A 57,671-nucleotide genomic window follows, 5' to 3' on the forward strand; every position below is an offset into this window, starting at 1 on the left:
TTGAATACCCCATTTTCAACCCTAAACTGTTTCAATGCACCTAATTTCTGTTGATTCTACTTGCTCGTCTAAAAGATATCAAATGGGTTCTATAGGAGTATGGGTAATTTAAAATTCAAAAATTATAGAGGTGCAGTTCAGTAGCTAAGAGTAACTTACGCTTAAAAACCTGGGACTTAGGCTGTGGAAGAATTGTATCTCGCGCAGCGCAAGATACAATTTTTCTTTTAAACTGAGTAATGATCCAGAACTAAAGGTTTCATTTATAGTTCTTTCCTGCTGCTTCCTGCCTTCTCTTTTAATCGTTAGTTATTTTTTCCTATTTTTGAATTTTGTTGTCAACATAAGTGTTTTTGAACTAACTATTTTTACTCGCTTTTAATCGGACACCTGTTATTAGAGACGGGGTATTTTTGGCTGCGATAATAATAACGAGTACAAATGCTACTTGATTTTTTGTTTAATAAAAGTCACAACCTGAGTTAGCTGTTTCTTCAAACCATCAATTTCTGCTTGCATTTTGACAATTTTCTCATTCAACGCATTAATTTCTGCGTCGGAAACTCCTCCAGTACTGGGGGATGCGATCGCATCAGTTACGGCACTAGGAGTTGCGATCGCAGCATTTGCGACGCTAGGGACTGCTACCGTACCATTGGTGACACCAGAAGTTGAAACTGTGCCATTTTTGACGGCAACTGCTGCTCCTACTGAGACTAATTCTGGGCGTGGCTGTTTCGCCTTGGTCATAGCCAACTTAATTGCGCTAATTAGTTGCTTTTGATCAAAAGGCTTGCCCAGAAATTCAAAATATTCAAAGGGTTCTGTGATTTTTTCGGTCACTTCTTCCTTGCGACCAGACATGATCACCAAAGGAATTTTCCTTAACTCCGGATCGGCTTGAACTTTCTGGAAAACCTCCCAGCCACTCATTTTAGGCAACAGGAAATCCAGCATAATCAGGCTGAGTTTTTCCTGAAGGATGAAATTTAGTCCTTCCAAACCGTCTTTTGCTTCCAGTACCTCAAAATTGCCCGGAGGCAACATTTCTCGTACTTTTACCCTGACAACTGTAGTGTCATCGATAACTAAAATCTTGTTGCTTGCCACGACTGTTTGCTCTAACGGAAACTTTAAGTGTAAATAGCGGCTTTGCCGATTGTCCTTGAGAATCCTCCCACTATATACAAAATTTCTAGCAATTGGGGGATAGTATATTTCGGTATAAATGACATTGTTAGAGGTGTTTTGCAAAACTTTTGTTTGCGCTCTTTTCAATTTGTGTCATGGTGATATTTAAGGCTTTAGCCTTGATCTAGGGTGTCAAGCATACGGAGAGGGGGAGATACGGAGACACGGAGAATTACTTCTTTACCTCCTCGCGTTTCCCCATCTTCCTATCTCCGTGTCTAGTTTGGCAGACCACTACATCTATATCCGCATCTTGCTTGGATGTCTATGATTTCGTCACAACAAGCCGAACTAAAGTCTGAAATTACGGCAATGCCTAGCTGGCTACGTCGCCCTATTGGCAAAGCCAGTGAAATCTCTACCGTACAACGCATTATTAAGCAGCGACAAATTCACACAATTTGCGAAGAAGGGCGCTGTCCCAACCGGGGAGAGTGCTATGCCCAAAAAACTGCAACTTTCTTACTAATGGGGCCAACTTGTACCCGCTCTTGTGCTTTTTGTCAAGTAGATAAAGGTCATGCACCGATGCCTCTTGATTTAGAGGAACCCCAAAAGGTAGCACAGGCGGTGCAGCTTTTGGGATTGCGTTATGTGGTGCTAACTTCTGTAGCCCGTGATGACTTGCCCGATCAGGGCGCAGGGCACTTTGTGAAGACGATCGCGACTATTCGCCAGTTGAACCCAGAGACTCAAATTGAAGTGCTGACCCCAGATTTTTGGGGTGGTGCTGGTGTAGGAGAAGAAGGTCAGCGCCAGCGGATAGCGATGATTGTAAAAGCCAAACCAGCTTGTTTCAATCACAATATTGAGACGGTGCAACGGTTAACTGGGCCAGTGCGCCGGGGAGCGAAGTACGATCGCTCGCTACTGGTGCTGGCGATGGTCAAAGAAATCGATTCCACAATTCCCACCAAATCAGGTTTGATGCTGGGACACGGAGAAACACTTGATGAAGTCGTTGAAGCAATGGCTGATTTAAGGGCTGTGGGGTGCGATCGCTTGACTATCGGGCAGTATATGCGTCCAACTCTTGAACATCTGCCAGTCCAAAAATATTGGACTCCAGAGGAATTCGAGGAACTCGGCATATTAGCATGGGAAATGGGATTTAATCATGTTCGTTCCGGGCCTCTGGTTCGCAGTTCCTATCACGCTAGAGAGGAAGGAGGAGGGAGTGGGGAGTAGGGAGCAGGGGAAGAAAGAACCAATTCCCAATTCCCAATTCCCAATTCCCAATTCCCAATTCCCAATTCCCAATTCCCAATGCCAAATTCCCAACTTCACACAAATATTCTTGAAGAATTTGAGTATTTGGTACGCCAGTTTGGTATTTCTTAAAAAGTCCTGACATTAGGAGAATCGCATTATGACTGCTAAAGCTAAGAATTCCGCAGTTGCCGACAGCGGAGCTAAACCTCCCTACGCCTATCGCACAGGCTGGGCACTGTTCTTGTTAGCTATCAATTTCCTGGTAGCAGCCTACTATTTCCACATCATTGAATAATTAGATGTGGAATGGTGCTGCTCAAATCGTTCCCTTGAATAAACCTTTGGGACGAATGAGCAGCACCAAAATCATAATCAACAGTGCGACACCTTGTTTATACTGTGAACCCAGCCAAGGAGTGCTGATTTCTTGGACGATGCCAATGATAAAAGCTGCTGCGATCGCACCGTAGGGGTTGCCAATGCCACCAAGAATTACTGAGGCAAATAAGGGTAAAATTAAAAACCATCCCATATTCGGGCGCACGGCTGTAATTAGCCCATACATACTGCCACCCAATGAAGTAAGAGTGCCCGCAATTAGCCAAGTCCAGAAAATTACTCGGTCAACATTGATACCTGAAACCCTGGCTAAATCCAGATCGTCAGCAACTGCTCGCATCGCCTTACCAATTTTGGTATTTTGCAGCAGGTAATGCAGCGCCAAAATTGCTAGCACCGCCAACCCCAATACCAATAACTGATTTTGCGGCACTTTTAAACCCAAAATATCTAAAGCTGGAGTAACAGGTAAATTATAATTTTGGTTCTTGCCACCCCAGATAAAAATAATCCCATTGCGAATAAATAAGGCAAGTCCAATAGAAATAATAATCAGCGTAGTGGAAGTAGCACGGATAGAGCGCATCTTTGACCACAGCAACTTTTCTGATAACAGCATGGCTGCTACTGTTCCCGCCGCCGCCAGAATCATCGACAGCCAAATATTGACTCCAATAGTGTTTATCAGCCAAGTCAGATAGGCTCCTAAAGTGAGAAAGTCACCATGAGCAAAGTTAGATAGCCGTAAAATTCCATAGGTAAGAGTCAGTCCGACTGCGGCTAAAGCAATAATGCTCCCCACCGCAATCCCATTAACGATTAGTTGGGCGAATTGTGTATCCATAAGTCTTAAGTTACTTTTAAAAATTTTAGGTCAGTTGTTCATACAATATTTTTTTGGTCTAGCTGCTAAACTCGACATCATAAGTTATGGTTTATAACAACATAAGTTATGGTTTATAAATAAAAAAGAATTGTCCGCTAATATACATAGAATCCTGTTCGGATTTTTATGCGAAGCTAAACTTGTTCAGCGGTCTAGTTGACCATGCAGCAGTATTCAAGCTTACCAGACCAGAACTCACAGATAGATGCAACGCCAAAACTTTTGACAACAATTGAGCAACTTCGCGCACAGCTGTGGCTGGAGAGCAGCTTGAACCAGTTGCAAAGTCGCCTTAATGATTGCCTAGTTTCTGCTTGTAACACTGCCCCCCAGGCAGGAGCCGCACAAGCGGAAATTTTCCAAACTGTGGTTAACGAAATCAACAGTGCTGTGAACAGCAGCAATCTGACGCTCACAGATTGCACCATCGGTATTGCTCTGTTTCAACCACAAGAAACTTTTGCCACAGTTTGCTATGTTTCTTGTTCTCCATCCCCAAACTCACAACCTTTATTTCTAGAAGTGCTGACAGCAGAAAAAAAGCTGCTGTTGAGATTGCAAGAGGTTATAGAACTCGAAGATTTGCAGCAGCTTGAGAATCAACAATCACCGAGCGCTTGGCGGTTAACTGATGATTCTAGCAACGTCATGGGCTGGCTAATTATTGCCGCAGTGCCCGTAAGTTCTGATCGTCATTCGCTGATAAAATCACAAGCTCAACTCAGATCACAATTGATGGCAAGGTCTGCCAAGCAGTGTACTACAGCATTGTTACAACTTAGACATATCCTATCTTGGCAGCAACAGTATCAACAGTTAAGTAACTCTAATCAAGAATTGGAGCGCACCAATCAACTAAAAAATCAGTTTCTGGCAAACACCAGCCACGAAATTCGCACACCGCTGAGTTCCATTATTGGGTTTACCCACCTGCTTTTAGCCCAAGGGTACGAACCAAGTAGAGAACGCCAGCAAGACTATTTAAATATCATTCAGTCTAGCGGCAAACACTTGTTAGCTCTGATTAATGATATTTTGGATCTCTCTAAAATTGAAGCAAATCAGTTGGAAGTGCAGTGGGAAAGAGTAGATGTGCCACTGCTGTGTAGCAACGTTTTGGCACTGGTAAAAGAGAAAGCCGCAAATAAGGGTTTGAAACTGTGCCTAGAACTTAAACCCGATATTACAACCCTAGTAGCTGATCCCTTACGACTCAAACAAATGCTGTTGAATTTACTCTTCAACGCTCTAAAGTTTACCAGTAAAGGAAGTGTTGGCTTAGAGGTTGCTCCCAAAGGTGTATTTGTACATTTTACAGTTTGGGATACTGGCACTGGCATTTCAAAAGAAGACCAAGTTCAACTGTTTCAACCCTATTTCCAAATTGCCAAGGCCGTAGCTGATGGTGTTGAAGGTACTGGTTTGGGTTTAGCTGTGACTCAGAAACTCGCCCAAATTCACGGTGGTTCTGTGAAAGTAGAATCTGAAGTAGATCGCGGCTCCCGTTTTACCCTCGTACTTCCCCTTAAGCAAGAGGTGGGAGTGGGAGCGAATGAGGGAGATGAGGGAGGAGAAGAAGCAAAATTTTCTTCATCTCCTTTGCCTTTCACCCCTAGTTCTTCTGTAGAGATTTTGCTGGTAGAAAATGACTTACCCAACGCTAATTTGATACAAATTTATCTACGTAAATTGGGATATCAGGTGACTTGGGTTAAGAATGCTAACGAGATGTGGGAAGCTCTAACACAGTTAGAACCAGTTGTGATTTTAATGGATATTTGTCTAGCAGATGCAAATGGTCTTAACTTGGTGCAACAACTGCGAGAACATCCGCAATATCGGACGATTCCGGTAATTGTTCAAACAGCAATGGCGATGAAAGGCGATCGCGAAACTTGCCTAGCAGCTGGAGTAAATGATTATATTTCTAAACCGATTGATTTACCACTTTTAGCCAGTCTGGTGGCCAAGTACAGTCAAGCACCAACCTCAGTTGATGGGGAGTAGGGAGATGAGGGAGCAGGGGAAGAAAAATTATCGAATACCCAATGCCCAATGCCCAATGCCCAATGCTCCATAACTAATGACTACAATAGAAATTGTTAGGTGCTATAGGGTTTTGGCAGGATTGGGAAATGATACTGACAGAAAAATTTGAGCAATTAAGAGCCTTATTTCAAGAAATGGAGCAGGCGTTGATTGCCTACTCTGGGGGCGTTGATAGCACTTTGGTTGCCAAAATTGCTTATGATGTGTTGGGCGAGCGCGCTTTGGCTGTAACTGCTGTTTCTCCTTCGCTGTTGCCAGAAGAGTTGGAAGACGCCAAAATTCAAGCTGCAACTATTGGGATTTCTCATAAAATCGTCCAGACTCACGAGATGGAAAATCCCAATTACACCTCTAACCCGGTTAACCGCTGTTATTTTTGCAAAAGTGAATTGCACGACACTCTCAAACCTTTAGCTTTAGAGTTGGGTTATCCCTATGTAGTCGATGGGGTAAATGCCGATGATTTGCATGATTATCGCCCAGGAATTCAGGCGGCGAAGGAAAGAGGGGCGCGATCGCCTTTAGCAGAAGTGGGTGTCACTAAAGTTGAAGTTCGCCAACTTTCGCAACAACTCGGTTTACCTTGGTGGGATAAACCTGCTCAACCTTGCCTCAGTTCGCGTTTTCCTTACGGTGAAGAGATTACTGTGACTAAGTTACAACGAGTCGGTAGAGGAGAAATTTATCTGCGAAAGTTAGGTTGGCAGAATTTGCGTGTGCGATCGGAAGGGGATACAGCACGGATTGAATTACCACCAGAACAAATTAAAGAGTTTGTGTTGAGTAATGATTTACAAACATTAGTTTCCGCATTTCAAGATTTTGGATTTGTCTACGTCACTTTAGATTTAGAAGGTTATCGTAGCGGTAAGTTGAATCAGGTCTTAAATCGGGAAGCCTTGAGCCTGAAATCATAGATTTTTAATTTATGAAGATAAAGTTTATATTTATTTACCTTCTAGAGAAACTAGAAAGCAACCGTTAATTCTCCAAATATTATCTGGCTGTTTTTCCATAAAATATAAAGCCCTCAAGGGAATACCATTCGGAGCAAGTAGCAGCACTGGTTGAGTTATGTTTCCCTGGATGGTTGTTATCTTCTCAAAAAAGACAGAACGAGGACGGTATACTGCTGGGTAGCTTGTTTTTACCATCTGCATAAAATTTTCTGGGTTTCCGAATTGCGCCTGAATTGCCGGACTAGCTAAGGCAAAAGCCCCTTGGGCATCATCTTTTTCAAAGGCTGCCAATTGGTGTTCAATTACAGAACGGATGTTGATGGAATCGGTATCAGGAACTTCCATAAATCTAAAAATTGCGTAGGCGCAGCCCGTCGTAGACATCGCCCCAAGTTTCGGCAAAGCGATCGCTCAATTCTCACGCTGAGTAAGCTTGTATTCTATCTGCTGTAGTGCCGTTCGCCACACATCATATCCCTCTTGGGACAGGTGCAATCCATCTGTAGTCAACTCTGGGCGCAAATTGCCTTCCATATCCGTAAACCAGCTATAAATATTTAGATAATTAGCACCTTCTTGTTTGGCAATCACGGTTAGTTGGATGTTGATGTGACGAATGCGGCTATTGGAAAGTTTTGGTAGGCGAGTAGGCAAAATTGATTGGACAATGATTTGAGCATGTGGGTGAGTCTGCCGTAAACGCCGGACAATTCGGCGATAATTACGCAAAATTGTTTCATCACTAGCGCCTTTGCGTAAGTCGTTAATTCCAGCCATGATGTAAATCACATCCGGCCGCGTTGCCGAAAATGCCCCCAATCTTTTTAAAACGCCACTGGAAGTATCTCCAGATATGCCTTGATTTAGCCACAATTTACCAGCAGGCAGTTTTTCTCTAGGAAACCACATGCTCAAAGAATCACCAACTAAAATACTTAGATGATTTGCACCTTGACCTTGAGCGATCGCTCTAGCTTCTAAAGTTAATAAACTTTTCCAGTCATCATAGGTTAGTTGACGTTTTTTGATCGACTCCCACAAAGATTGCAAATTATCACTATCTACGCGTGTATAAATCTGACCTGTTTTCAGAGCCGCCAATCTTTGGTAGTAAAGTTGATTGCCAGATGTCAGTGAGAGACCAGTTGCTTGGGCACTGGGGTTGAGTGATGACTCTGTTGGGGCTGGTAATCCCTGACTGCTGAATTCTGGTACGCTAGGGACGTTTTTCTCACCTACTGTTGGCTGCGAACTTTTTAGGGGTTGGAACGCTTGGCCGCTAAGTTCTGGTAAGGAGAGATCAACGCTCTTGATAATTTTTGTACTGACTATTGCCTGCGAACTCTGTTTTAAATCCCACAGGAATCTAGAACTTTCTGGCAGGACAATCGACAGATGTGGAAGAGCCGATGCTGGTATTGCTAATCCTGTTAACAAGCCTGCTGCCAACAGATAAGGGTCCCTCATCGCTTTGTCTCTCCTCTACTCACTGCTTTTCCCTATGACAGCATTAGTTGCCTGTATTCAGGAAAATTTTACTTCGGTTAAGCTATTATTCTTATTTACACTGTATAGTTCTGTAAAGCGTGTTCACGAGATTATATTTGACAATTTACGATCTCTTTAAAGTACGGTTTTGGCGGTGGTATGCAAGTCTTAGTTTATGAGAGTACTTCTACCGAAGGCAGTGTTTTCATCAACTGACCACTTTCCATAACTCAGTTGTCACAAATATTATAAGTGTTTGCAAACTCGGCGATTAGTGAGTGATTTTTGAGGATCTCAGGAAAGAGGTTTTTGCCTTTGATGTTGTTAATATAGGAAATAACCATTTGATTTTAGATTTCCAGATTTCAGTAAATTGTGGCGATCGCATGAGAGTTTGTTAGACCGAGAGGCGATGTCTGACGACAAGCCGTTTCTCTACGAGACGCTCCTTGAACATATCTACATTTTTCGTTTTGTCATGTGAAATTGAGCAGTGCAAATGCATCAGTTATCAAAGATGAATAGGCAAAAGTTTAACTGTTGAGAATATTGATATCATACGATGGTGTGTCGTCAATGAGCAAGTATTCGCTTTGCCGTACTGAGAATTTTAAAATTCACTATACGTAATTTAAAATTAATGTTTACTCATTGAAGTATGAGTTGAAACACATTTAAATTAAGTTTTACCTCTAGAGAATAACCTCATTGAAAGTGCTAAGATTTAGGCTTAATCATTAGTGTTTTCCTTTTCTTCTGTGGCTAGAGCTAGTACAGCGATTGGTGTAAGTCCGATTATTAAGGAGATTGTGCAAAAACAGGCACATTCGACACGTTTAACCCTGAAAGAAGTTATTCTCATGGGAATGTTAGCTATTGACAAACTAGATGATCAAGGTCGTCAAGAGCTAGCAGATCAAGTTCATCAAATGCAGGTGAATGGAGAAATTTAATTGAGTAGCTATGAGTTACGAGTCATGAGTTATCAATTTTAACTTCTCACTCCTGACTCTTTACTTAATTTGGTTATTGCCTAAATCGATAACGACTTCCCATTACATAACTTTCATTAATTTCAAAAGATATCCATCGGCGTTGCAGAGTTTCAGCAACAAAGCCGGTTGTATTAGAACCTGCAAATGGATCTAATACTATATCACCTTCATCACTTAAGAATTTGATGAAGAACTCAGCGAACCCTTGCGGAAAACGTGCTGGATGGGGTCTAATTTCTGCTGTTTTGCAGCGTCGTAAATAAGCGCTATTCGATTCAGTATTAGCAATTTCTAGTAAATTTGGCGGAATTGCACCCTGGTTATCTTTTTGAAATTTATCAGAAATATCATGTCCGCTAGGACGTATTTTTGCCTTATAACCATTTTTGAGTAATTGTTTCATACTTTGGCTATAGGGCTTTAAAACTTTTCTGTTATCTGCTTTAGGATTGGGTGTTTTAGACAACCACCAAACTGTATTGACAGAATCTTTCACACGAATTCGCCTGATTGTCACCCACTCAGCAGGGCTTGGCAGTCGAGCCGGATTATAGTGGTAGAATTCTTGAGCAAGAAAGAAACCCACTTCTTTACATAATCTAACTAAAAGTTCGTATTGGTAGATACTCCGCACGGGATTACCAGGTAGGTAAGCGCCGCCTAAATCTAATACGAATGAGCCATTATCTGCTAGTACTCTTTTAAATTCGGATGCAAAAGGTAGAAACCACTCAATATATTTGTCAGCAGTTTCGTTACCGTATTCTTTTTTGCGGGTGAGTGCGAATGGAGGTGATGTGATAATTAAATTAATACTATTATCATCAATGAATTTAATAAGTTTAAGGCTATCACCTAAATATGCGGCTCCGTTCTGCTGGGTATAAAAAGGATTAAAAATTATTTCTTTTGGTGGCGTTATTGGTTCTTGTTGCAAAATTTCTAAAATTAACTTGTTTATGGTATTGTTGAAGGATTTAATTTTAACAGTTATTTTCTTAACGCAAAGGAACACAGAGTAAAGCGCAAAGTAACGCAGAGGAGTATATCAGCTTCAGACTTTTAATTAGCCTGATAATTAGATTGTGCTAAATATTTTCTACACTGAAATTAATTTTTTCATAATACAGGCAATTTCACCATAACCAGGATTTCCAGTTAGCCCTTGTAAATTATTATGCTCTATATCTTCAAGTGATCCAAGCTTACTTGTCAATTTACCAGTAGGTAGTTGTCTAGCAATGTGAGTTGGTACTTTATTGGAATTAGCATATATGGCTATTCTTTGCAATCCCTCTTGTAAAACATCACCTTGACAAACTTCATAACCAAGTGTTTCAAATGCCTGTTGAAAAGCCTCTATAGTTTCTTCTCTGGGAACACTCAATGGCCAATAAAATTGATCTGGCCACCACCATGTTTCATCATCCTCTGCTGCCCTTACAGGTTTTCCCATACCAATAATTTGCTGGTATGCAGGGTGCATCGACATTTGGTTAGTAGATGATATCCCAAAAGTTTCTTCACGCCATTGCTTAACAAGCGCTGTAAACGTAGCTTCTATTTCTGAGATTTGCAATTCTTCCATATTGCTGCTTATCACTAAGTTAATTTTAGGCGATCGCAGTCTACCTTTTGTGTTTAGACAAAAAGCTCAAAAATTCTTCTACTACTGCCCTTGGTTGGTTGTAGCACTTCTCCGCAGGGTAGTGTTCAACGCAAAGAATTCCTGATTTTTTAAACCAAGCATCCTTTTCTTTATCCTTCTCATACCTGTCTGGGTGAAAAGAAATCTCTAATATTCCGAATGTTCCGTCTAAACACACTAAAAAATCTACTTCGCGGTGATCTTCATAAATATTACCTGTTTCATGTCTGACAGCTAGAGGTAGTGGAAAGAATAAAACACCTTTCATTTCTAACTCTTGTGCAATTCTAATTTCAGACTGCGACGCAAATTTCATCTCATTGTAAATGATCGGCTCTCTACCTTTTCGAGCAAAAGCTTTCTCTGTAATAAGTCCTTGATTTAACTCTTTTGATTTTGCTATTAGAAATTTAATAGTCTTCTGCCAATTCTCTTCTACTTCTAATAACTTAACTCTATAGTGGATGGGAAAACTAGCCATATTAACCCAAATATGACCATGAGCAATGGTCACAAAATTATGTCTGAGAGTTTCCAGTGTTTTTTCTTCTTTTGTGACTAGTGAGTAAAGATGAAGTGGTAGATAGACTAAAAGTCCTGAAGTGGAAAGTTTATTTTGATATTCATCCCATTCAGTGTCAAATTCTAATTCAGCATCAACAATAATTGCTGCATAATCGTTCCAGTAATCATTAATTAAAGCTTGAACCCAAGTTCGATGTAATTTTTCTAACAATTCTGAATCTTGCATCTAAAAATACTTCAAAACATACAAATTAATACATACTATATCCCTAACTTCATCCAGCTACAAAATTGATTTCACAAAAAATCCCCCACCTTGCGGCAGGGGATTTTGATTACTTATCTAAAAAACTAGCAGCCGAATTAACCGAACTTACCAGCAGTAGAAGCAATCAAGAACGCGGCGTAAGTTACGATGTAGCCAACTGTGAAGTGAGCTAGACCAACTACACGAGCTTGAACAATGGACAGAGCAACGGGCTTGTCTTTCCAGCGAACTAGGTTAGCTAGAGGAGTGCGTTCGTGTGCCCAAACAAGGGTTTCAATCAACTCTTGCCAGTAACCTCTCCAGGAGATTAAGAACATGAAGCCAGTAGCCCAAACTAGGTGTCCGAATAAGAACATCCAAGCCCAAACAGACAGGTTATTCACGCCGTAGGGGTTGTAGCCGTTAATCAACTGAGCGGAGTTAGCCCAGAGGTAATCGCGGAACCAGCCCATGAGATATGTAGAGTTCTCATTGAACTGAGCTACGTTGCCTTGCCAAATACCTAGATGTTTCCAATGCCAGTAGAACGTAACCCAACCAAGGGTGTTCAGCATCCAGAATGTAGCTAGGTAAAAGGAATCCCATGCTGAGATGTCGCAAGTACCGCCACGACCGGGGCCGTCACAAGGGAAGGCATAACCGAAGTCCTTTTTATCGGGCATCAGCTTAGAACCACGGGCATCCAAAGCACCTTTGACCAAGATCAAGGTGGTGGTGTGCAGACCTAAAGCGATCGCATGGTGTACCAAGAAGTCGCCAGGGCCAATTGTCAAGAACAGGGAGTTAGTACCAGCATTGATGGCATCTAACCAGCCTGGTAGCCAAACGTTAGCGTAGTTGGGCCATGCTGTGTAAGCAATACTATCTGGGTTAGATAGCAATGTATCTAAACCGTAGAGTACTTTACCGTTCGCAGCTTGGACGAATTGAGCAAATACTGGCTCAATCAAGATTTGCTTTTCAGGAGTACCGAAAGCAACTACTACGTCATTGTGTACGTACAAACCAAGGGTGTGGAAACCCAAGAAAAGGGATACCCAGCTAAGGTGGGAAATAATCGCTTCTTTGTGCTTCAGCACGCGGTCAAGTACGTTGCCTTTATTTTGTTCTGGGTCGTAGTCACGTACCCAGAATATTGCTCCGTGGGCAAAAGCACCAAGCATCAGGAATCCAGCAATATACTGGTGATGCGTGTACAACGCTGCCTGAGTTGTGTAGTCCTTCGCAATAAATGCGTAGGAAGGCATGGAGTACATGTGCTGCGCTACCAGGGAAGTAACAACACCTAGCGCTGCTAAGTGCCATCCCAATTGGAAGTGCAGGGAGTTGTTGTAGGTGTCGTAGATACCTTGGTGAGGTAGGTTGAACGGGCCTTCAACAGGAATACCAAAGAAATTCTTAGCATTTAATGCTTCTTTGAGACTGTGACCAATCCCAAAGTTTGTCCGGTACATGTGACCAGCAACAATGAATAAAACTGCGATCGCTAGGTGGTGATGAGCTATGTCAGTCAGCCACAAAGCTTCTGTCTGGGGATGGAAACCACCCAAGAAACTCAGAATTGCAGTTCCTGCACCTTGCGATGTCCCGAAGATATGTCCAGGAGTGTCAGGGTTTTGAGAGTAAACACCCCAGTTGCCTGTAAAGAATGGTGTCAAACCGGCTGGGTGGGGTGGGGTATTCAGGAAGTTATCCCAACCTACGTGCTGACCGCGAGCTTCGGGGACAGCAACGTGAATTAAGTGACCAGCCCAAGCCAATGAACTAACACCAAACAAACCTGCTAAGTGGTGGTTTAGGCGATGTTCAGCGCTCTTAAACCATGCCAAGCTAGGACGATACTTGGGTTGCAAGTGCAGCCAACCAGCAAACAGTAATACAGCAGCGAATAACAGCAAGAACACTGAACCGTTGTACAGTTCGCCGTTATTCCGCATACCGATGGTGTACCACCAATGGTAGAGACCAGAGTAGGTAATGTTTACCGGATTGCTAGCGCCCGCTTGGGTAAAAGCTTCGATCGCTGGTTTACCAAAGTGGGGGTCCCAAATCGCGTGGGCGATGGGACGGATGTGAAGGGGATCTTTAATCCACTGTTCAAAGTTACCTTGCCAGGCTACGTGGAACAGGAGGCTGGATGCCCACAGGAAGATGATTGCCAAGTGACCGAAGTGAGTTGCGAAAATCTTTTGGTAAAGATTTTCTTCCGTCATGCCATCATGGGTTTCAAAGTCGTTGCCTGTAGCGATCGCATACCATATCCGACGAGTCGTCGGGTCCTGTGCGAGATCCTGGCTAAATTTCGGAAATTTTGTCGCCATAGGTTTAATAAATCCTCTGACCTTTAGCCATCAAATACCAGCGTTTAGAGTCCTGAGTTTTGAGTCCTGAGTACCAAGTTTTGAGTATTTTCTCAGCACTCAGCACTCAGCACTCAGCACTCCACAACTGATTGCTACCCTACTGAAAGGATGTGTGCATGGAAGAATGCCCAAGTTGTGGCAATTCCTCCCAAGAGGTAGTGAGCTACCCCTACAGCCCGACCCTGAATAATGCTCAGAGCGCGAGGCTGAATTGCTGGTGCTACCTTCAGTTTGTTATGCGCCCAAACAATGGACTCAATCAGTTCTTGCCAGTAGCCGCGACCACTGAACAGGAACATCAAGCTGAATGCCCAGACAAAGTGAGCGCCTAAGAAGAGTAGACCATAGGCAGATAGCGCGCTGCCATAGGAATTGATGACTTGTGTAGCTTGTGCCCACAAGAAGTCTCGTAACCAACCGTTAATGGTAATGGCGCTTTGGGCGAAGTTACCACCAGTGATGTGAGTTACAGTCCCATCTGCATCTACGGTTCCCCAGACATCTGATTGCATCTTCCAGCTGAAGTGGAAAATTACAATAGACAGGGAGTTGTACATCCAGAAAAGTCCGAGGAATACGTGATCCCAACCAGAGACTTGACAGGTACCGCCACGACCGGGACCGTCGCAAGGGAAGCGGAAGCCCAAGTTTGCCTTGTCTGGAATCAGACGAGAGCTACGGGCGTACAGCACACCTTTGAGCAGAATTAGGACGGTGACGTGAATGGTGAAAGCGTGAATGTGGTGAATTAGGAAGTCCGCTGTGCCCAAAACAATGGGTGCAGCTGCCACTTTACCGCCAACAGCCAATACACCGCCGCCAAAAACATAGCTAACTGGTTCTAGGGCATTAGGTGCAGTTGTACCAGGAGCCAAGGCATGGATATTTTGTATCCACTGGGCAAATACTGGCTGCAATTGAATCCCTGTATCAGAGAACAAGTCTTGAGGACGACCCAATGCACGCATTGTGTCGTTGTGGATGTAAAGTCCAAAGCTATGGAAGCCGAGGAAAATACACACCCAGTTCAGGTGAGAAATAATCGCGTCACGGTGACGAATTACCCGATCCAGCAAGTTGTTTTGATTCACAACTGGATCGTAATCCCGCACCATGAAGATCGCAGCGTGAGCCGCTCCACCAACAATCAAGAATCCACCGATCCAAATATGGTGAGTGAATATGCACAACTGTGTAGCGTAATCAGTTGCCAAATATGGATAAGGGGGCATCGCGTACATGTGATGCGCGATGATGATGGTCAGCGAACCCAAGAAGGCTAGGTTAGTAGCCAACTGAGCGTGCCAAGATGTGGTCAGGTTTTCGTAGAGACCTTTGTGACCTTCACCGGTGAAAGGGCCTTTGTGGTTTTCTAGGATCTCTTTAATGCTGTGACCAATACCCCAGTTGGTACGGTATTGATGACCAGCAACGATAAAGAGAACTGCGATCGCTAAGTGGTGATGGGAAATATCAGTCAACCACAAGCCACCTGTTACCGGGTTCAGACCGCCCTTGAAGGTGAGGAAGTCAGCGTACTGACCCCAATTCAAGGTGAAGAAAGGTGCTAAACCAGCGGCAAAGCTGGGATACAACTCGGTCAACAAGTCTTTGTTCAAGATGAACTCGTGGGGCAAGGGGATGTCTTTGAGAGCAACACCTGCATCCAAAAGCTTGTTGGTCGGTGCGGACACGTGGATTAAGTGACCTGCCCATCCCAAGGAACCACAACCTAGCAATACTTGCAAGTGGTGATTCAGCATCGACTCCACATTCTGGAACCATTCCAGTTTGGGAGCGCGTTTGTGGTAGTGGAACCAGCCGGCAAATAGGAATAAGCCTGCTAATACCAAGCCACCGATCGCAGTTACGTAAAGCTGGAAGGAGTTTGTAATCCCCCAGCCACGCCACACTTGGAACAAACCGGAGGTGATTTGAATACCGTGGAAACCACCGCCAACATCACCGTTTAAAATGTCTTGTCCAACAATGGGCCAAACGACTTGAGCGCTAGGCTTAACGTTCAACGGATCGCTTAACCAAGCTTCGTAGTTGGAAAACTTTGCGCCGTGGAAAATCATCCCGCTCAACCAAACCATCACTACGGCTAAGTGGCCGAAGTGGGCTGAGAATATCTTGCGGGAGATGTCTTCTAAATCGCTTGTATGTGTATCAAAATCATGGGCGAGTGCGTGCAGGTTCCAAATCCATGTGGTGGTTTTGGGACCTCTGGCTAAGGATCTGTCAAAATGTCCAGGTTGCGCCCATCTCTCGAATGAGGTTGGAACTGGGTCATTATCGACGATTACTCTTGCCTTTTTTTCCTCTCGCTCCGGAGGACTTATTGTCATTCGACCTCCTCTCTTGATAAGGAATGAGGAATCATGAATACCACAAAATGAACCATTACCACATACTCCAGAATTTTACTGAAGCCGCGATGAAGACCCTATGTGGAGAGTTGTTTCTCGTTGAATTATAGAGTCTTCACTTGTACATTGTTAGAGATATTTTAACAATAATTCAAACTTGCTCGAATATTGCTGAAATTCCTGCCTTATCAGGCTTTTAACTTCAAACTTTTTGTCCAAAAGTCAATACTTTATCTATTTAATTTACAAACAATAACAATTCGTAAAATTTATGGTTTGGCTGTATGTAGCCGATATTCTAGTTTTTGCTGCTGTTACCCGTAAATATTTGTGTCATCTTTCAATTTTTGCAATTCAAAAGCTGTAAAGAATATGACTTATTTTAAAATTTCCTGAGATACACAGAAAAACTTATGGGGCGTGAGGCAGATTTCACCTTTTGGGCTATAGTTCCCTATGGACAGTTTGAGCGAAAATAATCTGTCAATTGTCGAAGACTTTCACTGGGTGCAACGCATGAACTCGTGGCAGAAAAGGGTGTTAGAGAAATTCCTCCCTCAGAGGTTCCCGATTCTCAGGTGGATAATGACATTGGTGCTGGTATTAAGCTTGATTAGTTGTGGTGAGAAAGCTGACAGCCAAGAAGTATCTACTGGCTATGGAGAAAAACTCCCACAGATTTCTCAAATTTCCAAGCAATTTTCGGAAATTTCCCCACCATCTGTTATGCAAGAACTGCGGACAATTTTGGAAGTTTATCAGCCACAAGTGACAATTGTTACTCCACAGCCTGATGAAGTTTTCCAAGATGACAAAGTTACAGCCAGTTTTCAGGTTAAGGATCTACCAATATTTAAAGACCCAGAATTACAACTGGGGCCACATCTACACGTAATTTTGGATAACCAACCTTATATACCTGTTTACGACCTGAATCAGCCTTTAGTTTTGCCAGATTTATCCCCAGGTACTCATACCCTGCGCGTCTTTGCCTCTCGTCCTTGGCATGAAAGCTTTAAGAATGAAGGCGCTTATACTCAGACAACATTTCACGTCTTCACCAAAACTGACGACAACAACCCAGATCCCAAATTACCGCTACTAACTTACAGCCGTCCTCAAAGCAGCTACGGAGCAGAACCAATCTTACTGGACTTTTACCTAACTAACGCGCCTCTGCACCTGGTTGGGAAGGAAAACCCTAACAACGAATTCAGTGATTGGCGCATCCGCTCCACAATTAATGGTGAAAGCTTTATTTTTGATCGCTGGCAGGCAGTTTATCTGAAAGGCTTCCGTCCAGGAAAAAACTGGGTAAAACTGGAATTTCTCGATAACCAGGGAAATGCTGTCAAAAATGCCTTTAATACCACAGTTAGATTGATTGACTACCAGCCAAAGGGTAAAGACACTCTATCAAGAATCGTGAGAGGAGAACTCACAGCAGCGGAGGTGCGCGGGATTGTAGACCCGAATTATAAACTTGCACCTAAACCTACACTCACGCCATCCGTTGAAAAAACACCCCAAATACAACCGAAGGTAGAAAAACAGCCTATTCCTGAAACTGAAGTTCCAGAAAAATCCCAAATACGACCAGAACAACCAAAATTAGAAGTTCCAACGGCTGTACCATCTCCCACTTTGTCTCCGACACCATCAGAAAGAATTACGCCAGCACCAGAACTACAGCCAGAGGTAACACCAACTCCTGAATCTACACCGTTACCGTTACCTGAAAAAGTTGCGCCTCAGCCAACAAAACCTAGATTTGGCGGATTTTTTAACCGTGGGGCTGGTAAAGTTCCCACCCCAGAAGCACCTGTTGCACCATCTCCTAGTTTGCCACCCACGCTGCCAGAGATTATTGAGCCTCCAGCACCAGAAAGAATTACACCAACGCCAGAACCACAGCCAGAGGTAACACCAACCCCTGAATCTACGCCATTACCCGAAAAAGTTGTACCTCAGCCAACAAAATCTAGATTTGGCGGATTTTTCAACCGTCTAACAGGCAAGACACCTACTCCACAAGTAACAATGGCACCATCTCCTAGTTTGCCACCCACACTGCCAGAGATTATTGAGTCTCCAGCCCCAAAAATAATTACGCCACCAGCAGAACCACAGCCAGAGGTAACGCCAACTCCTGAATCAACGCCGTTATCTAAAACAAGCATTCCGATCCAGGAAAACCAGAATTAACCAAAAATACTCAACTGTAACTCTTGCGCTAAAACTTCAACTAATGCGATCGCACCTACAGGATTTCCGATATTATCCAAGGCGGGACTGTAACAAGCGATCGCTCCCTCACTTGGTACTATTGCTACAAGCCCACCACCAATCCCTGATTTCATCGGTAAACCAACTCTGACTGCAAACTGGGCAGAAGCTTCATAAAGTCCACAAGTTGACATTACTGTGTTGACAATTCGGCGATTTTGTGCTGAGGAACAGCCATTTTCACAAGCTAGGAGTTTTCCCAACAAGGCTAAATCTTCAACTCGCCCCGATACACAGCATATTTGCTCGTAGGTGTCAAGGGCTGTTTCCAGATTTTTGAGATGACCGGCTTCGGCGAGATAATTAGCGATCGCTTCATTGGCTGTTGAACGGGTTAATCGCACTGAAGCCAGCATTTCCTCATTTAAACTTAGTTGACAACCTGCTAATTGGTTGAGCCATTGACAAAATGAAAGAGTGCGATCGCTAGCATCCGTTCCTGGTAATTTATCAGCGAGGGTAATGGCCCCACTATTAATCATGGGGTTGCGGGGATGGCCGCGATCGCTAACTAATTGTTCTAAAGAATTGAAGGGTGCATCGGATGGTTCCACTCCAACCCATCCAAAAACCGTTTCTGCCCCAAAATGCTCTAGCAGATAAAGTAGAGAGAATGTCTTAATCACGCTCATTAGCGGGAAAACACAAGTTGTATCCCCAAAACTGATAGTTTTCCCCGATTCGCAGCAGATGTGAACTGCAAACCAACCAGGATTGGCTAAAGCTAATTGCGGAATGCGATCGATAACTTTTCCGCGTTCAGCTTTAGTTTTCGCTTGTTGCACCCAAGCTGACAACTCTGTAGTAGTTAGTCTGTCAAGTCTTTTCAAAAGTGATATCCGCTAAAACCATTTCTAGTTTATAAACTCGCTGTAATATTTTCTATCGTTACTGATGGTGGATTGATAAGAGTTAACAGTATATCGACAACTTCACTAAAAGAAGCTGCACTCTTTAAATTTGCTGATTCTACATAACCAAATCCATAGGAGGCGTGAATAAAATCAACTCCTGCTTTCATAGCTGCTAATCTATCACTTTCTGTATCTCCAATATAAATTGCCTTTTTCAAGCTATTACGCTGACAGATTGCAATGATATTTTCAGCTTTGGGTTTTTGAGTTCTGCCAAAACACTCTGAGTCTACAAATATATCCCTAAAAGTCTTGTTTGTATTACTACTGCTTAAAGGCATAGAAAGAAATACCTGTAAGTACCAATACTCACAATTGCTAACTAAAAACAAGGGAAACTGACTGGACAAAGTATCTAATTCTGAAACACCCTCATATAAAGTTCCACCTCTAGTTTTTATCTCTTGCTTTTCACAGTCTTCTATTAAAATAGAAAATTTATCAATATTTTCCTCTGCTATGTCTGGAAAAATGTTTTTTATACACTCTATAAAAGGAAGACCACTTACCCCATTAATATCATCCTCAGTGATAGGAGTTCTCGGAATATTAGCAATCTTAATTGCTTGATTCCAAGCATCTGCACATATACTAGATATATTCCAAAGAGTTCCGTCTAGATCAAATATTACCCCAAGCATATATAACTCCTAAAATAAACTAAGCAATTTCAATTCTTATGCTATTAGTAATCTGTCAATAAATAATTGATAGATAAATTACTGTAGAGACGGCTATTTATCGCGTCTCTCTAACCCTCAAAATGAATTTGACGGACTACTAGCCTATGTCAAAGTCAGATTTAAAAACATATTTTTTGACCAATTATGATAAATATATTTAACAACGCTATCTTCTCTGTTTGAGCCAATTTCTAATGTTGCATAACTTTTGAGTTCGGCATCTGCGTTAGCAACTGCAATGGCATGATTAGCAATTTTGAACATTTTGATGTCATTAATTTGATCACCAAAAACTACAATCTCACTTTCCTGTAATCCATAATTTTCTACCAGAGTCTGAATAGCTTGGCCTTTTGTCGCTTTGCGGTCATGAATTGTTAACCAATACCATCCCGGAGAGTATTGGTTTTCCATCAAGTGTGTCTCTACGTTAGTTTCATGTCTTTCAATAATCGCCCCTTGAAGTTCGAGTAATTCCTGTGCGTGACCAATCACTGTTAGACAAACAACTTGATCGCTAAAAGAATGTGTCAAATCTTCAATTGATCGCAACCTTCGGTCTTTGCTGGTTAGGCGATCGTTAATATGCCAACGCATACCATCGTTGATTATATCTTTATAGTAAGCACAATCTTCTGTGCCATTAAAACTAGATATAAACGGAACACAACCAAACTCCAGGATAAGTTTGTAGATACTTTCAACTATAGAAGGACAAATAGAGTTGATGATTTCATGTCTACCAGAATCTAAATCAGAAATAAAAGCACCATTAAATTCGATAATTGGGAGACGAAGATTCAAATCTTTCAGAATGGCCTGCATAGAAACAACGCTACGCGCACTAGCTACAGTAAACTGGAGTCCTTGATGCAAGAGTTCATCAAGGATTTTTTTGCTGAACGAAGAAAGAATTGCATTATCTCCAAGCAATGTACCGTCTAAATCGGAAACATAGAGAGTGTTCATAAACTTTAGCTGACACTCATTGAGAGGATAATTATACTTTAAATTACGATAAATCTATAGATTTACTGTAATATAAAATTATCGAGTTTGACTATTTGCAGACTTTAGTTTAAGTAATCTAAGGCTTTGTCTACCTTTTATTGTGTATAAAGGCAGTAAAATATGCATAAAAACTGATCTGAATTTTTAAAGTTAAAGTGATGAGCTAACTTTATCAAAGAATACTTTATGATTCCCCGTGTTAGAGCGCCAGAATTACCACAAAATTACTTTTGGCTCAATACTGATAAACCCTTGTCTCTTAAAGAACTCAAGGGTAGAGTTGTAATTTTAGACTTTTGGACATACTGTTGCATCAATTGTCTGCATATTCTGCCAAACCTAAAATATTTAGAACAAAAATATAAAGATAGTCTGACTATTATCGGTGTCCACTCTGCCAAATTTAAAAATGAAAAAGAAACAGAAAATATCCGCCAAGCTATTCTGCGCTACGACATTGAACATTCAGTTGTAGTTGACAAAGGTTTTCGGATTTGGGAAGAGTATGCTGTACGTGCTTGGCCCACGTTAATAATTATTGATCCAGAAGGTTACGTGATTGGCCAGATTTCTGGTGAAGGAAACCGTGACACTTTAGACGAGTTGATTCAAAAGCTAATTCAGCAACACCAAGAGAAAGACACAATTAATTTCCAAGAAATCAGCTTGACTTTAGAAAAACAGCGCCAACCATTACTTACACCTCTAGCTTTTCCTGGTAAAGTTCTAGCTACTCCAATGGGTTTATTTATTGCTGACTCTGGACATCATCGCTTGGTTGTGAGTAGCTTTGATGGGGAAATTTTGCATTTGATTGGTACTGGAAAATCTGGTTTAACCGACGGTAGTTTTAGCGAAGCACAATTTTTTGCACCAGAGGGAATGGCATTTGATGCCGAAAATCAAATTCTTTATGTTGCTGATACAGAAAATCATTCTCTGCGGCGAGTTGATTTAAAGCGTCAAAGAGTCGAAACTATTGCGGGAACTGGCGAACAAAGCCGCAATATCCATCCTCATGGAGGCGCTGGTTTAGAAACCGCACTGAATTCCCCTTGGGATTTAGTGAAAGTGGGAAATATCCTGTTTATTGCAATGGCTGGGCCGCATCAAATTTGGCAAATGGATTTAGAAACTGGCATCATCAAAACTTATGCTGGTACTGGTGCAGAAGCGTGTATTGATGGTTCACTTACTGAATCTGCCTTTGCCCAACCTAGTGGTATTACTCATAATGGGCAAGAATTATATATTGCTGACAGTGAAGTTAGTTCAATTCGTGGTGTTGGAATTGTCGAACCGTATCAAGTAAGAACTGTTTGCGGTAGTGGTGGTTTATTTGGTTTTGGTGATGTAGATGGACAAGGTGAAGATGTCCGTTTGCAGCACTGTTTAGGAGTAGAATACGCTCAGAATTTTTTGTGGGTGGCAGATACCTACAACCATAAAATTAAATTAGTTAGCCCTAGTGGGAATTGTCAAACAGTTTTGGGAGATAGTTCTGCGGGTTTACAAGATGGTCAAGGTAAGAACACTCGTTTTTTTGAACCTTCAGGATTGAGTGCTACAGATTCATATCTATATATTGCTGATACCAATAATCATGTTATTCGTTGCGTAGATTTGAATACCTTTGAAGTGACAACACTAGAGTTTATTGGCTTATGTGCGCCAGATATTTGTATTCCAACTAATTTATAGAATCATAGTCTCACGCAAAGGCGCAAAAAAAATCCGCGTCTCTGCTTGAGATTTTCAAGAATAATTTTGTAGAGCGATCGCTATATGCAATTAGTAATTTTTGATATTGATGGTACACTGACCAATACCAACAAAATTGATGAAAATTGTTTTGTACGTACTTTTGCATTGGAATTTGGCATTTTTGGTATAAATACAAATTGGGCTGAATACGCATACACAACGGATTCTGGAATTACCCAACAAATTTTTCAAGAAAAATTACAACGTCTTCCTGCAAATGAAGAATTAATCAGACTTAAAGCAGGTTTCATTAGTCTACTTCAGGAAGCGTTTATTAATAACCAAGATTTATTCAGCGAAATTCCTGGTTCGGCAAATATATTAGCTAAATTACAGCTAGACCCTGATTGGTGTGTTGCGATCGCAACTGGTGGTTGGCGTGAATCTGCTAAACTAAAACTTCAAAAAGCTAACTTACAAATAGAAGGCATTCCCTTGGCTTCAGCTAATGATGCACTTTCGCGAGAAGATATTGTGAGGACAGCTATTATCAAAGCGGAGAATGTTTATCAAGTTGAAAAATTTCAGAAAGTTGTTTTTGTTGGTGATGGTGTTTGGGATGTAAAAGCAGCCTATAAGTTGAGTATTGCTTTTATGGGAATAGGTAATAATAAATTAATAAATATAGGCGCTACAAAAGTTATTCAAGACTTTACAAATTTAGACGACTTCATGACAATATTGCAAGATGCAGAAATTCCTAGATTTTCTATGAACACCATTCTCCACATTACCAAACGCCAACAATGGGAACAAGCAAAAAATCTCGGTACATATCGCGCTGATTCGTTAGACAGTGAAGGTTTTATGCATTGTTCAAAATCAACGCAAATACTCAAGGTTGCCAAGAGATTTTTTGATAATCAAAAAGAATTGGTACTACTTTGTATTGATTCTGAAAAAGTCCAAGCTGAAATTAGCTATGAACCTGCTGAAATAGGCGAATTATTTCCTCATATTTATGGTGAATTAAATATTGATGCTGTCTATCAGGTGATTGATTTTGAAGCTGGGGAAGATGGTTTATTTGAGTTGCCGCAAGAAGTTATAGATTTAGAATTATGAACCGCAGAGGCGCGGAGGACACAGAGGAGAAGAGATGGAAAAAATTTAAGCGATCGCTTTTGGGGTGTTTGCTAAATCCAATTTGGGAAAATTCCCTTTTCGCTCATCTCGAATTTGAGTAAAAATGAAATTATTTAACAACTAAAATCCTATGGTTACTCTTCAACTCAGCCAAATTCGAGTTCCGCCAGGGCAAAGAATAATACTGGAAGATGTGAGTTGGCAAGTATTTGAAGCAATTCTCAACGAGTTAGGGGAACATCGCGGGAGTCGAGTAGCATACAGCCGAGGAACGTTAGAAATTATGGTTCCATTACCAGAACATGAGCGATCTAAGGTAATCATCGGAGACTTGGTGAAAGTTTTGCTAGATGAACTCGATCTAAATTGGGAGTCTTTAGGTTCAACTACCTTTAAGCGAAAAGATATAAGTGTAGGTATTGAACCTGATGATTGTTTTTATATTCAAAACTATAAGCTAATGATTGGGAAAGACAGGATCAACCTAACTGTTGACCCTCCTCCTGATTTGGCAATTGAAATCGATGTCACCTCTAAAACCCAAATTGGTGCCTACGAAGCGTTAAGAGTACCTGAAATTTGGCGATATGAAAACAAAAACCTAGAAATTAGCTTGCTGCAAGGTGAGCAATATGTCAAGTCTCTGATCAGCCCCACATTCCCTACTTTTTCTATTACAGAACTTATTCCTCGGTTTGTGGAAATGGCGCGAACTATAGGAATGAGTTCAGCACTTAGAGTATTTCGACAATCGGTAAGAGAACAAATACAAGACAGCTAAGGCAATAGAATTCGCGGGTACACCAACTCTAGTTCGCTAAGGTAAAATCAAGGTTTTGCCTGGGTAGACGCGATTTCTAACCGCCAAATTAAAGGCATTCCGCGCTTTACTTAAAGAACGGAGAATTAATCCAGAGCAATTGTGACCGAATTTAATTTACAAATCCAAGAAAACAGTGATCGCTTATATTCTCATATAGAGGATGCTACACCTAGCTTGCTTCCCCTTAAGAGTACGATACACTGTGTCAACACTAAGGGCGATCGCCTTGACCGTTTCCTTTCCCAAGAATTACCAGATTTATCCCGTTCTCGCATCCAACAGTTAATCGAACAGGGTAACGTCCAACTTAACGACAAAGTTTGCACATCTAAGAAGATCAATGTCAAGCTAGGCGATCGCATCACTCTCGAAATACCAGAAGTCCAACCTTTAGAACTGCTAGCAGAAGATATCCCCTTAGATATCCTCTACGAAGACGACCAGTTACTTATTCTCAACAAACCCGCAGGTTTAGTTGTCCATCCTGCGCCCGGTCATCCAGATGGTACTTTGGTAAATGCCCTGTTGGCTCATTGTCCCAATTTACCAGGAATTGGCGGAGTCCAACGTCCGGGAATCGTCCATCGATTGGATAAGGATACAACGGGAGCGATCGCGATCGCTAAAACAGATATTGCCCATCGTCATCTACAAGCGCAACTGAAAGCAAAAACCGCACGGCGAGAATACTTGGGCATAGTTTACGGTGCGCCAAAAACTGAAAGTGGCACCATAGACTTGCCCATTGGTCGCCATCCCCAAGACCGCAAGAAAATGGCGATTATACCCGTTGAAGAAGGCGGACGAGTAGCCGTCACTCATTGGCAAGTACTAGAACGTCTTGGTAACTTCACCTTAATTCACTTTCAATTAGAAACTGGACGCACCCATCAAATTCGCGTCCACAGCACCAAAATGGGTCATCCAATAGTCGGCGACCCAGTTTATAGTTCTGGCCATTCAGTAGGGGTAAATTTGCCCGGTCAAGCACTCCACGCTTGGCGACTAAAATTGCAGCATCCCCTATCTGGGGAGTTGATTGAGGTGACAGCAACTCCTCCCGCCCACTTTACAAAACTTTTGGAGATGCTAAAAAGACGAACTACACTTTAAGCTCATCCTATGCCTGAAAGTAGCGCCATTTCACAGACATTAGGTATTGATAAAAAATATCTTTAATGCTCAATGCCCAATTCCCACTAACAACTAGCGTGCATTAGACATGGGATACAGTTTGTTTCACTTAGTTTTATCTAAATGAAACTCCTACATAACCCAAGACTTATGCACGCTATAAAATGATCAAATGGATGTACTAGCCAGCCGCTGACCAAAAATCGTTATTTAATTCCTGACAGTTGCCGATAAGGTACAGACTTTTCGATATCGATGTTAAATGACGAGATTCGTTGTGGCGCATTGCCAGTTGCATTAACACTTTGTGCCATAGACAAGAATAGAGATGGATCTCCAGCCTTGGGCTTTTGCTCTTGTGGAAGGAATCTGCGTACTTCGACTTGCCAAATGATTTGAGGGAAACCCAGTTTAGAACGGTGATAATCTTCGTATCGCGGAGATTTGATGTTGAATGGCAACTCACCCGCAGATTGAGATGGTAGTATCCGACGGCGCTGATAAGGCACTGTGGAGTATCCAAAATTGCTCAGGTACTCTTCAGTGTTTAGCACTTCATCAACCAAACCTACAATACCCTTGGTAGCAACTACAATTGACCAAGCGATTTTTTCCCGCTCGTTATATGGGTCACGTCCCAGAACACGCTGGATTACTTGCTCAACAAAGCGATAATTATTGTTGAGGTCGTAGAAGCTTTTCTTAAAGGTATTGGAAAGCAACAACCCACGAATAAAGTCCCGCACTGTAATTTGTCCATTACGGAGTTGGGACTCTAAATATGTTTCGCGATCGGCAGCAAAGGCATGAAAGAAAATTTGACGATATGCTGCTTCAATCAGATCACCTAAATCTGACGGAGAAAGTATATTGTCTGTAGTAAAAATCCTGGGTTGTTCATCACCCGGCACTTCATACGCAGCTACACGCTGGTTTTGACTTGAAGGGTCGTATTCTAACAGAGGAATTGCCACTCTAAAGCCTCCATGTTCTTAATTAAAGTTAACAACTTTTAATCACATATTAAAGGAGTAGTTGGATCAGAACCTCAGATTCTGATAAAATTTCACGAAACTTAACTAAGGGTGATTTCAGTTTTCCTAGGAAAAACGACTAGCCTACTAGATTCAACCCATATCTAATCAATAAAGGGAGTGGAGCTTCCAGCTTAATGACTAAAAGTAAGTGAATAAAAATTTGGTTCACATATTTTAGATTAGGAGATTCAGTTTCACCTTTTTGAACTGAAGCAATAATTTTTAACATTTAGCAAAAGAAATTAATAGGGGACTGGGCATTGGGAATTGGGAATTGTTATTTTCCTTGTCCCCCTTGTCTCTTCCTGTTTCCTTCAGCGACCGATCCAAAATTCCAGGGGATCTATAGTTGACTTACAGTAAGGCCAGCTACGCAAAGTTGCTTCCATCCCTGCCTCCCAGTAGGGTGGTTCCAATCCCAGTCCTAAGCATAGATGAGATAGGATGCTAGCAAACTGCTCATTGTGACCAAAGTCTCCTAGATGGGCATGGGCGTATTCATGGACGACTACACCAAACCAGTCTTTAGGTGCAACTCGACCGACATCGACCAGAATAGTAATTGGGTTTGTGAGAATGTTACACAGCCCGTCTATGCCGAAGGATTGAGCTATCGGCACTGCAAAAATTTGGATGTGGCGACGCTCTTGGGGATGAAAGCACTGATGACAAACTTCTAGATAGGCGTTGATCTGAGCGTTTACGATGTTAATATTCTCGCCGATCCAAGTGCAGATAGAGATGCGATCGCGCAGGTTATCGAACACATCCACCATACCCGGTTCTAGGGCAAGTCCCTGTACCCGATGCAGATAATCTCGCCCACGAGCAAAAGCATCGCTCTGCTTGAAATAATTCACCACCCCAAAACTGAATAAAACTGTCTTTTTTCCAAAACATCCGGCCCTTGGCTTGCTGTTACTTCTTCTGTGGTAGAAACCTCAACAGAAGTTTCAATGCGGCTTTCAGTACAAAACGATGCCGTGCTAAAGCCGCCAAACCGTTTGACTGTACTGGTTCGCATTCGCATATTTGGGCTGGTGAACCAGAATCGCTCAATGGAACTCATTGTTTCGTATTCGGTTGTCAACACTAGTCCATCTTCATCATCCATGTGAAAAAGACCGACTACAGGCACTATTTCGGCATAACCTCTTTCGCGGAGTAATTTGCCTTGCCTTGGGTTATCGCCATCGGGCACGATCGCAAATATGGTTTTTCCCTGATGATTCTCCTCATCCTCTCGATCCCAAGCCATAGTGCCTAGCCAACGCACGCGCGAACCACCTACTGAAAGGCTGGGATCAATCTCATGATACTGGCACAGTTCAATGATTTCGGGATGATCGGCATCCAGAGTTTCTACCTGTATATTCGATTCTCCTGTCTCTGAGCGCTTGAACGCTAAATGATGAGTTGCACGTTGCGATCGCCACTTACCAGCACTTAGCTGAAAAAATTCCATTGCGTCTATCAATCTTCTGACTCCTACTTATTACTCCTGCGGATGATGTTTACCTTGTTCTTTCTTTTTACAGTAGTTGGTATATAAACATTCTAAACATTACAACGATTAGTGGTCAGCTTCAATAAACACCCTTCAAAGGGAGAGACAAACGTATTGTTATGTGATTGTAAACTTTTATAAGTGTGATTTACTATCGCTTGACAATGTAGACATTTTAATATTCGAGTGTTAAACTAGTAAAAAGCGATCGTCTTCCAGCAACAACAAATACCCTTCGATTCAGTCAATCACAGGAGTGAATGATGGACTTACCAGTCGAATTAACTTTAGAGCAACAGTTTCGCTTACAAAATTTGAAAGACCAGGTAAAAAGTTTGAGTCAACAAGAGGCTCAAGAATTTTTGCTAGAAGTTTTACGGCAGATGATGGTGAAAGATAATTTGGTCAAACATCTGCTAAAACAAGCTTGATAGATTAAAAAGCAAGATTTTTTTCTTAAGACTTACGCAGTGGCAGAGTTCCCTAAAAATGCGTAGGTCTTAATTTTTTGCCCGATTTCGGCTAAATTTGATTTTTTTATCAAGACAGCCAAATTACAGGTAAATATTACAGATTATTACTTTGTCTCTCATAGTAAAGACTAGGGTACTATTGATCCCCTATGTTTTTGTTTGGCTACTCACAGTTAATCTGATCGAGAACACGCCAGAAATAATATCCGCCATTTGTGAATATTAAGGAGAACTCATGGTTCTTGATGCTTTTTCCAGAGCTGTAATTGCAGCTGATGCCAAAACCGCTCCTATCGGTGGTGCTGACTTGGCAGCGCTAAAGTCTTTCATCGCTGAAGGCAACAAGCGCCTTGATGCAGTAAATGCGATCGCCAGCAACGCTAGCTGTGCGGTTTCTGATGCCATTGCTGGGATTGCTTGTGAAAATACAGGTTTGCTACAAGCTGGTGGTAACTTGTACCCCACTCGCCGCATGGCTGCTTGTCTGCGTGATGCTGAAATCGTTCTGCGCTATGTAACATACGCGCTATTGGCTGGTGATTCTTCTGTATTGGACGATCGTGCTTTGAACGGTCTGAAAGAAACCTATACAGCTTTGGGCGTACCCACTGGCTCTTCTGTACGGGCTTTCCAAATCCTGAAGGCTATCAGTGTCGCTCACATCACCAACACCAACACTGAAGCTAACGCTGGTAAAAAGTTCCGCAAACTGGAAGTTGTTCAAGGCGACTGCTCTGCTCTAGCTGCTGAAGCTGCTAGCTACTTCGATCGCGTTATTTCTTCTCTGAGCTAATTGCTAATTGCTAAAGCCTATTAGTCAAGCCAACTGAAATACAAAACTCGATCAAATCTAATCTGGAGTATAAAAAGCAATGAAATCAGTTATCACTACGGTTATTGGATCTGCTGATGCAGCAGGTCGTTTTCCAACCACCTCTGATCTCGAATCAGTTCAAGGTAGCATTCAACGTGCAACTGCTCGTCTAGAAGCTGCTGAAAAGCTAGCTACTGGTATCGATAACGTAGCAAAAGAAGCTTATGATGCTGCCTTCAAGAAATATCCTTACCTGACCCAAGAAGGTGAAGCTGGCGCTACCCAAGTCAAGAAAGACAAGTGCCTGCGCGACATCAAGCACTACCTACGCTTGATCAACTACAGCTTAGTTGTGGGCGGTACTGGCCCTCTAGACGAATGGGGTATTGCAGGCGCTCGTGAAGTTTATCGCTCTTTGGGTCTGCCCACCGCTCCTTACGTTACCGCGTTGACTTACACTCGTGATCGCGCTTGCTCTCCTCGCGACTTGTCTCCTCAAGCGTTGGTTGAGTTCCGCGCTCTTCTCGACTACGTAATCAACTCCCTTTCATAGTAATAGGGATTGACTAGACGTAGACGAGCGATCGTCATCCTCTAAAACTCAGGGACTCTCAGTCTGTTGCTTTGCCTCTATCAGGTTGAGTGATTGACCAAGAGTCCCTCTGTTTTGTAGTAAGTCAAATGCAAAATTTAAAATTAAACTGTTACGTAAATAAACATTGCATATTTATTTATAAGAGTCGTTCTTTCTCGTTGACCAATTGTATTTAAATTGATGATTAGTGATTTGGGATTTTCATTACCCACTCCCCTTCAATAAATCTATGACAACAGATTCTCTATTTGAACAGTTGAAACATCCCAACCCGAATCTGCGGGAACGAGCCATGTGGGAACTGGCTGATGTCCGTGATGAAAATACCATTCCTCGGCTAATGGGTATTTTGGATGAGGAAAATGTCACCTACCGTAGAGCTGCGGTAAAGGCACTGGGTGCTATTGGTACAGATGCTGTACCGCTACTGGTAGAGTCATTAGTAAATAGCGATAATGCGACCATTCGGGGTAGCTGTGCTAAGGCCCTGGCACAGATTGCTGCTAATCATCCCGATGTTCCTTTTCCGGCTGAAGGCTTACAGGGATTGAAAACAGCGCTCAATGACCAAAATCCCGTTGTTTATATTGCCTCAGTGATGGCACTGGGTGAGATTGGTTCTCCTGCTTTTGAGATTTTGACTGAAGCTTTGAAAACAATAGATAATGTTGCGGTGGCTGTAGCGATCGTCAATGCCCTCGGTTCGATGGGTGATAGCCGAGGGGTGGAAGTGCTGACGGCATTAACTAATGATGAATCTGTTGATCCGTATGTTCGTGAATCAGCAGTGAGTGCTTTGCCCCGATTAGATCAGGTGATTAAATATCAGAGAGGATACTGATCGCTCTTAAATGTAACGCCATTTATTAATTATTCGATCAAGTTGGAAATGTCCATCGCCTTATTCCCAAGTCTCTTGCTCCAACTGTCTTTCAATTTGAGAAATCGCCAACTTAATCACTGCCTGAACCCCCGCTTCTTTTTCCTCGGTTAATGCGGCTTGCAGGGGTTCTAAGGAAGTGCGATCGCCAATTTTCATTAATGCCAGAGCTGCCGCTTTTCGAGTATCCCAATCGGGATGATGCAGTAACTCGACAAGCTTAGGAATTGCTGGTCGATAGCTTAGGCTGCCCAAAGCAGATGCTGCTTCACCGCGCACAATTTCAGATGAATCGGCGAGGGCGTTAATTAAAATATTAAATGCTCCTTCTTCAGTGCCTTCTTGAGCGATTTTAGCGATCGCACCCACCACCGCAGCCCGAACTTCAGCCGAGTCGGAGTTAATTTCCCGATATAAATGTTCCTTCGCTTCTGCCCCAATAAATCCCAACGCCCATACTGCGTGTCCTTTAGCACTTTCTGGATACTCAGTTGACGCTAAGATTTTCAGCAATGCTGGCACAGCTGCTTCACCTATTTTGGCAAGCCCCCCCACCGCTGAGGTTTTGACCACCGTATCTTCATCGTTTAACAGGGCGTTGACCAAGGTGGGAACTGCGATCGGGTCAGCAATCAGTGTCAGGGTTTTGGCGCTGGCTCTCCGCACAACTGGGTTTGGATGACTTGCCACAGCTTCCATTAATAAGGGGGTCGCTGGTTTACCGATTTTACCCAACGCCTCTGCAAAACTCAACCTAACCATGCCCCGTGAGTCTCCCATACTCTCAACCATCTGCTTTAATAGCTCTTGGTCATCCGGGTTGAAGGTGTTTAAGCCTAATTGCTCACTCACCGCTGCAAATAAAGCATCAGTTTCTGCATGGGACAGATTTAACGAATCCGTCCCAGATTGAGTTTCGGAGTTGAGCATATAACTTCTAGCTAAATTATCAAAAGGAATTACTAGTTGCTGACACTCAGGGCAGCCTGTTGATCGCGGAGTTCCTGGAGAGCAGAATCAATCTTGACAAGCTCAGGCTCCAGTTTTGCCATGACGTTTACTCTCATCAACTTAGCCCGTTTTGCTGTTTCCGTAGTTTCTTGAATTAGACGTTCCCGATATTGCTCAAGTTCTGCAATAACTTCTGCTACATCTTGAGCGGTTACGTTATCGGTTGTTGTGAGTTCTGAGGTTTCATCCATAAGTTTTATTTCCTAAATGCGTGTTTCTTTAAATGATGTGCAGTCAGTGTTCCAAAGAGTGTTTGTATTTGGTTATTCGCGAAAGACCAGTACTTAGCTGTTAGATAGAAATGAACAATTGGCAAGAGGCAACTAACTAATAGCTGACAAATGCATATATTCCGATCTTCTCAGATCGAGTTACCACTGGTAAAGCTTTTTGAGAGAAATCTTCAAAAGTCCAACTACAGCCTTTGATCCAGTGCGTAGGCGTAGCCACGTCGTAGACATCGCGCTAACATGGTCTAGCATCTTGCAACAGGAGAGGGTCGATGTGATGAGTACCAATCCTTGTCTTCAAGCTGTGGTAGAAGCTCCGTGGTATGAGGGTGAGCGATTATGGCCTTGGTCTGTTGCAGACAATAAACCCGTTCTCGTACATTTTTAGCGTCTTGTAGAGAGCGTCATTACAAATTAGTAATTATTTTAAGAGGTTTCCTCAAGTGGAAAAATATCTCCCCGCAAGTAGGACTCAAAGTTTTTCTTAAAGTATTGAATGCTCGTCACATTCGGTTCATCACTTTCCGTTGGTGTGAATTCATAAATTGGTACTTTCTCCCTTACTAGCTTGACCAAGCTAGGATGAAGCTGCTCAAAAGAATCTACTCTAAATATTGTGGTTTCAAATCTTAATTTAGCTGGATGAGCATATCCTAACTTCATCCAGGGCAACCAAGGACAGTCTCTCGCCCACTTAGCAGGAGGGACATCAGTTGCATCGGGTCGGCAAGTATTTGAGATAAAGTACTCAACTCCCTTAAACTTTTCTCCAGGACAATAGTCTGAATATTTGCTGTCTCCTGCTAAGGGATGCGGATATTCTAAAGGAATTTCCATGACAGAGGTAATATATCCGCTGCCTTTGGGTATGACAAATTTCTTTGGTTTGACTGAGCCTTGGACAATGCGGTTAGCAATGTGTACCACTGGTACTGCTTGATTTGCTGTTGGTGATTTCCAAAAGTGGAGAATCTCTTGCGTTTCTGGATCACAAAATAAACCCAACTCTCTATTGATGCGATATCCGGCTTCACCGGACTCAGGATCGGGCTTGAGAAATACTTTGGTAGCATTCATCCCAATAATAGAGAACAATTTTTCTTTTGATTTTTCTGGTGTTTCTTGCCACCAAATTTCCCCAGACCAGTTGTAATAAAGCTGTAAACCATGATTTTTTCGATAAAAATCGAGGTTATTAAATTCATAGTCATCTAAATAATCACTCATATTTGTTCCTATTATTCTCAAATGGCTACGTAGACACTTTTGATGCTTCAATCAATCCCCAAATTAGATCCCAATCCCCAATCCCCAGTACCCAGTCCCTAGTACGATGGTAAAAGTGATCTCTAAAATTATCCAAGAGCAATTTACAGATCAATGGATAAACGTTTTTTTAAAATGTTTGGGCTAACTGAAGAAGAAGCGATCGCAATTATCGATACACCATTAGAACAACTCGAAGACGCTTCTGATAAATATATTGCTGTTTCCCATTTAATTAACTTCCCCACTGAGCAATCGATCGCAGCTTTGGTAAGGGCGATTGAAACCAGTAACCCTGATGAGTTAGACCACCGGATTGTTCGACGCAAAGCTGTGGAAAGTCTGGGGCGATTGCAAGCCGAATCAGCTTTACCTGTAATTCGGCAGTGTCTTAAAGATGATGATATTTATACTGTTGAAAATACCGTGTGGGCGATCGGGGAAATCGGGACTAAAAATTTAGAAATCCTCGAAGAGGTGGCGCAACTGCTTGATAAACCCGGTCAAATCTATCGAGTCATTATTCACACCCTAGCTAATGCTGACTATCAGTCGTCTTTAGAACGTGTACGTAAGTTTACCAATGCGGAGGATGAACCCATCCGTAGTGCAGCGATCGCGACAGTTTGTCGTTTCACAGGTGACTACTCCCAAATCACCGAGGTAATGGCGCTGCTGCAAAGTTCCAGCGTCAATGCACGGCGCGGTTGCATTCAAGACTTGATTGATGCACACTACTACAAAGCCATCCCAGAAATCGCTCGTTGTCCTGTATCTCTGGTCTTCCGGCTGCGAGGGTTGCGGATGCTTTTGGATGCAGGCGTCGCTAGTGGTGAAATTACTTTTACAGAAATTCAACCTTACTTAGAGCAAGTACTCTACGATCATCCCAACGACCTTGATTTAGTACATGAATATGATGCTACCCCTGTTCTGGATTTTGTAATTAACGAACTCTACGAAACCGATTTTGGACGGTGTTATTTAGCAACAAAAACCTTACTGGATATCTATGCACAAGAAGCACCAGCAGCACTTTTAGCAACTTATGGCGACAAGGCATATAACGACTATGGCGCTCATTATCATGTGATGAAACTTTTCGGCTGGCTCAAATATGCTCCCGCCTACGATTTGTTACTAGAAAACTTGCACAACCGCGAACCTCAGTTTCAAAAATCTCGTGCTGCGTGCGCGATCGCTCTTGGTGAATTGGGGGATTCACGAGCAATTCCTGAAATCAAAATTTGCCTAAATACGCCGATTTGGGACTTGAAATATGCTTGTCTATTAGCACTAGACCGCTTAGGAGACTCCTCTGGTCGGGAAATTTGCGCTGGCGATCGTGATTGGTTGATTAGGGCGAAAGCCACGAGTAATCAATAGCCCTGGCGACTGGAAGTCGCGGCTACACAAACAAAGTCCGCCTCCGCGGACTAAGGAAAGATTGAGGTTTTGAAACCCACGGAGGTGGGTTTTGCCTGTGTAGGCGCTGTTTCTAACCACCCTACATTTGTATGCTCCTGGCGGTGTTCAGGACTTGCTTGTGGTGACTGCTTCGTTTAAAACTAACTTTGGTTCTGGTGTCTCTTCTTCTTCTGGCAAACCGTAAATTGATCTGTACAACTTCACATACTCTTTTGCAGATTGATACCAACTAAAGTCTTGGGCCATGCCCCGTTTTTGAAGTTCTTGCCATTGTGGTTTGAAACGGAAGCCTTCCCAAGCTCGGATCATACAGGTGAAAAGGTCTAGCGGTTCATAGCGGTCAAAGCAATAACCGGTACCTGCGGCATTTTCCGGGTCGTGATGGGTCACGGTGTCAACTAATCCACCTGTACGGCGGACAATGGGCACAGAACCATAACGCAAAGACATCATTTGGCTAATCCCGCATGGTTCAAAACGACTGGGCATTAAGAAGGCATCAGTACCAGCGTAGATGCGGCGAGACAAGGCATCGTTATACAGCAAGTAAGTAGCCATGCGTCCGGGAAAGCGGGATGCTAATTGCCACATCTGAGTTTCATAGTAGCGATCGCCTGTTCCTAACAACACAAACTGGGCATCTGTATAAGAGAGGAAGCGATCGAGGATTTGTAATATCAAATCAATACCTTTTTGTTCCACTAATCGGGTGACAATCCCAATTAAAAAGGCTTTGGAGTTGACTTCTAATCCTAGTTCTTGTTGCAAAGCAATTTTGTTGGCTTTGCGTTTCTCTAAAGTATCAGCAGTAAAGGTTTGAGCAATATATTTGTCATTTTCTGGATTATATATCTCAGTATCAATACCGTTGATAATCCCGGATAGTTTTCCGCTAATAAAAGACAGCAAACCTTCTAATGTTTCACCGTAAGTAGGTGTCTTGATTTGCTCGGCATAGGTGGGCGAAACTGTATTTACCTTATTGGCAAATTGCACCGCCGCCGCCATTACGTTGTGTCCTTGCATATACCAGGGACACCAAGTAATTTTCTCTAAATACCAACGCCACGGCCCTTGATAAGCCAGGTTATGAATGGTAAACACTGTGGTGATATCAGGATCTTGGTGCATCCACACGGGAATCATCCCCGTATGCCAATCGTGACAATGGATAATTTCTGGCTTCCAGTAATTCCAGGCAAACTCGGCTGCACCATTAGCAAACAAGGTGAACCGCCAATCTTCACCATCTCCAGAATAAATGTGGCGCGGTAGGAAGGCGGGATGTCCAAATAAGTACAAGGGAACATCAGTACCAGGCAGAATGCTTTCATAAACAGCAAATTCCTGGAACATGGCAGATCCCCGCCAAATGGGTTCGTTGGGAATTTCCATTTTGTCTGGCAGGAAGCCATAGTAAGGCAAGAATATCCGCACATCATGCCCCATTTCTCTCAGAAATTTGGGTAATGCCCCAACAACATCACCCATTCCTCCTACTTTGGCAATGGGTGCTGCCTCTGCTGCAACAAATAGAATCCGCATGGTAATTTTTGCTTCCCTGAGTCTATATTGTCAAATTAACTCTATGATCAATTTCGACCAAAGAGATTTATCGCGTCTGCACACCTTGAGTGCAACGGCGATCAATTCTTATCTAATCACATCGGCTTGCCTAATTGCTTAGGAACCGCGCTGAATCACCGCAAAAATTTCTGACAAAATTTCTTGCGCTCCCTGCTGCCGCAACAGTTCAGCTAGTTCTATGCCTAACGCTTCGGCATTGTTGGCAATCCCTGTGACGGTATCTTTTACGAACTTTTGACCATCTACACTGGCGACTATCCCTGTTAAGGTCAAATTATCCCCAGATATTTCTGTATTTACACCAATAGGTACTTGACATCCGCCCTCTAAAGAGCGCAGAAAAGATCGTTCAGCGAGACAGCGATCGCGTGTTTTGGGATGTTCAATCGCTTTGAGTAGAGATAGCAATTCACTATCATCAGCACGGCATTCTATCCCTAAAGCACCTTGTCCAACAGCGTGGAGGGAGATTTCTTTAGGGAGAACTTGATGAACGCGATCGCTCATTCCCAATCTTTCTAATCCTGCTGCTGCCAAAATCAGGGCATCGTATTCGCCTGCATCCAGTTTTGCCAACCGTGTAATCAAGTTTCCCCGCACATCCTTAAAGCTAAAGTGGGGGAAGTGGTGGCGTAACTGTGCTAACCGTCGGAGTGAAGATGTACCAATTACCGAACCTTCTGGCAAAGTATCGATTTGTTTATCTTTGTGCTTTTCATGCACCACTAATGCATCTGCTGGATTTTCCCGTTCAGTAATTGCTGCCAGTATTAACCCTTCTGGTAAGTGAGTCGGCAGATCCTTGAGGGAATGAACGGCAAAGTCAATCTCCTGATTGAGCATTCCGACTTCAAGTTCTTTAGTAAAAAGTCCTTTATCGCCAATCTTAGCTAATGCTACATCCAAGATTTTATCGCCTTGGGTAGACATGGTGTGGACTTCAAAAGTGATATCAGGATAGCTTTTCTGGAGTTGCTCTTGTACCCAGTAGGTCTGAACCAGAGCAAGTTGGCTTTTGCGTGAACCAATCCGAATAGTGCGTGGGGGACTAGAAACAACTGAAGTCATAAAACAATATATCTAAACTAGGCGATAAATTCACTCTCATCTAGACTACCGTAGTCAGGGACTCATGCGAATTTTGGGTTTTAGATTTAGGATTTTGGATTACAATTCTTTACCAAAAGCTGGTTTCAGGAATCTCAAATAATAGCTATCCATTAGTCACATCTTTATTAAGATTGTCGTAAGGTAAGCTCTGATGGGTTGAGAGAAGTAAACAACGGCGGCATGTTGAACTAGGGGGATTGGGGACTCTTAAGATTTGGTTGGGGTATGAATCCCTATCCAAATCTGGAAGGAATTTCTTGCCTAGTCCCCAGTTTCCCTAAGCCAACGCCAACGCGTCTATGTTAACTACAAAGATGGAAATGGGGAATCTGAGTGAAGAAGTTTTTAGGTAGCAGCGATATCGTGTAATTGCCGCAGCCCACGGCGAACCTTGATAAACTGGATATAGGACTTTCGGAGTGGCAGAAGTCATGAGTGTTGCAAAATCTGCATCCCTAACCCTAGAGGAGTTTCTGAATTTACCAGAAACAAAGCCTGCAAGTATTTATATTGATGGTGAGATTATCCAGAAACCAATGCCGAAAACCCGCCACTCCCGACTTCAGGCTAAGTTGATTAATGGGATTAATGAAGTCACAGAGAAAAGACAAATTGCTTATGCTTTTCCAGAGTTGCGTTGTACTTTTGGTGGTCGGTCAATTGTTCCAGATGTGGCAGTTATTAATTGGCAACAAATTGAGTTTGACGAGAACGGAGAACCTGTAGATGATGTGCTAATTGCTCCAAGCTGGACAATTGAAATTTTCTCTCCAGACCAGAGTTCCAATCGAATTACAAGCAACATTTTGCACTGTCTAAAATATGGTTGTCAGTTAGGATGGTTGATTGATGCTGATGACCGCTCAGTTATCGTATTTAAACCACATCAACAACCAGAATTTTGTCATCAAGAAGATAACTTGACTGTTCTATATGGTATTGATTTGGAGTTGACAGTCAAACAGTTATTTGATTGGTTAAAGATGAAAATAGACTGAGTAAGACAGTTCACGGTATAGGCTACCGTCTTAAACAACTCAACTAATTACAGCCCTTCTATTACCGAGAAGCAGTTACGCATCTATGCATCAGGTACAAGGTATAGACGCACGTGCGATCGCGTTTCACGTTTAAGGGTTGGGTTTTAGATATTCTTGTAATTGTTGGGTACGCAATTTTGTGGTATTTTCTAGACAACCAAAATAAATAGTAGGGACAATACTCCCGCCCTCATATCTGCTTCTTTCAAACTCACAATTGGTATCTCGAAACTTGATCCATGCTAGCTGTGCAGCAATAAATTTCTGTTTTCTAGAGCTTTCTAATGTAGATAGCAATTGTTGATAAACTCGATTCAGTTTTTTATCGGTATTCTGATAAGACAACTTCGCACATTCATTAATTGCTGCTTGAGTTTGAGCATTATTACAGTTGAGTTTTTGTACTAAACGCATCTCAGATAAATTAGGCGTTGTGCCTGCTGTTGTCATAACGGGGATATTTAAACTACTCACGGTTACTATACTGGTCAAAACTAGTAATAATTGACGCATAGCAAAATCATTATTTTTAAGTATGAAAATTTGATATTTTAGTTAGTGTTGATCTCACAATCAGACTAGTAAGTGGTATGCTCCACAAATAAGTGTCATGGTTCGCACTAGGGTTTTCTATTTCTGGCTACCAGGACACTCCCGTGACGCCGTTTTGGTTAAAACAAGAAGATAGCAACTCAACAGAATCGAAAGGGAAAAAGCGATCGCTAGTATATATACTTATTGCCTCACCCAGGAAAAGGGATGAATTTTTTGTTTAAGCAAATAAAACGGATATTTTCATTATAAGGATGATATCCGTGTCTAAAATACTTTTATTATACATCAAATTACGACAAAACTCTTGCGTTTATTATTCAAATAACTGTATTCTTTATATTGTTGAAAATTGTTTTTCACAAAAGCAATAACAACGCATAATTGCAGCACATCGGAAAAAGTATTGCTTTGGCGAATCGATAAATGTCGATATCAAACCAAAATATATGTATGCTGTTGTCGCTGGCATCAATGAGTAACAGGACTAACTCCAGAAATGAAAAATCAAATATTTTGTTGATGTGTATAGTCTAGTAAGGAATTCAAAATTTTCCCTATCCCTATCTCCTACACGCCATACCTAATCTGAACAGAAAAGAGTATGGGATCAATCTTCAGGGTTTCATCTCTACTAAATCTGGGCAAGAAATTTATTCTGTGCTGGCTGAGTTTGGGATTTCAAGCCCATTTTATCAACGAATCACGACCAGGAAAATTATGACCTCTTTAGATCCTAATTTTTTTGACATCCCTGACAAAAGCCTAATCATCATCGACCCAGCTGTTGATGACTATAAAAAGCTAAATGGCAACAACTTGGAAGTCATCTTTAAAGACGTAGTAAATACAGAAGTAAAAACGGTAACTTTAGAAGCACATAAGCTGCTGAAAGTTCCACCTAAAGAATTGTTAGCGCCTCCTGGTGATTTCAATCCGACGCTATTATTGTTTTTTGCATCTGTTACAGTACTGGTGTTATCTAACTGTGGTTACTGGCTTTGGCAATGGCCAGACTGGCTGTGCTTTAGCTTGAACACTATTGCCTTGCATTGTGCTGGGACAGTAATTCATGATGCTTGTCACCAATCTGCCCACCGCAATCGAGCAATCAATGCCATGCTAGGGCATGGTAGTGCCCTGATGCTAGGGTTTGTTTTCCCAGTATTTACGCGAGTACATTTACAGCATCACGCTCATGTCAACCATCCCAAAGATGACCCAGATCATTTTGTTTCTACAGGTGGCCCGCTATGGCTAATTGCATTTCGATTCTTGTCCCATGAGGTATTTTTCTTTCGACGGCGACTGTGGCGCAAATATGAGCTATTGGAATGGTTCATCAGCCGCTCAATTGTTGTTGCAATTGTTTATATCTCAGTTCAATATCATTTTTTAATGTACGTTCTCAATTTTTGGGTTGTACCTTCTGGTATTGTAGGATTGATATTGGGCTTATTTTTTGATTATTTGCCCCATCGTCCCTTTATTGAACGTGATCGCTGGAAAAATGCTCGTGTCTACCCCAGCCCAATTCTTAATATCCTGATTTTAGGACAGAACTACCACTTAATTCATCATTTATGGACTTGTATTCCCTGGTATAAGTATCAGTCTACATATTATCAGATGAAGCCTTTGTTAGATGAAAAAGGCTGTTATCAGACTTCAGGGTTACTGCAAAAGAAAGATTTCCTAGCGTTTATTTACGATATTTTTGTAGGGATTCGCTTTAATCATCATAAAACTAAAAATCAAGATGAATTACAAGGTCGTGAATAAGCTGTTACGCATTGAAGTTTCACATTAACTAGTGAATTTATCATTAGTCATTAGTCCTTTGTCATTTGTAAGTAACCGATGACTAATGACTAATAACTAATGACTCATAAAAAATTAAAACTCCCTTGTGTGAGTTTCGTTTTCATAACTAGGGTCTTCAGTACCAAGTAGTTTGTCCCAGAACGTAAAATACAAGCCGTAGTGGACTTTATATTTACGATGATGTATTGAATGATGCATAGAACCGATAAGCCATTTTCCAATCCAGTAGTTTTTAAATGAGGAAGGAAATAGCTCAAATCCGAGATGGGTAAACACTGCCCATACTGTCATAGTTATAAGTGCAGCAACTAATGTGATAAAATGCACTGGAACTATAAAGCTTACACCTACAAAGAAAAATGCTTGGACGATCGCCTCTGGTAAGTCGAATGCAGAGGAACTCCAAGGTGTTGGCTCCCCTGAACGGTGGTGTCCGTAATGCATCCATCTAAAAATCAGAGGTTGGTGAAATATCCGATGGATAAAATAAAAGTAAGTATCCTGAAGAACAAGCACCGCAATAAAGCTAACTACTAAATACCACAGTCCGTACTTCCATAAATCTGTATATAACAGTGTTGCTCCCAAACTATACTCTGAGAGAATAAACGCTCCACAAATAGCAAAAACCACTGCGGAGAGGATTGATAATTCGATATCCTTTCTAATGGAACAACTCATCAACGGTTTCAAACGCAAACTCTGGTTGGCGAGAGACTTACCCAGAACTAAATAAAAGAGCAAGTATGCTCCCCCAGCGATTAAAAAGTATCGGGCAAGAGTGATGCCGAAGAGGGAAAAGCAATAATACCAAAATGAGTGGTTCGTCAATTAGACCCATCCGTAATATTAATTTGGTGAAATGAAAATGCTGATTATGTCCAATTGTTTTGGTCTTGATTGCCAAAACTGGCCAAATTAAGATTTAATTTGTTAATCGACAAAATCCACTGCTTATTTTACAACATCAAGTAGTTCAGCAAATATATGTTAAATATTATTAATAAAAATTAAACTAATTTGATTGCACAGAGACAAATCCTCACTCTTTCTAAAAAAAAGTTTCTTGGTTAACTTCAATTTATATTATGGACATCAACAACAATTTACTTAATTTTTAACCAATCCTTTACTTCAAATACCTAAAAAATATCTAACTCTCTTTTATCTATGTCTACCAACGTCTACTTTTTATAAATCAATTTGCTGTATATTTTGTTCTTGGATGATGTCTAATAGAGTCTTGAAATTACAAGAGAAGGCAGGAAGCAGGAGAAAAAAAGTATGATTGAAAACTTTAGTTATGGGTCTAGAGCCGCAGTTTAAAAAGAAGATATTGGTACAAGACGTGCAGAGCGAGATCCTGGCATCTGGCGGCGTCCTTACTTTAATCCCACGTTTATTAAGTATGGGTTCCTCCTGCTTCTTAAAAAAAGAATCTCAAATCCAAATGAACACTTCTAATTAAAACTGACGCCAAGATACGGAGAGAAGTCTGTAGCAATATCTCGCAAGTGCCTCGGCTACAGTGCGGGAATGCCAAAGGCGGACAATCGAAAGATGACGATGTTCACAGTCAACGATTAAAAGTTATCGCTTTTTCTTAGTGCGATGTGCGATCGCACATCGCACTAAAGTTAGTCAATATATCTAGAAAAATCAGCCCCAAGGGGAAAGTTGAAAATTTACAGGAATGCTAAGAATAATTTGGTATCTTCATTAGTTATCCAAGCTTAGTTGTTATGCCTTATGAATCGTTCCGCCTGTCTCATCTTCAATCCTGTTGCTGGTCAAGGTGACCCAGATATAGAACTGGCAGAAATTCGGGCAATATTAGAGCCAGATATTCACCTAGATATTTATCTCACAACTGAAGAAATTGACGCCGATCAACTGGCCTATGCAGCGGTAGAGCGAGGAGTAGATGCAATCATTGCTTCGGGGGGAGATGGTACCCTCTCAGCAGCAGCGGCGGCTGTAGTGGGTACTGATATCCCATTTGGCGTAATTTCCAGAGGCACAGCAAACGCTTTTGCTACAGCTTTAGGCATTCCTGACACGATCGCAGGTGCGTGTCAGACAATTTTGCAGGGAGCAACCAGCCATATAGACGTAGCCTATTGCAACGATCAGCCAATGGTACTCTTGGCAGGTATTGGCTTTGAAGCTGAAACTGTAGAATTGGCAGACCGAGACGCCAAAAACCGCTTTGGGATGATGGCCTATGTCTTGGCAGGAATCCAGCAATTAAGAAACTTAAAAAATTTTGATGTTGAAATTGAAACTGAAGACAGGATAATTAAAACTAGTGCCTGTGCAGTAACGGTAGCAAATGCTGCGCCTCCCACTTCAGTTTTGGCTCAAGGCCCAGCAGGTCTAATTTATGACGATGGATTACTAGATTTAACGATTGTAGCTCCAGTTAACAAGGCAGGAGCGATCGCAGCCACATTTCATCTATTTCAAACGGCTTCTACAGGCAACGCCGTAGACAGGGATGATATTGGCTTCCTGCGAGCCAAACAATTTAAAATTACGACTGAGCCACCACAAAAGGTTGTTCTAGATGGTGAAATAGTAGGCACAACACCTGTAGAAATTAAGTGTGTACCAGCAGGCTTAAGAATTTTTGTGCCATTAGTAGAAGAAGTTGAGCCTACCGAAAAACTAGAGGGACTCCCTAATCTGACTATTGAGATGAAAGACACAGTAGAGGAGTAAGGGCTTTGGGTATGGGGCAAAGGGGCAAAGGGGCACAGGGGAAAGACTTGCTGCAACCTTGCTCCTCTGCTCACCTTCAATTAAAGATTCAGGAGTAGGTTGCATTGAAACTTGTATCTGATCCGGCGATCGCTAACAAAATCCGCAAAATGAATCAGCGGGTACGATGGCAAGATCCGTCAATTGTGGAACGAAACATTGACCAAACTCGGCTGGTTTTGGAGGATGATCAAACAGAAAATTCTGAGTTCTCATTTTTAGTTGTAGGTGATAGTGGTTCCGGCAAGCACCGGGGACACAATCCCCAGCGACAGGTGGCTGAACTCATGCTGCCTCATCACAACGAATCCCGCTTTATGCTGCACATGGGGGATGTGATCTATTTAGTAGGGTCGAGTGAATACTACCAGCAGAACTTCATCCAACCCTACCGAGAGTTTCTCTTAGGTGGAGAACATCCCAAACGGATTGCATACGACCAGATGGTTTTTAAGCTGCCCGTTTTACCTGTACCGGGAAATCACGATTACTATAATTTGCCGATTCTATTAAGCTTGGCGTCCTTAACAACATTACCCATTCGTCGCCTGTTGCGATCGCGTTTAGACCTAGATGTGGGCTTGCATGGCTCAGGATGCGGTGACGCCTACGCACGGGCATTTCTGGACTATCTTAAGGCGTTTCAGCTTCCGGGAGAGTTAAATGATCACTTAGACCAGTACTACACAGCTAAGACAGATACAGGTCGTTGTCTTTCCTATCAGCCTGGGCACTTTACCCGCCTTCCCAATCGCTACTACACTTTTCGCTATGGCGGTATTGATTTCTTTGCCTTAGATTCCAATACATTTAACGATCCACCACCGCTGCCTAAAACAAAACAAGGTGACGCCGATCGCAAACTCTTAGAAAAACGCCGTGAAGATTTCGAGCAAGAAAAGCTGCAAATCATAGAAACTTCAGCCAAGCTTCATCCAGAAAATCCCAGCGAAGCCGACCAATTAGACGACTTCCACGCCAAGCTGTCACAAATTGAAGAAATTATTGTTGATATCGATAAGCAACTAGCTACTAATAAAACAACGCTGACTGATATTGAACAACTAGACTGGCTCAAGCAAAGATTAATTGAATCTTGGAATAACTCCGAAGTTCGGGGAAGGGTGATTTATTTCCATCATCCTCCCTATGTAACTGAGGCGACAAAGTGGCAACAAGCACAAACTTTGATCATTCGCGATCGCCTGCGTGGCGTGTTAGATGCAGTAGCTAAAGAAATCGGTTCCTTAAATCAGGGTCGTCCTTTGGTCGATTTGGTATTAAACGGTCACGCCCACTGCTTGGAACACCTTGAGACAATGGATACAGGACACGCTGATTCTCATATCCACTGGATTGTTTGTGGCGGTAGCGGCTTTAGTTTGCGACGCCAACGGATTGAGGGAGCAGATTTGATGGAGGAGAATAAATTAGTGGCGCGATCGCATCTCTTCATTGGTCGCAATGGTCAAGGCTTTCAGAAGCGACGACCTTATTCAGGTTTACGCATTGACGTTAAAGGCGATGGACAGCCCAAGTTTGTTGTCCGTCCTTTGGTTGCCGAATGGTATCAGCGGCAATGGCATAATAGTGAACTTGAGCCACTGATTATCTAGTAATGTCATGTCCGTTTGATTACTTATTAAAGTATAATCTCAAAGAGCCAAAGCCACGCTTTGTCTTTCCTAAGAGTTTGCCTACGGTATACACACAAGTGTCTTGACCTACAATGCGATTGTATTGGCTAACAATGCCATTGTATCGACTGACAATGCGATTGTATTGGCTAACAATGCCATTGTATCGACTAACAATTCGATTGTATTGGCTAACAATGCCCTTGTATCGACTAACAATTCGATTGTATCGACTGACAATGCCATTGTATCGACTAACAATTCGATTGTATCGACTGACAATGAATGTAGAGACGTTGTATGTAATATGATATCCGGCTAATTAGTTATATAGCTGTAGTCAGATATGTTAGGACAGTGTTGATTGCTCAAAGCCTTGAAGCAACTGGGTCTATACTCAGCACTCAGCACTTTGCCATAACTTCTCTACAAGAGTTTCGCCCATAAAAAAACTAGAGACGCAATTATTGCGTCTCTAAAAACCACTTATTTAGCCTTTTTACGTGTAATTGCACCCAGCACGAGGAAGTTATTAATTAAATTACTCCTGGCCCTCTACCTCGGTTGTCACCCTTTTCTGTTAACTTGCCTTCTTCGTCCTGATTCACTTCTCCAAGTTCTTCAACGCGTTCTGCGGCATCTTCTGCTGCTTGTTGACGTGCATCACCCGGTTCTTCGTAGTACATTTCCGGTTCAACTGCATAGTTATTCAACAAACCTTCTTTGTCCACAGTATAGCCGTCAGTAGTGCGGACACTTCCCGGATCAGTTTGATCGTCGGTAGGTGCATCTGCCTCCCTTTCTTCTGTAGGGCGTGTTTTGTACTTATCTCCTTCTCTCTCCATTCGAGCAGCGGTTTCAGCGGGGATAATGCCGCGATCGTATGTATCGGCTTCAGCTCGATCGGATGAATCTATACCTTTATTAACTGCTTCATTAGCCATAATTTATGTCCTCGTTAAAGAATCTATTAAATAACTTCAAAACTAGATTAGGCTGTTTCTCATCTCCCAGCTACTATCTTTAGAAGTGATTTAAGTGCAAAAATACATTGATTTACTCCATCTTTGGATGTATCCACAGCACTAAGATTAAGTTCATCTTGATACTTGAGATTTACGCAATTTTAGTAGAATAAATATTTTGGCTAAATACACACTAATGAATATATAGCAATCTTAAATTATTTATGATTCATAATCTCCGATTTCTCTAAGAAATCGGAGATTATGAATCATAGAGCTAGCTTAATCATTTTGAAACTTACTCGCCCACAAATTGGTTTTTCAGTAATTGAATTTCATCCGCTAATTCTTGCCTTGTTGAAGCCTTCAGTAGATAACGGAAAATAAACCAACTGGTGTAAGTAATTCCAACTAACTCAAAGAGGGGTGATAGTAGTGGAGTATGATTGATTGCATACAGTACTGCTAGTACTACCTTGGCTGTAACAATCGCTGCCAAAATTAAAGCAACGGTTATTAGAGGCTGCTTATAGTCCTGAAAAAAGCTACTGAGGTATTGGGGCAGTTGCTCCAAGAATTCAGAAATTTGTCTGCTAATGTGCTGCCATTGAGATTCCGGTTCAGGTGCTGGTGGTAACTTTGGCAAGTTTGTAGTATCAGCACCTTCAAGCGCTAGAGTCCCTTGTGATAAGGAAGCATTGATGGATTCACGTTGCTGTTGTTCGGCGGTTTCCATAGTTTTTATTTTTGGTGACTACAAGAGCTTGTATAAATGAACTGAGAATCAATAGATATAATTATTAAGGTTGTCAGTTTTCAATTATTAGTGGTCAGTAATAAGTATGACTGACCACTAGGACTGAGCAGGAGCATCTTAATTTATTTCTGCCTACCTACTCACTTTGATTTTGTGTTAGCTGACTTAGCTTTTTGGTGGGGCAACAGTTGCTTTAACAACTACAGTTTTGACGCCTTTAATTTCCTTAGCTAATTTTTCAATTTTAGCCAACTCCTGTTGATTGCTGACAGTTCCTGAGACAGTGACAGTCCCATTATCTGCGGCATTAACTGTTAGTTGGCTCTTAGGGATGTTAACCTCCAACTTGGAGCGAACTTCACTTGCTAGGTCACCTTTGGCTCGTTGTGTATCGCCACCAGTGGTATTATTGCGCTGTTCGCGGGCGCGAATATCTGAATTAGCTTGTTTTCTGCGAACTTCACTTTGTGCGTCTTGTTGAGAAGCTTGTGTTGTTTGTGCAGTCGGGGTTTGGGGGGCTTCATTAGGATTATTGGGTGCAGATTCACTTGTTTTAGAAGCGTTATCACAAGCAGCAACACCAAAAACTAAAAGGCCACTAATTAACAAAGGAGTTAGCTTTTGCATATGAATTCGGAATCGGAAAGTTAAATTTGTTGATATTTACGGCAACAGTGAGGAGCAAGTTTTTTAGTCAGGAGCAAAGGTTTCAATTTCTTGCTCCTACAATTTTGTAGAATTAGTGTGAGTGATAACTACTTTAGCTTAAAGTGTTTCATCACGCCGATCAACAATAACTACGGCAGGATCGTTTATATCAGGCTCTGTTGGGTAATTGGTGCGATCGCTGCGATGCGTTCCTCGCTCGAAACCTGGGCGATGTTCACTAATTTCAGTGGAATCATAGATAGCAAATTCTTCAATTCCTCGACGTTTGAGAATAGTTTCAGCTTGGTGGATTTCAGCTTCCGTACCATCAATAATTACTAAGTAGTCGCCTTTTTGGAAGCGTTCATTATATACTCGTGCCTTGTCTTCAGGAATTCCCAAGCCAACGAGTGCACCAACAATGCTTCCAGCGGCTGCGCCGATCGCACCACCAGCTAATGTTGTGGCCAAAGCTGTTGCTACTGCGCCACCTGCAATCACAGGCCCGACTCCAGGAATTGCTAAAGTTCCCAGACCAACTAATAAGCCAGTCAAGCCACCTAGAACACCGCCTGTAGCTGCTCCAGTTTTTGCGCCATCGTCTGCTTTATTACCTGTACCAACATTTCTGTCTACATCTACACCAGCGATCCCTTGACCGTTTGTATCCTTAGCAATGATGGAGACTGTGCTTAAGGGAAAACCTGCATCTCGTAATTCTGTAAGTGCTGCTTCTGCATCTCGACGATGAGAAAACACTCCGATCGCGCGTCTAGCAACACCACTATGACCCGCAGTGGGAGTTGGAGCGACATAACCGGTTGCATTTGTAGCATCTGGGTGGTCGTAAATACCAAATTCTTCCACACCCTGACTATTTAAAATTCCTTCTGCTCTGAGGATTTCTGTATCTGTGCCATCGAGGATAACTAAATAGTGTCCTCGTCTTACACGTTCGTCGTAAACTCTAGCTCGTTCTTCAGGAATTCCCAAACCAATTAATGCACCAAGCAAACTACCAGCTACTGCACCAATACCTGCACCAGCCAGAGTTGTCGCTAGAGTAGTTGCTGCGGCTCCAGCCAGCATAATTGGCCCAATTCCAGGAATTGCTAAAGTACCAAGACCGACTAATAAGCCAGTTAATCCACCCAAAGCACCACCTGTAGCTGCTCCGACTTTAGCACCTTCGTCAGATTTATCGCCGACGCGATCGCTCACTTCAGCTCCAGCAATATTATCTTTGTCTCCATCCTGCGTAATCACAGAGACTCTGTTCATGTCAAAGCCGACCTTTTTCAATTCATGTAGCGCATGTTCAACATCTCGACGGTTAGAAAATACGCCTACAGCCCGTTTATGTACACCTACAACCATTACTTTCTCTCCTCAGCAAAATTAAATTATTCACAAATTTATAGTTTGTAATAACCCTTATTAATACATGTTTGTATTTTTTTTTCATCAATCGCTTGGAATAATTTTTATCTCTATCATTAGACATAGGTGTTTTTATCTAAATGAGTAAATAAATTTTGAGTATAAAATATGAATTATTTAATAAAGGTTTAGACACTAGTTATTCTACTGATAAAATTTTTCGCTGATTCGCTAAAAAATGATCCCAAAATATATTTTTTCCACCGCCAGATACTTTAACTCACCCGTTTATAATCTGCTATATCCAGAGATACATTTTTATAAAATTTATTTTTATTTAATAATATTTTCTTGGGTAAAAAATAATGTGGTTAGATTACTAAATATGCATTTTTTATGAAAGCAATAAAAATGTTTATCTTTTAAAATACGACTTTTGGCAAAGAAACCTATTACCTAAGAAAGTGCCAGCCTATATAACTAATAATTAGGCTGATAAATAAGCCATTTTATAAATGGGTATTTAATTGAGTGCAAGTGAGAAAATTCTATGTTTCAAGGTTTTTTAACTATTTTGGGATGGAACTGGCTACCTTTTGGATTAGCGCCGATAACTTTAGCTCAAGAAATACTAACTCCAGAACAAGGATCAGTTCTTTTTTCTGGGCCTAAATTCTTGGTGGCATTGTTGGCTGGAGTTTCGATGGCATTTGCTTTTCAATTGTTATTCACAAACTTTTCAGTTGCTATAGGAATTTCATCTTGGGAAATTGACTCGGATTCTAATGATGAATCGGAAAGTTTGGGTAGAACAATTCGTAAAGTTCAAGGTAAAATTGGTGCTTGGGTATTGATAACCGCTAGCATTGCATTATTTATTGCTTCTTTTCTAGCAGTAAAACTTAGCTTAATCGAAAGTGCATTTTTAGGAGCAATTATCGGTGTAGTCATCTGGTCTACTTATTTCTCACTGGTAATTTGGTTGGGTTCCTCGGCATTAGGTTCTTTAATTGGTTCTATCGCTAATACTGTCACTTCAGGGTTTCAAGCTCTGATGGGTACAGCAACTGCTGGCATCGGTGCTAATACTGCGAAAAAACAGTTAGTTTCTACTGCTGAAGATATTACAGCCGCAGTCCGGCGGGAATTAACTTCCGGTTTTGATGCTGAAGGGATTAAAAATACGCTCCAAAGTTCTTTAGGCTCTCTGCAATTACCAAAACTGGATATCAAAGAAATTCGGAGTCAATTTGACCAGCTTCTTAAAGATACAGATTTACAATCTGTTGCTAACAGCGACCTTTTACAAAATATCAACCGTCAAACCTTTGTTGATTTAATCAGCAGCCGCGCCGATTTATCTAAAGAAGATATCAATGGCATTGCTGACCAATTTGAAGGAGCTTGGCAACAAGCTTTGAATCGCAAAAATCCTACAGAACAAGTAATTAATTTGCTCAAGTCTGCCACTCCTGAAGAACTCAATTCCGAGCAATTAGGTGAACGACTTCAAAAATTAGTTACAGTTGGCGGTGGTAATGGCAATGGTGTAATCAAGCAAGCTGTACGATATGGCTTAAGCGCCGCTGTCCCAGCCGTGCTGGAACGGGTAAACCTTTCCAATATAGATGTCAACAAAATTACAACTCAGTTGCAAAAACTGAAAGAAAAAGTTCAAGATGTTGATGTCGATCAAATTACAGAAGAACTTCAAAAACTGAGAGAACAAGCAACTGAGCAAGTATCTGCAAAATTGCCAATATCACTTGAAAACGCGATTAAGGCAGATGTAGAAGACTACATATTGCATTCGTTTCCTTGGCATTTTAACCGAATTACCTTAATAGATGAATTTAAAGAAGTCATCTATGACGTAAATGCAGATCCGACAACTGTAAGACGGGAGTTGGAAGAAATCAATCAAGAATATTTTACCAACTTGCTGAAACAGCGAGAGGATCTCAGTGAAGCCAGGGTGAAAGAAATTGCCGAACAAATGGAAAGCGATCGCCTGGAAGTTTTAGAAACTGTAAAACAGGCTCAATCGCGAGAAAAAGGGCAAGATTTTCGCAGCCGTATCGAAGATTATCTCCGTTCAACTGGGAAAGAAGAACTTAACCCGGAAGGTATCGAACGGGACTTTAGCAAGTTGCTGGAAGATCCAAAAGCTGGCTTTGAAGATTTAAGTAGCCGCTTCGGACAATTTGACCGCGATACTTTTGTGCAATTGCTCCAACAGCGTCAAGATATCAGCGAAGAGGAAGCTAATAATATTGTTAGTCAACTCGAACGCAACCGCGATAATCTCTTGAATCGTGCTAGAGAACTGCAAGAACAAGCAAAAGCGAAAGCTGATGAACTGCGCCAAAGAGTTGAAGACTATTTGCGGAATACTAACAAAGACGAACTCAATCCCGAAGGTATTAAACGTGAGTTTAGAGTTCTGCTAGACGATCCGCAAGCTGGAATTAGCCTTTTGACTTCGCGCCTATCGCAATTTGACCGCGATACATTGGTACAATTGCTCAGTCAGCGTCAAGATTTGAGCGAAGAACAGGTAAACCAAGTTCTCGATCAGCTCGAAGCAGTCCGAGATAGTATTTTGCAAGTACCGCAACAAGCAAAGGAACAGTACGAAAAAACTACAAAAGCGATCGCAGAATATCTTCGCAATACCAACTTGGAAGAACTTGATCCAGAAGGGATCAGAGGCGATTTAGAAAAATTACTCGACGATCCCAAAGCCGGAACCTTAGCATTGCGCGATCGCTTATCTCATGTCGATCGAGAAACCTTGGTTAAACTCGTAAGTCAGCGCGGAGACTTGAGCCAAGAGCAGGTTAATCAGATCATTGATCGCGGCCAAGATGCGATCGGTGATATCCTCAGAGCGCCACGACGTTTGGCCAAGCGTACTACTCAAGTAGCTGTAGATTTTGAAGCCAATCTGGAAGAATACCTGCGTAATACCGAAAAAGAAGAACTCAACCCCGAAGGAATCAAACGCGATTTGCAATTGCTACTGTCTTCTCCCCGCGCTGGAATTGGCAATTTAAGCGATCGCGCCTCGAAATTTGACCGTTCGACAATTGTGGCCCTATTATCCCAACGGGAGGATATCTCAGAAGAGGAAGCTAACCGAATTGTCGATCAAATTGAGTCGGTTCGTAGTTCCATTGTCGAACAATTTCAGCAGATTCAGGAGAGGGTGCAATCAGTACTAGATGGGGTTTTTGCCAAAGTTCGCAACTATCTCAACTCCCTGGATCGTTCGGAACTCAACTATGAAGGGATTAAGCAAGACTTTGCGAAAGTGTTCGACGATCCGCAAGCTGGATTTGAAGCATTGCGCGATCGCCTCAGTCAATTTGATCGTGACACCCTAGTTGCTGTCATCAGTTCTCGTGAAGATATTTCTGAGGCGGATGCTAACCGAATTATCAACCAAATAGAAGCGGCGCGGGATGGCGTACTGCAACGAGCCGAACGCATCCAGAAAGAAACCCAAAAACGCCTGAAAGCAATCCAAGATCAAGCTAAAAAGCAAGCTGAAGAAAGCAAAAAAACCGTTGCAAATGCTGCTTGGTGGATATTTGGGACAGCGATCACTTCCCTCGCAGCCAGTGCGATCGCTGGTGCGATCGCAGTGACTGGGATAACTTTCCCTGGGTAAAATATCACCGTCATCGAAAATTTTTAATAAATACAAAGTGGTATTCAATTTATACAAATGAATACCACTTTTTTTATAAGTAAGGTTTAATCTAATCCCTAGTGGTCAAAACAGAGTAAAAACTCTGTCAAAGCCAGATTGAACACCTTATTTCACTCACTAACTCAACATACATACAGTTTCCGAAAGTTGTTACAAATGATAATTTATGCTGCAATAAAGGAAACGATATGTTGAATCGGCACACCTCTTAAGGAAGAACTATAAAAATAACAACCGCCGTCAAATTTAGATCCTCTCGTCATCAGATAGTTTTAACTATATCTATAATTTATTCCCACAAAGTATGGGCTATAGGCAATAGTCGGTAGGTATAAGCAACAGTCACCAGATATTGACAACCTCATGGATTAGATCAGGCATATTACAGATGAACAATGATGAGTTTAATTCAGTGTGTCACCTCACAGAGTGTAAGCAAGCAGAGGAAGCACTACAACAGCAAATTCAATGGCAGCAACTGGTGATAGCAATTGCCCAGCGCATCCGCCAGAGTTTGAATTTGGACAAGGTTCTCAATACCACCGTCATTGAAGTCCGTCAGTTCTTGCAAGTAGATCGAGTCTTCATGTATCAGTTTGAACCAGACTATAGCGGGGTGGTGGTGGTAGAGTCTGTTGATGAAAATTGGATTTCGGCTCTGCATACCCAAGTCAAAGACAGGTATTTCATGGAAACTCACGGTGAGGAGTACAGACAGGGGCGCATCCAAGCTGTCACAGATATTTATACAGCAGGTCTGACTGAATGCCATTGCGATTTACTTACTCAGTTTCAGGTCAGGGCGAACTTGGCAGTCCCCATCTTGCAAGGAAAAAAATTGTGGGGATTATTAGTTGCCAACCAGTGTGCAGCACCCCGCCAGTGGCAAATGTGGGAAATCGATTTACTCAAACAATTGGCAATACAGGTAGGTATTGCCATCCAGCAATCTCAACTGTATGAACAGGTACAAACTGAACTCGTTGAACGCAAGCGAGTGGAATCTGGTTTAAGAGGACGTGTGCGCCAGCAGGCAGCTGTGGCTAAACTGGGTCAATTAGCTCTGGCTAATCTAGACCTTTACGCATTAATGGACGAAGCTGTTGTTCTGATTACTCAAAGCCTTGAGGTGGAATACAGTAAGGTTTTAGAACTGCTTCCAGATAGAAACACCTTGTTGTTGCGATCGGGAGTTGGTTGGCAGTCAGGGCTGGTGGGAAATTTTAGCTTAGAATTAGGTACAGGGAATGAGACTCAGGCATCCTATACACTACTTTCCCATGAGCCAGTAATTGTTTGTGACCTTCGCAAAGAAACGCGGTTTCAAGGGCCACCGTTATTGATTAGCCACTCGGTGATCAGTGGCATTAGTGTGATCATTCAGGGTCAAAAACAACCTTTTGGTGTCTTAGGCGCACATACAACTAGACACCGAGAGTTTACCCAAAATGATATCCACTTTTTGCAGGCGATCGCTAATGTATTAGCTACGACCATTGAGCGCAAGTGGGCAGAACAGAAAATTCGCGAACAAGCAGCTCTACTAGATATCGCTTCTGATGCGATCGTTGTGCGAAATTTCCAAAACCAAATTTTATTCTGGAATCAAGGTGCAGAACGTCTTTATGGTTGGGAAGCTCACGAGGCTTTAGGAAAAAACCTGGAGGAACTGCTGTGCAAAGAAAGCTCACAGCAATTGCAAGCAGCTTTAACAAATGTTACTGACTGTGGTTTATGGCAAGGTGAGTTACATAAAGTGACAAAGTGTGGCAAAGAAATTATCGTGGAAAGCCGATGGACACTGATGCGTGATGAAGCAGAGCAACCCAAATCCATCCTCTCCGTTGACACCGACATCACAGAGAAAAAACAACTCCTTGCCCAATTTCTGCGTGCCCAACGCTTAGAGAGCCTTGGCACATTGGCAAGTGGTATTGCTCACGACCTCAACAATATCCTGACGCCCATTCTTTCCTCAGTGGAAATGTTAGCGCTCAAACTTCCTAATCTGGATGCAGGGAATCAGCAACTGTTGAAGCTTCTCGAACATAACTCTAAACGTGCAGCAGATTTGGTCAAGCAAATTCTGACTTTTTCTCGTAGGTCTGAAGGCAACGGTATTTCTTTACAAATAGAACACCTACTGCTAGAAATTAATCAAATTGTCAAAAGTACATTCCCCAAATCGATCGAAATTATCAATCATCTACCTAGACATCAACTCTGGACTATCTTGGCAGATCCTACTCAAATTCATCAGGTGTTAATGAATTTGTGCGTCAATGCTCGTGATGCTATGCCCAAGGGTGGCACATTATGTATGTCTGCGGATAATTTATTAGTTGATGAAAACTTTGCCAAAATGAATCTAAATGCTCAAGTGGGCCCATATATAGTCATAACTATTTCAGATACAGGATTTGGAATTTCTCCACTAATTTTGGAGCGAATGTTTGAACCATTTTTCACAACCAAAGAACCAGGAAAAGGCACTGGTTTAGGTTTGTCAACTGTGATTGGGATTGTCAAAAACCACAATGGTTTTGTGAAAGTGTCTAGTGAGGTAGGTAAAGGTTCCCAATTCCAAGTGTATCTACCAGCTATGAACAAAAGTACAAAGCAGCAAGCAGAGAACTTGGAATTGCCCAATGGCAACGGAGAATTGATTCTAGTTGTAGATGATGAAGCCGCTATCCTAGAAATTAGTAAAACTTTGCTCGAAGACCACAACTACGAAACTCTAACAGCTATTAACGGCATAGAGGCAATCTCATTGTACGCCCAGTATAAAAATCAAATCAGCATGGTGCTAATGGATATGATGATGCCATCAATGGATGGGTTGACTGCCATTGGCATCATGCAACAAATGAATCCACAAGTCAAGATTATGGGTATCAGTGGCACTGTTACTGACAGTCAGATGGTTGAAGCTGCTAACCTTGGCGTCAATATATTTTTAAGAAAGCCTTACACTTTTCATCAATTATTACACGCTATTAAAGACTTCTTGAGCAAACAATAATCTCAGGGTAAGTCGCTGATAAAAATTCAATTTACTTTTTACAATAAAGACGGCGAGTGAGCTTATTTTTTTTAGGGATGGGATGAATCGCCAATCGCTGTCTGGCTCAATAGTCATTAGTGCTGAGTGGACAAAAATCGTGAAAAACGTACTAATGACTTCGATTTCTACACCGCTTCAAGCCGGGGGATGAGTTACTTGTTAAGCTTTTTTTGAGGGATTATACGTATTATAGGATACACATTGACTATGGTTTTGGTTCAGTGCTTTGCTTGTTTAGAAGCAACAATACTACTTAAAAGTATCTTCTTTTGGCTGCTGAACAGGCTTTTGCATACTAGGTAGCAACGACGACTGTGGAACACCATGCATCTTTAATTATCGATTTTTATATGTTATGGTGTACGTAGTTGATCGTGGCTACTGAATTATGGCGATCGCAAAAGTTTTTGTTTTAGTAAGTTTTTCGATAGATAAAACAAAGTACCCTGAGGGGTACTATCACAATCTTGTGATTTCGATATAGATTAAAAACGTCTCAAAACACTGACAAGTATATCCAAAAAAATCTGCTTCTTGTCTAGAGCATCGATTCAGTAATCAAAAACCTAACCCCTCAGCCCCCTTCCCTTCAAGGGAAGGGGGAGCTAAACTCCCCTCTCCTCGTAGGAAAGGGCAGGGAGAGAGGTTCTTCCAGGATTACTGAATTGGTGTCCTAACAGCCTAGTCTTTGAATCAGCGAAGATATCAGGCACAAGGACAAAAGGTGATTGCTGGTACAAGTTTTGATGCCAACATATTGATATATGCAGTAATTCTCAAATTTTTAGACTTGACGGCAAAGACCTATTTAAATCAGGTTTAGTTGAGATGTCTATTCATTTTTCCTTATCATTTCCTGACCAGGAAATGATGAGGTGATTTCTTTACGTGGCGTTGCTGAATCAAGGGATGATTCTTGTAGAGTGAGCGACACGAGAGGCTTGAAATACAAGGGATGGCAAGATGCCCATCCCACAAAACTAGCAAAATCATCCCGCAAATATGCAACGCCCTTTACGTTTAAATTAAGGAGAATTCATCATGGCAACTATTAACGGTAACAATGCTAATAACACTTTGTCTGGTGTATTTGATCCAATTCCTCCCATATTTTTTCCAGATCGTCCTGATACCATCAACGGATTCGGCGGTAACGACATTCTCAATGCTCTTGGTACCAACGATGTCCTGAATGGGGGTACTGGCAACGATACTCTGAACGGCAATGGTGGCAATGATACTCTCAATGGTGGTGCTGGGGCTGACTCAACCAACGGAGGCAGTGGCAACGATCGCATCATTGATGACGATTTTGTGAACTTCGATTTCCATAATGGTGGAACTGGTGTAGACACAATTGATTATTCAGGTGTCTCCTTCGCTTCAGGGGTG

The 57,671-nt window shown here is 42.0% G+C and carries 52 protein-coding genes and 1 pseudogene (1 of these 53 running past the window's edge); 25 read left to right on the top strand and 28 right to left on the bottom strand.

Annotated features, from left to right (window positions below):
* Window positions 1-444: 444 nt before the first annotated feature.
* Window positions 445-1,110: a response regulator gene (locus HWQ44_RS07145; RefSeq protein WP_292716810.1), complete on the bottom strand. Its 666-nt coding sequence runs from the start codon at window positions 1,108-1,110 to the stop codon at window positions 445-447.
* A gap of 348 nt (window positions 1,111-1,458) precedes the next feature.
* Between HWQ44_RS07145 and lipA the strand changes: the two genes are divergently transcribed.
* Both lipA and HWQ44_RS07155 read left to right on the top strand, forming a co-directional pair.
* On the top strand, window positions 1,459-2,379 hold the full coding sequence (gene lipA, locus HWQ44_RS07150) for a lipoyl synthase (protein ID WP_292716812.1): 921 nt from the start codon (window positions 1,459-1,461) through the stop codon (window positions 2,377-2,379).
* A 181-nt stretch (window positions 2,380-2,560) separates the two neighbouring features.
* Entirely contained in the window at window positions 2,561-2,698 is a 138-nt protein-coding gene (locus HWQ44_RS07155; RefSeq protein ID WP_181931953.1) for a photosystem I protein PsaX, read from the top strand.
* Window positions 2,699-2,719: 21 nt separating this feature from the next.
* Here HWQ44_RS07155 and HWQ44_RS07160 read toward each other — a convergent pair whose 3' ends face one another.
* The gene (locus HWQ44_RS07160; RefSeq protein WP_292716819.1) at window positions 2,720-3,586 is read right to left on the bottom strand and encodes a branched-chain amino acid ABC transporter permease; all 867 of its coding nucleotides are present in this window, start codon (window positions 3,584-3,586) and stop codon (window positions 2,720-2,722) included.
* Window positions 3,587-3,790: 204 nt separating this feature from the next.
* On the opposite strand from HWQ44_RS07160, the gene hrmK reads away from it, so the two are divergent.
* Both hrmK and larE read left to right on the top strand, forming a co-directional pair.
* Window positions 3,791-5,635, top strand: a complete 1,845-nt coding sequence (gene hrmK / locus HWQ44_RS07165) for a hybrid histidine kinase/response regulator HrmK (RefSeq protein ID WP_292716822.1) — start codon at window positions 3,791-3,793, stop codon at window positions 5,633-5,635.
* Window positions 5,636-5,763: 128 nt separating this feature from the next.
* Window positions 5,764-6,594: an ATP-dependent sacrificial sulfur transferase LarE gene (gene larE, locus HWQ44_RS07170; RefSeq protein ID WP_292716824.1), complete on the top strand. Its 831-nt coding sequence runs from the start codon at window positions 5,764-5,766 to the stop codon at window positions 6,592-6,594.
* A gap of 30 nt (window positions 6,595-6,624) precedes the next feature.
* On the opposite strand, the gene HWQ44_RS07175 is transcribed toward larE, so the two are convergent.
* Window positions 6,625-6,981, bottom strand: a complete 357-nt coding sequence (locus HWQ44_RS07175; RefSeq protein WP_292716944.1) for a DUF4864 domain-containing protein — start codon at window positions 6,979-6,981, stop codon at window positions 6,625-6,627.
* Window positions 6,982-7,047: 66 nt separating this feature from the next.
* The gene (locus HWQ44_RS07180) at window positions 7,048-8,103 is read right to left on the bottom strand and encodes an SGNH/GDSL hydrolase family protein (protein ID WP_292716827.1); all 1,056 of its coding nucleotides are present in this window, start codon (window positions 8,101-8,103) and stop codon (window positions 7,048-7,050) included.
* Between the two features lie 761 nt (window positions 8,104-8,864).
* Between HWQ44_RS07180 and HWQ44_RS07185 the strand changes: the two genes are divergently transcribed.
* Entirely contained in the window at window positions 8,865-9,077 is a 213-nt protein-coding gene (locus tag HWQ44_RS07185) for a hypothetical protein (RefSeq protein ID WP_190728355.1), read from the top strand.
* A gap of 73 nt (window positions 9,078-9,150) precedes the next feature.
* Here HWQ44_RS07185 and HWQ44_RS07190 read toward each other — a convergent pair whose 3' ends face one another.
* The 5 genes from HWQ44_RS07190 to psaA all read right to left on the bottom strand — a co-directional run bounded on the left by HWQ44_RS07190 (window position 9,151) and on the right by psaA (window position 16,274).
* Window positions 9,151-10,056: a site-specific DNA-methyltransferase gene (locus HWQ44_RS07190; RefSeq protein WP_292716832.1), complete on the bottom strand. Its 906-nt coding sequence runs from the start codon at window positions 10,054-10,056 to the stop codon at window positions 9,151-9,153.
* A 162-nt stretch (window positions 10,057-10,218) separates the two neighbouring features.
* Window positions 10,219-10,707, bottom strand: a complete 489-nt coding sequence (locus tag HWQ44_RS07195; RefSeq protein ID WP_292716835.1) for a hypothetical protein — start codon at window positions 10,705-10,707, stop codon at window positions 10,219-10,221.
* Between the two features lie 40 nt (window positions 10,708-10,747).
* Window positions 10,748-11,518, bottom strand: a complete 771-nt coding sequence (locus HWQ44_RS07200) for a hypothetical protein (RefSeq protein WP_292716837.1) — start codon at window positions 11,516-11,518, stop codon at window positions 10,748-10,750.
* Between the two features lie 137 nt (window positions 11,519-11,655).
* The gene (gene psaB, locus HWQ44_RS07205; protein WP_292716838.1) at window positions 11,656-13,881 is read right to left on the bottom strand and encodes a photosystem I core protein PsaB; all 2,226 of its coding nucleotides are present in this window, start codon (window positions 13,879-13,881) and stop codon (window positions 11,656-11,658) included.
* Window positions 13,882-14,015: 134 nt separating this feature from the next.
* Entirely contained in the window at window positions 14,016-16,274 is a 2,259-nt protein-coding gene (psaA, locus tag HWQ44_RS07210) for a photosystem I core protein PsaA (protein ID WP_292716840.1), read from the bottom strand.
* Between the two features lie 537 nt (window positions 16,275-16,811).
* On the opposite strand from psaA, the gene HWQ44_RS07215 reads away from it, so the two are divergent.
* Window positions 16,812-18,500 (top strand): hypothetical protein, encoded by a 1,689-nt coding sequence (locus HWQ44_RS07215; RefSeq protein WP_292716946.1) that lies wholly within the window; start codon window positions 16,812-16,814, stop codon window positions 18,498-18,500.
* Here HWQ44_RS07215 and glsA read toward each other — a convergent pair.
* From glsA to HWQ44_RS07230, 3 genes are all read right to left on the bottom strand, one after another.
* Window positions 18,497-19,411: a glutaminase A gene (glsA, locus tag HWQ44_RS07220; RefSeq protein WP_292716842.1), complete on the bottom strand. Its 915-nt coding sequence runs from the start codon at window positions 19,409-19,411 to the stop codon at window positions 18,497-18,499. The genes HWQ44_RS07215 and glsA overlap by 4 nt on opposite strands.
* Window positions 19,412-19,440: 29 nt before the next feature.
* A complete protein-coding gene (locus HWQ44_RS07225) occupies window positions 19,441-20,136 on the bottom strand; it encodes an HAD family hydrolase (RefSeq protein WP_292716844.1) in 696 nt (231 codons plus the stop codon).
* Window positions 20,137-20,280: 144 nt separating this feature from the next.
* Window positions 20,281-21,147: a Cof-type HAD-IIB family hydrolase gene (locus HWQ44_RS07230; protein WP_292716846.1), complete on the bottom strand. Its 867-nt coding sequence runs from the start codon at window positions 21,145-21,147 to the stop codon at window positions 20,281-20,283.
* Window positions 21,148-21,375: 228 nt separating this feature from the next.
* Between HWQ44_RS07230 and HWQ44_RS07235 the strand changes: the two genes are divergently transcribed.
* The 5 genes and pseudogenes from HWQ44_RS07235 to HWQ44_RS07255 all read left to right on the top strand — a co-directional run bounded on the left by HWQ44_RS07235 (window position 21,376) and on the right by HWQ44_RS07255 (window position 25,975).
* The gene (locus tag HWQ44_RS07235) at window positions 21,376-22,890 is read left to right on the top strand and encodes a thioredoxin-like domain-containing protein (RefSeq protein ID WP_292716848.1); all 1,515 of its coding nucleotides are present in this window, start codon (window positions 21,376-21,378) and stop codon (window positions 22,888-22,890) included.
* Window positions 22,891-22,974: 84 nt separating this feature from the next.
* A pseudogene (locus HWQ44_RS07240) lies at window positions 22,975-23,541 on the top strand (HAD family hydrolase); the annotation flags it as partial.
* A 123-nt stretch (window positions 23,542-23,664) separates the two neighbouring features.
* Window positions 23,665-24,018, top strand: coding sequence for a DUF952 domain-containing protein (locus tag HWQ44_RS07245; protein ID WP_292716949.1), 354 nt, complete (start codon window positions 23,665-23,667; stop codon window positions 24,016-24,018).
* A 151-nt stretch (window positions 24,019-24,169) separates the two neighbouring features.
* Complete coding sequence (locus HWQ44_RS07250) at window positions 24,170-24,820, top strand: Uma2 family endonuclease (RefSeq protein ID WP_292716850.1); 651 nt, start codon at window positions 24,170-24,172, stop codon at window positions 24,818-24,820.
* A gap of 237 nt (window positions 24,821-25,057) precedes the next feature.
* The gene (locus tag HWQ44_RS07255; protein ID WP_292716952.1) at window positions 25,058-25,975 is read left to right on the top strand and encodes an RluA family pseudouridine synthase; all 918 of its coding nucleotides are present in this window, start codon (window positions 25,058-25,060) and stop codon (window positions 25,973-25,975) included.
* Between the two features lie 227 nt (window positions 25,976-26,202).
* Here HWQ44_RS07255 and HWQ44_RS07260 read toward each other — a convergent pair whose 3' ends face one another.
* The 3 genes from HWQ44_RS07260 to HWQ44_RS07270 all read right to left on the bottom strand — a co-directional run bounded on the left by HWQ44_RS07260 (window position 26,203) and on the right by HWQ44_RS07270 (window position 28,507).
* Window positions 26,203-26,970: a phycobilisome rod-core linker polypeptide gene (locus HWQ44_RS07260; RefSeq protein WP_292716852.1), complete on the bottom strand. Its 768-nt coding sequence runs from the start codon at window positions 26,968-26,970 to the stop codon at window positions 26,203-26,205.
* 377 nt (window positions 26,971-27,347) lie between these two features.
* The gene (locus HWQ44_RS07265; protein ID WP_292716854.1) at window positions 27,348-27,893 is read right to left on the bottom strand and encodes a hypothetical protein; all 546 of its coding nucleotides are present in this window, start codon (window positions 27,891-27,893) and stop codon (window positions 27,348-27,350) included.
* Window positions 27,890-28,507 carry a phycobiliprotein lyase gene (locus HWQ44_RS07270; protein WP_292716955.1) on the bottom strand — a complete coding sequence of 206 codons (618 nt, stop codon included), beginning with the start codon at window positions 28,505-28,507 and terminating at the stop codon, window positions 27,890-27,892. Before HWQ44_RS07270 ends, HWQ44_RS07265 begins: the two co-directional genes overlap by 4 nt.
* Before the next feature lie 296 nt (window positions 28,508-28,803).
* Between HWQ44_RS07270 and HWQ44_RS07275 the strand changes: the two genes are divergently transcribed.
* The 4 genes from HWQ44_RS07275 (at window position 28,804) to HWQ44_RS07290 (ending at window position 31,263) form a co-directional block, all read left to right on the top strand.
* A complete protein-coding gene (locus tag HWQ44_RS07275) occupies window positions 28,804-28,971 on the top strand; it encodes an NblA/ycf18 family protein (protein ID WP_292716856.1) in 168 nt (55 codons plus the stop codon).
* Between the two features lie 277 nt (window positions 28,972-29,248).
* Entirely contained in the window at window positions 29,249-29,806 is a 558-nt protein-coding gene (locus HWQ44_RS07280) for a bleomycin hydrolase (RefSeq protein WP_292716858.1), read from the top strand.
* A 79-nt stretch (window positions 29,807-29,885) separates the two neighbouring features.
* On the top strand, window positions 29,886-30,380 hold the full coding sequence (locus HWQ44_RS07285; protein ID WP_094328270.1) for a bleomycin hydrolase: 495 nt from the start codon (window positions 29,886-29,888) through the stop codon (window positions 30,378-30,380).
* Between the two features lie 271 nt (window positions 30,381-30,651).
* On the top strand, window positions 30,652-31,263 hold the full coding sequence (locus HWQ44_RS07290; protein ID WP_292716860.1) for a HEAT repeat domain-containing protein: 612 nt from the start codon (window positions 30,652-30,654) through the stop codon (window positions 31,261-31,263).
* A gap of 60 nt (window positions 31,264-31,323) precedes the next feature.
* On the opposite strand, the gene HWQ44_RS07295 is transcribed toward HWQ44_RS07290, so the two are convergent.
* Window positions 31,324-32,232 carry a HEAT repeat domain-containing protein gene (locus tag HWQ44_RS07295; RefSeq protein ID WP_292716862.1) on the bottom strand — a complete coding sequence of 303 codons (909 nt, stop codon included), beginning with the start codon at window positions 32,230-32,232 and terminating at the stop codon, window positions 31,324-31,326.
* A 32-nt stretch (window positions 32,233-32,264) separates the two neighbouring features.
* On the bottom strand, window positions 32,265-32,504 hold the full coding sequence (locus HWQ44_RS07300) for a hypothetical protein (protein ID WP_292716863.1): 240 nt from the start codon (window positions 32,502-32,504) through the stop codon (window positions 32,265-32,267).
* 199 nt (window positions 32,505-32,703) lie between these two features.
* Here HWQ44_RS07300 and HWQ44_RS07305 point away from each other — a divergent pair, with 199 nt between their 5' ends.
* Complete coding sequence (locus HWQ44_RS07305; protein ID WP_292716864.1) at window positions 32,704-32,931, top strand: hypothetical protein; 228 nt, start codon at window positions 32,704-32,706, stop codon at window positions 32,929-32,931.
* Window positions 32,932-32,969: 38 nt separating this feature from the next.
* Here HWQ44_RS07305 and HWQ44_RS07310 read toward each other — a convergent pair whose 3' ends face one another.
* Complete coding sequence (locus HWQ44_RS07310) at window positions 32,970-33,770, bottom strand: DUF1838 family protein (protein WP_292716866.1); 801 nt, start codon at window positions 33,768-33,770, stop codon at window positions 32,970-32,972.
* Between the two features lie 153 nt (window positions 33,771-33,923).
* On the opposite strand from HWQ44_RS07310, the gene HWQ44_RS07315 reads away from it, so the two are divergent.
* Complete coding sequence (locus HWQ44_RS07315) at window positions 33,924-35,195, top strand: HEAT repeat domain-containing protein (protein WP_292716868.1); 1,272 nt, start codon at window positions 33,924-33,926, stop codon at window positions 35,193-35,195.
* A gap of 147 nt (window positions 35,196-35,342) precedes the next feature.
* Here HWQ44_RS07315 and glgA read toward each other — a convergent pair whose 3' ends face one another.
* The 3 genes from glgA to HWQ44_RS07330 form a co-directional block, all read right to left on the bottom strand.
* Entirely contained in the window at window positions 35,343-36,782 is a 1,440-nt protein-coding gene (gene glgA, locus HWQ44_RS07320; RefSeq protein ID WP_292716870.1) for a glycogen synthase GlgA, read from the bottom strand.
* A 138-nt stretch (window positions 36,783-36,920) separates the two neighbouring features.
* On the bottom strand, window positions 36,921-37,892 hold the full coding sequence (gene hemC, locus HWQ44_RS07325; protein ID WP_292716872.1) for a hydroxymethylbilane synthase: 972 nt from the start codon (window positions 37,890-37,892) through the stop codon (window positions 36,921-36,923).
* A gap of 319 nt (window positions 37,893-38,211) precedes the next feature.
* Window positions 38,212-38,367: a hypothetical protein gene (locus tag HWQ44_RS07330; RefSeq protein WP_292716874.1), complete on the bottom strand. Its 156-nt coding sequence runs from the start codon at window positions 38,365-38,367 to the stop codon at window positions 38,212-38,214.
* Here HWQ44_RS07330 and HWQ44_RS07335 point away from each other — a divergent pair.
* Window positions 38,366-38,932: a Uma2 family endonuclease gene (locus tag HWQ44_RS07335; protein WP_292716876.1), complete on the top strand. Its 567-nt coding sequence runs from the start codon at window positions 38,366-38,368 to the stop codon at window positions 38,930-38,932. The genes HWQ44_RS07330 and HWQ44_RS07335 overlap by 2 nt on opposite strands.
* Before the next feature lie 132 nt (window positions 38,933-39,064).
* Here the strand turns inward: HWQ44_RS07335 and HWQ44_RS07340 are convergent, their stop codons facing one another.
* The gene (locus HWQ44_RS07340; RefSeq protein WP_292716878.1) at window positions 39,065-39,487 is read right to left on the bottom strand and encodes a lysozyme inhibitor LprI family protein; all 423 of its coding nucleotides are present in this window, start codon (window positions 39,485-39,487) and stop codon (window positions 39,065-39,067) included.
* A gap of 759 nt (window positions 39,488-40,246) precedes the next feature.
* Between HWQ44_RS07340 and crtR the strand changes: the two genes are divergently transcribed.
* Complete coding sequence (crtR, locus tag HWQ44_RS07345; RefSeq protein ID WP_292716880.1) at window positions 40,247-41,308, top strand: beta-carotene hydroxylase; 1,062 nt, start codon at window positions 40,247-40,249, stop codon at window positions 41,306-41,308.
* A 114-nt stretch (window positions 41,309-41,422) separates the two neighbouring features.
* Here the strand turns inward: crtR and HWQ44_RS07350 are convergent, their stop codons facing one another.
* Complete coding sequence (locus HWQ44_RS07350; protein WP_292716882.1) at window positions 41,423-42,181, bottom strand: sterol desaturase family protein; 759 nt, start codon at window positions 42,179-42,181, stop codon at window positions 41,423-41,425.
* Between the two features lie 918 nt (window positions 42,182-43,099).
* On the opposite strand from HWQ44_RS07350, the gene HWQ44_RS07355 reads away from it, so the two are divergent.
* Complete coding sequence (locus tag HWQ44_RS07355; protein WP_292716884.1) at window positions 43,100-44,071, top strand: YegS/Rv2252/BmrU family lipid kinase; 972 nt, start codon at window positions 43,100-43,102, stop codon at window positions 44,069-44,071.
* A 104-nt stretch (window positions 44,072-44,175) separates the two neighbouring features.
* Window positions 44,176-45,726 (top strand): metallophosphoesterase, encoded by a 1,551-nt coding sequence (locus HWQ44_RS07360; protein ID WP_292716887.1) that lies wholly within the window; start codon window positions 44,176-44,178, stop codon window positions 45,724-45,726.
* Window positions 45,727-45,834: 108 nt separating this feature from the next.
* Here the strand turns inward: HWQ44_RS07360 and HWQ44_RS07365 are convergent, their stop codons facing one another.
* The 5 genes from HWQ44_RS07365 to HWQ44_RS07385 all read right to left on the bottom strand — a co-directional run bounded on the left by HWQ44_RS07365 (window position 45,835) and on the right by HWQ44_RS07385 (window position 49,494).
* Window positions 45,835-46,029, bottom strand: a complete 195-nt coding sequence (locus tag HWQ44_RS07365; RefSeq protein WP_292716890.1) for a hypothetical protein — start codon at window positions 46,027-46,029, stop codon at window positions 45,835-45,837.
* Window positions 46,030-46,283: 254 nt separating this feature from the next.
* Entirely contained in the window at window positions 46,284-46,691 is a 408-nt protein-coding gene (locus HWQ44_RS07370) for a hypothetical protein (RefSeq protein ID WP_292716892.1), read from the bottom strand.
* Window positions 46,692-47,010: 319 nt separating this feature from the next.
* Window positions 47,011-47,448, bottom strand: a complete 438-nt coding sequence (locus HWQ44_RS07375; protein ID WP_292716895.1) for a CAAD domain-containing protein — start codon at window positions 47,446-47,448, stop codon at window positions 47,011-47,013.
* Window positions 47,449-47,634: 186 nt separating this feature from the next.
* On the bottom strand, window positions 47,635-48,096 hold the full coding sequence (locus HWQ44_RS07380) for a BON domain-containing protein (RefSeq protein WP_292716898.1): 462 nt from the start codon (window positions 48,094-48,096) through the stop codon (window positions 47,635-47,637).
* 138 nt (window positions 48,097-48,234) lie between these two features.
* Window positions 48,235-49,494: a general stress protein gene (locus HWQ44_RS07385; RefSeq protein ID WP_292716900.1), complete on the bottom strand. Its 1,260-nt coding sequence runs from the start codon at window positions 49,492-49,494 to the stop codon at window positions 48,235-48,237.
* A gap of 553 nt (window positions 49,495-50,047) precedes the next feature.
* Between HWQ44_RS07385 and HWQ44_RS07390 the strand changes: the two genes are divergently transcribed.
* From HWQ44_RS07390 to HWQ44_RS07405, 4 genes are all read left to right on the top strand, one after another.
* Window positions 50,048-53,170, top strand: a complete 3,123-nt coding sequence (locus HWQ44_RS07390; RefSeq protein WP_292716902.1) for an MFS transporter — start codon at window positions 50,048-50,050, stop codon at window positions 53,168-53,170.
* 430 nt (window positions 53,171-53,600) lie between these two features.
* The gene (locus HWQ44_RS07395; protein ID WP_292716905.1) at window positions 53,601-56,237 is read left to right on the top strand and encodes a GAF domain-containing protein; all 2,637 of its coding nucleotides are present in this window, start codon (window positions 53,601-53,603) and stop codon (window positions 56,235-56,237) included.
* Between the two features lie 730 nt (window positions 56,238-56,967).
* Entirely contained in the window at window positions 56,968-57,102 is a 135-nt protein-coding gene (locus HWQ44_RS07400) for a hypothetical protein (RefSeq protein ID WP_292716907.1), read from the top strand.
* A 218-nt stretch (window positions 57,103-57,320) separates the two neighbouring features.
* Window positions 57,321-57,671: the beginning of a calcium-binding protein gene (locus tag HWQ44_RS07405; protein WP_292716910.1), read on the top strand. It continues 1,290 nt past the right edge of the window; the window shows 351 of its 1,641 coding nt (coding positions 1-351); its start codon is at window positions 57,321-57,323; its stop codon lies beyond the right edge, outside the window.

It is taken from the genome of Nostoc sp. JL34, assembly GCF_017114945.1.
Classification (GTDB): domain Bacteria; phylum Cyanobacteriota; class Cyanobacteriia; order Cyanobacteriales; family Nostocaceae; genus Nostoc.

Excerpts from the sequence above, each read along its gene's own strand:
- lipA (WP_292716812.1), top strand. The coding sequence starts at position 1,459 with ATGATTTCGTCACAACAAGCCGAACTAAAGTCTGAAATTACGGCAATG.
- HWQ44_RS07155 (WP_181931953.1), top strand. The coding sequence starts at position 2,561 with ATGACTGCTAAAGCTAAGAATTCCGCAGTTGCCGACAGCGGAGCTAAA.
- HWQ44_RS07160 (WP_292716819.1), bottom strand. The coding sequence starts at position 3,586 with ATGGATACACAATTCGCCCAACTAATCGTTAATGGGATTGCGGTGGGG.
- hrmK (WP_292716822.1), top strand. The coding sequence starts at position 3,791 with ATGCAGCAGTATTCAAGCTTACCAGACCAGAACTCACAGATAGATGCA.
- larE (WP_292716824.1), top strand. The coding sequence starts at position 5,764 with ATGATACTGACAGAAAAATTTGAGCAATTAAGAGCCTTATTTCAAGAA.
- HWQ44_RS07175 (WP_292716944.1), bottom strand. The coding sequence starts at position 6,981 with ATGGAAGTTCCTGATACCGATTCCATCAACATCCGTTCTGTAATTGAA.
- HWQ44_RS07180 (WP_292716827.1), bottom strand. The coding sequence starts at position 8,103 with ATGAGGGACCCTTATCTGTTGGCAGCAGGCTTGTTAACAGGATTAGCA.
- HWQ44_RS07195 (WP_292716835.1), bottom strand. The coding sequence starts at position 10,707 with ATGGAAGAATTGCAAATCTCAGAAATAGAAGCTACGTTTACAGCGCTT.
- HWQ44_RS07200 (WP_292716837.1), bottom strand. The coding sequence starts at position 11,518 with ATGCAAGATTCAGAATTGTTAGAAAAATTACATCGAACTTGGGTTCAA.
- psaB (WP_292716838.1), bottom strand. The coding sequence starts at position 13,881 with ATGGCGACAAAATTTCCGAAATTTAGCCAGGATCTCGCACAGGACCCG.
- psaA (WP_292716840.1), bottom strand. The coding sequence starts at position 16,274 with ATGACAATAAGTCCTCCGGAGCGAGAGGAAAAAAAGGCAAGAGTAATC.
- HWQ44_RS07215 (WP_292716946.1), top strand. The coding sequence starts at position 16,812 with ATGAACTCGTGGCAGAAAAGGGTGTTAGAGAAATTCCTCCCTCAGAGG.
- HWQ44_RS07225 (WP_292716844.1), bottom strand. The coding sequence starts at position 20,136 with ATGCTTGGGGTAATATTTGATCTAGACGGAACTCTTTGGAATATATCT.
- HWQ44_RS07230 (WP_292716846.1), bottom strand. The coding sequence starts at position 21,147 with ATGAACACTCTCTATGTTTCCGATTTAGACGGTACATTGCTTGGAGAT.
- HWQ44_RS07235 (WP_292716848.1), top strand. The coding sequence starts at position 21,376 with ATGATTCCCCGTGTTAGAGCGCCAGAATTACCACAAAATTACTTTTGG.
- HWQ44_RS07245 (WP_292716949.1), top strand. The coding sequence starts at position 23,665 with ATGAACACCATTCTCCACATTACCAAACGCCAACAATGGGAACAAGCA.
- HWQ44_RS07250 (WP_292716850.1), top strand. The coding sequence starts at position 24,170 with ATGGTTACTCTTCAACTCAGCCAAATTCGAGTTCCGCCAGGGCAAAGA.
- HWQ44_RS07275 (WP_292716856.1), top strand. The coding sequence starts at position 28,804 with ATGGACTTACCAGTCGAATTAACTTTAGAGCAACAGTTTCGCTTACAA.
- HWQ44_RS07280 (WP_292716858.1), top strand. The coding sequence starts at position 29,249 with ATGGTTCTTGATGCTTTTTCCAGAGCTGTAATTGCAGCTGATGCCAAA.
- HWQ44_RS07285 (WP_094328270.1), top strand. The coding sequence starts at position 29,886 with ATGAAATCAGTTATCACTACGGTTATTGGATCTGCTGATGCAGCAGGT.
- HWQ44_RS07290 (WP_292716860.1), top strand. The coding sequence starts at position 30,652 with ATGACAACAGATTCTCTATTTGAACAGTTGAAACATCCCAACCCGAAT.
- HWQ44_RS07295 (WP_292716862.1), bottom strand. The coding sequence starts at position 32,232 with ATGCTCAACTCCGAAACTCAATCTGGGACGGATTCGTTAAATCTGTCC.
- HWQ44_RS07300 (WP_292716863.1), bottom strand. The coding sequence starts at position 32,504 with ATGGATGAAACCTCAGAACTCACAACAACCGATAACGTAACCGCTCAA.
- HWQ44_RS07310 (WP_292716866.1), bottom strand. The coding sequence starts at position 33,770 with ATGAGTGATTATTTAGATGACTATGAATTTAATAACCTCGATTTTTAT.
- HWQ44_RS07315 (WP_292716868.1), top strand. The coding sequence starts at position 33,924 with ATGGATAAACGTTTTTTTAAAATGTTTGGGCTAACTGAAGAAGAAGCG.
- glgA (WP_292716870.1), bottom strand. The coding sequence starts at position 36,782 with ATGCGGATTCTATTTGTTGCAGCAGAGGCAGCACCCATTGCCAAAGTA.
- hemC (WP_292716872.1), bottom strand. The coding sequence starts at position 37,892 with ATGACTTCAGTTGTTTCTAGTCCCCCACGCACTATTCGGATTGGTTCA.
- HWQ44_RS07335 (WP_292716876.1), top strand. The coding sequence starts at position 38,366 with ATGAGTGTTGCAAAATCTGCATCCCTAACCCTAGAGGAGTTTCTGAAT.
- HWQ44_RS07330 (WP_292716874.1), bottom strand. The coding sequence starts at position 38,367 with ATGACTTCTGCCACTCCGAAAGTCCTATATCCAGTTTATCAAGGTTCG.
- HWQ44_RS07340 (WP_292716878.1), bottom strand. The coding sequence starts at position 39,487 with ATGCGTCAATTATTACTAGTTTTGACCAGTATAGTAACCGTGAGTAGT.
- crtR (WP_292716880.1), top strand. The coding sequence starts at position 40,247 with ATGACCTCTTTAGATCCTAATTTTTTTGACATCCCTGACAAAAGCCTA.
- HWQ44_RS07355 (WP_292716884.1), top strand. The coding sequence starts at position 43,100 with ATGAATCGTTCCGCCTGTCTCATCTTCAATCCTGTTGCTGGTCAAGGT.
- HWQ44_RS07370 (WP_292716892.1), bottom strand. The coding sequence starts at position 46,691 with ATGGCTAATGAAGCAGTTAATAAAGGTATAGATTCATCCGATCGAGCT.
- HWQ44_RS07375 (WP_292716895.1), bottom strand. The coding sequence starts at position 47,448 with ATGGAAACCGCCGAACAACAGCAACGTGAATCCATCAATGCTTCCTTA.
- HWQ44_RS07380 (WP_292716898.1), bottom strand. The coding sequence starts at position 48,096 with ATGCAAAAGCTAACTCCTTTGTTAATTAGTGGCCTTTTAGTTTTTGGT.
- HWQ44_RS07385 (WP_292716900.1), bottom strand. The coding sequence starts at position 49,494 with ATGGTTGTAGGTGTACATAAACGGGCTGTAGGCGTATTTTCTAACCGT.
- HWQ44_RS07390 (WP_292716902.1), top strand. The coding sequence starts at position 50,048 with ATGTTTCAAGGTTTTTTAACTATTTTGGGATGGAACTGGCTACCTTTT.
- HWQ44_RS07395 (WP_292716905.1), top strand. The coding sequence starts at position 53,601 with ATGAACAATGATGAGTTTAATTCAGTGTGTCACCTCACAGAGTGTAAG.